This is a genomic window from Streptodolium elevatio (assembly GCF_053592165.1).
In genome coordinates this window covers 174709-231951 of sequence record NZ_JBSFVE010000009.1, presented here as the reverse complement: position 1 = coordinate 231951, position 57243 = coordinate 174709, and the positions used below count along the sequence as shown (strand labels likewise).

Genomic DNA, 57243 nt, shown 5'->3' with positions numbered 1-57243 from the left:
GGACGCGGCGGCCCGGATCCGCGCGTTTGCGGATCCCGGCCGGCGTGGGGAGCCTGGAGGGACGTGTCCATCCGGCTTCGCGGCCCCGGGAGGCGTACATGCGCATCGCGCGGAAACCACAGAATCCGGCCTCCGGGCACAGGCGTCGCCGACATCACCGACCTCGCAGATACGGCAGATACGGCGGATACAGCGGATACGGCGGATTTGGCGGCCGTCGCGGAAAAGCAGCGGTCGTCGCCGGGGCGGCCTGCGCACTGGTGCTCGCCGCCGGCCCCCTCCCCGCCGAGGCGGAGGACGGCGTCCCCACGCCCGAAACGCTGAGCCAGGCACTCCTGGAGCCCACCGACGTCGGGCCGGAGGTGGCCGAGGACCCCGAGAGCCCTCCGGCCGACGACGAGGCCACCGACCCGACCGGCTGCCCGGCACTCGACAGCCTCCGCGACACACCCTCCCCGGGTGAGCCCGACCCCTGGCCCGAAGTGCAGCTCGTCGCGGACGCCGTGTTCATCGAGGAAAAGCTCGTGGCCGGCCCGCCCGAGACCGTCGCGGCGAACCACGCGGTGCTCCGCGAGGCGCTCACCAGTTGCACCACGCTCTCGTTCCCCTCGAACGTCGGCGGCCCGCCGCTGACGCTGAACCTGTCCCCGGTCACCTTCGGCGGCCCGGACTCGGTGGCCGTACGCATGGACGGTGCCTACGAGGACGTCCCCGTCAACGGCTACATCGTGCTCGAACCGCTCGGCGCCGTGGAGTTGGTCTACATGTTCGTCCAAGCCGGCGACGACTCCCCGGAATTCGCCTCGGAGGTCTACGCCCTCGCCGTCGACAAGGTCCACCGCGTCGTCGGCCCGGCCGCCGGACCCCCCAAGCCCCTCGCCACCCCCATCCCGGGCACCGTACTCTGAACCGCCCAACTACGACCGCGGCGCCCGCTTCTGCCGGCCCACGCATGGGCAAAGGCGGTGTCCTTGCGCCCCGGTACGGTCGGGCCGGTGACCAACTCGTACACGACGCTGTGGACCCAGGGCAGGTGCCGCTACCTGCGTGACACCGGATACGGCGGGAAACGCCTGTCCACTCTGATAGCCAGCGGACACCAATCGCTACCGAGCTTCTTGAGCGCGGGCCTGCAACCCGGCGACCACATCTTTCCGGTCTCGGTCACCAAGGGACGAATCCGCGTCCTCGGACGGCTCGAAGTCGCACGAAGCGTCTCGCTCCTGCACTACCAGACGCCGGAGAAGATGCTCACGCCCGAGGAGCACGAGCGCTTTCTCGATTGGTACCCGGACGGTTTGGAAGGCTGCGCCCGCGAAATCCTCGTCGGCACGGCCGGGACGCCCCTCGACTTCGAGACCGTGGTGCCTCCGACGATGTTGGAGCGGCTCACGTACACGTCACGGCGGGGCGAACGCACCCTGAAATACGTCGAGGACGGTCTCCTCAAGCGTTTTGTCAGCCTCCAAGGCGTCTACCGATTGGCCGCGGGATCGGCGGCGGAAATGCACGCGCTCGTCCGCGACACCGCCGACAGGGTGGGACCGGACCCCCGAACCGCCTGACCTGCGCCACGGCGCATCGACGTCCGCCACCCCGAAACCGCCGGTCAACTCTGCGCGGTCCTGGACATCCACGACGCCGCGGTCGCCACCTCGGCCCGCTACGAGCACGGCGACCACATCCTCGACGGCCGCACCGGCCGTCCCGCGACCGAGCTCCTCGGCCTGACCGTCGTCGCGCCGTCCCTCACCGAGGCCGACGCGACCGCGACAGCCGCCTTCGCCATGGGCCGCCGCCCGCGAAGCCTGCGAGGTCTGCGCCCGACCACCAGGTCTTCCGCACCCCAGACCTCCCCCTCGCCGCCCGAGCGCCGATCCGCCTGCCCGCACCTACGACGCGGAGAACACGGTCACAATCGCGTTGGACCGCAAGGCTGTGGCTCGGGCTGCGGGATTGTGGGGGTGGTGGGAGGCTGGGTGAATGGGTCCGGCGGAGGGGGTGCCGGGGCCGGTGCACGTGACGCTCGGGGTTTCGGTGATCGGAAGATTCCGCGGAACGTCCCATGAGTCCGACCCAAAGACTTGCATCCCTCCCCTGTGGCCGCCGTACGAAGTGGGCGGTCGTGGTGATCTGGCTCCTTCTGCTGGTGGTGGCCGGGCCGTTGGCCGGCAAACTGTCGGACGCCGAGGACAATCAGGCGTCCAGTTGGCTGCCCGGCAACGCGGAGTCGACGAAAGTCATCGACGAGCAGAAGAACTTCGAGGCCACGACGACCTTGCAGGCCGTCGTGGTCTACGAACGTCCAGGGGGCGTCACTCCCGCCGACACGGCCAAGGCCACGAGCGACGCGGCGGAGTTCGCGACCGCGCCGCATGTCGTCGGGCCGGTAGTCGGGCCGGTCGTGTCGCCTGACGGCGAGGCGATGCAGACGATCGTGCCGATCGAGGTCGGCGAGGAGGGTTGGGAGAACCTCACTCCGGCCGTCGACCGGCTGCGGGACGTCGCGGACGCGAACGACCAGGGCATGACCACGCACGTGACCGGTCCGGGCGGTATCGGGGCCGACCAGGCGGAGGCGTTCGAGGGGATCGACAGCACGCTGCTCATCGCGACGGTGTCGGTGGTCGTGCTGTTGCTGCTGCTGACGTACCGCAGCCCGGTGTTGTGGTTGTTCCCGTTGTTGGCTGCGGGTGTGTCGTTGGTGGTCTCGCAGGCGGTCATCTACCTGCTGGCGGAGCACGCGGGGCTGACCGTCAACGCGCAGAGCGCGGGCATCCTGATCGTGTTGGTCCTGGGTGCGGGGACGGACTATGCCCTCTTGCTGACGGCCCGCTACCGCGAGGAACTTCGGCGGCACGAGGACCGGCACGAGGCGATGGCTCTGGCGCTGCATCGTGCGGGGCCGGCGATTCTGGCGAGTTCGGCGACGGTCGTCATCTCGATGCTGTGCCTGATGGCCGCGGAGATGAACTCGACGCGTGGGCTGGGACCGGTGTGTGCGATCGGCGTGTTGGTGGCTCTGGCCGCGATGCTCACGCTGTTGCCGGCTTTGCTGGTGGTCGTGAGCCGCTGGGTGTTCTGGCCGGTCAAGCCGACGTACGGGAGCGATGAGCCGACGCGGTCCGGCCGTTGGGCGCGCATCGGCAATGCGATCGCGCGGCGGCCGCGCAGGGTTTGGATCGGAACCGGGCTTGCGCTGGCGGCGTGCACGGTCGGGCTGGTGTCGCTGAACGCGACCGGCCTGAGCGCGGCGGACGGCTTCACCGACAAGCCGGATTCGGTGGTCGGCCAGGAGGTGCTGGACCAGCACTTCCCGGCCGGCACCGGCGACCCGATCTCGGTGATCGCGAACGCGCCCGCGACGCCCGAGGTCGAGGCGGCCGTACGCGCCGATCCCGGGGTATCCGCCGTGACACCGGCGGCAGTTGAGGGCGACCGGGCGTTCTTCCAGGCGACCGTCAACGACCGTCCGGACAGCCAGGCGGCGAAGGACACGGTGGAACGCGTACGCGACGCCGTGCACGCGGTGCCGGACGCGGACGCGCGCGTCGGCGGCGGTACGGCGGTGATCATGGACGCCGAGCACGCCGCCACGCAGGACAACAAGGTGATCATCCCGCTGGTGCTGGTCGTGGTGCTGGTGATCCTCGGCCTGCTGCTGCGGGCCCTGGTCGCGCCGTTGGTGTTGATTGCGACGGTCGTGCTGTCGTACGCGGCGGCGCTCGGCATCAGCGTGTTCGTCTTCGAGCACGTCTTCGACTTCGCGGGCCAGGACAACGCGTTCCCGCTCTTCGTGTTCGTGTTCCTGGTCGCGTTGGGCATCGACTACAACATCTTCCTGATGACTCGCGTACGCGAGGAAGCGGCACATCGCGGTACGCGTGAGGGCGCGGTGATCGGCCTCGCGGCGACGGGCGGCGTCATCACGTCGGCGGGTCTGATTCTGGCCAGCACGTTCGCCGTGCTCGCGACGCTGCCGGTCGTCGCCTTCACCGAGATCGGCTTCGCCGTCGCACTGGGCGTGTTGCTGGACACCCTGGTCGTCCGGTCCATCCTCGTCACCGCGTTGACCGTCGACCTGGACCGCCACATGTGGTGGCCGAGCCGACTGTCGAAACCGGATGCGCAATCGCGGGAATGGTCGTCCGACACGAGCAGTTCAGCGCCGCTCGGCCGAGGAACGGACGGCTGACGGGCCGTCCGCGGGTGGGTCGGGGACCACACCGTACGACCCACCGAACAAGTGGACCTCGCAAGGCCGTACGAGAGTCGTGCGCGGCAACGGCCGAAGCGGCCGCGCGGCTCACCGCGGCCGGGGCCGACGTCCACCACGGTTCGCTCGACGACCTCGACGACCTGCGTAAGGCCGCCGCCTCGGCGGACGGCGTCGTCCATCTCGCCTTCAAGCACGACATCGCCTTCAGCGGCGACCACCCCGGCGCGGTCGCGGCCGACCACCGCGCGATCGAGGCACTCGGCGACGGCCTCGCCGGTTCCGACCGGCCGCTCGTCATCGCTTCCGGAATCATCGGGCTCGGGGACGGGCGCGTACTCACCGAGCGCGACGGGACCGCCGACGCGCCCGCCGCCGAGGAAACCAACGCGCGCCTCGCCAACGCGCACCTGACCCGGGCGCTGGCGGCCCGCGGCGCACGTTCGTCCGTCGTACGCCTGGCTCCGACCGTCCACGGCGCCGGGGACTACGGCTTCGTCCCGGCCCTGATCGGCATTGCCCGCGACAAGGGCGTCTCCGGCTACGTGGACGACGGCGCCAACCGCTGGCCCGCCGTGCACCGGCTCGACGCCGCACGGCTGTTCCGCCTCGCGGTGGAGTCCGCACCGGTCGGCGCGACGCTGCACGGGGTCGCGGACGAGGGCGTGCCCGCACGTACGATCGCGGAGGTGATCGGACGGCGGCTCGGCATCCCGGTGGTCGCGGTCCCGCGGGCCGAGGCGGACGAACACTTCGGCTGGATCGCGGGGGTCTTCGCGTCCGACATCCCGACCTCGAACGCTCTGACGCGCGAACTCCTGGGCTGGGAGCCCACGCAGATCGGATTCGTCGAAGACCTGGACCGCCACTACTTCGACACGCCCGCCGCCTGACCACCCGCCCCACCGGGGAACTCGGCATGGTCCGGTGAACGCCAAGGGGCGGCGCCGGGCACAGGGGTACCGCCTCAGGACTTCGGGCGGCGGCCGCTGCGCCTGGGCTTCGGGGCCTGGCCGGCGAGCAGTTCCTCGCGGCGTTCCTCGCCCTTCGCCTCCAGGCGGGCGACGATCTTGCGCAACCCGGCTGCCAGGTCCAGGCATTCGTCCGCCGTCAAGTCGTCGGTGACGAAAGCTTCCTCCGCGTTGAACGCGGGGAACACCCTCGCCATCAGCTCCTCGCCCGCGGGCGTCAGCCCGAGCAGCACCAGGCGTCCGTCCGAGGCGTGCTGAGTGCGCTTCAGCAGCCCCCGTGTCTCCAGGGTGCGCGCGACGCCGGTCAGCGTGCCCTTGGAGATGCCGGCTTCCTCGGCGACGTGCCGGGTCTCCGACTCCCCCCAGATCCACACCTCCCACAGCACGGTGAACGCCGTCCACGTCAGCTCCGCCTCCCGGAGCACGGAGTTCTCCAAGTGCTGCCGAACCGCCGTCGCAGCGCGGTAGATGTTCGACACCGCGGCCATCTGCTCGCGGCGCAGCGGGATGTCCCCCAGCCGCGCCTGGACGACCTTCTCGGTCTCGGTGATGGTCCGCTTGCCGACCACGTGCGTGCTCTCCCGTCGCTTCCGCGTCACGACGTCCACCACGTCGCTCCGCCCGAAATCTAGCCCTTGTGGCGGCCTGTTTGCATCCGTACGATCAGCCACACCGCAGACCGTACGGACCCAAACGATCCGCCGGACAGTGTCCCGTCCTCCCTGATCCGGCGTCCACCCCCACGGGAGACCCGCCATGGCCGTCGAGGAACCCCCGGTACGCAGAGCGACCCGCACCACTGCCGACGACGCGCCGCCGCCCCGCGGCTCGCTCGGCGTGGCGCACATCGTCTTCTTCGTCGTCGCCGCCTCCGCGCCCCTCACCGTCGCCGCCGGCGGCATCCCGCAGAGCCTCGCCGTCACCGGTACCACCGGCATCCCGCTCGTCTACCTGCTCCTCGCCGCAATGCTCGTGGTCTTCAGCGCCGGGTACGCCGCCATGAGCCGCCGCATCACCGGCGCCGGCGCCTTCTACGCGTACGTCTCGCACGGCCTCGGCCGCGTCCCGGGGGTGGGCGCCGCCTTCATCGCGCTCGTGGCGTACAACGCCATGCAGGTCGGCATCTACGGCCTCTTCGGCTTCACCACCGCCGACTTCCTCGACGCGAAGTTCGGCTGGGACATCCCGTGGTGGGTCGTCGTCTTCGTCGGCATCGGCCTCGTCGGGATCCTCGGCTACCTGCGCATCGACCTCAACGCCCGCGTCCTCGCCGTCCTCCTCGTGGTCGAGACCGTCACCGTCGTCGTCTTCGACTTCAGCTCGTTCACCTCCGCGCCCGACGGCATCTCGTTCGACCCGTTCACGTGGGACGCGCTGACCGCGGGCTCGACCGGCGCCGCGTTCTGCTTCGTGATGGCGTCGTTTATGGGCTTCGAGTCGGCGGCCCTGTACGGCGAGGAGTGCAAGGACCCGAAGCGCACCATCGCCCGGTCCACGTACATCGCCGTCCTGGTGATCGGCGTCCTGTACGCGATCACCGCATGGGCCATGATGACCGGCGCGGGCACCGACAAGGCGGTGGCCGCCGCCCAGGAGAACGGGCCGAACCTGGTCTTCGTGCTCGGCGAGGACCAGATCGGCTCCGGATTCTCGGACACCGCGCAGGTGTTCCTCATCACGAGCCTGTTCGCCGCGCTGCTCTCCTTCCACAACGCGGTCGCCCGCTACTTCTTCTCGCTCGGCCGCGAGCAGGTGCTGCCGCGCGCGCTCGGGCGTACGCACGGACGCCACGACTCGCCCTACGTCGGCTCGTTGGCGCAGACCGCGCTTTCGTTCGCCGTCGTCGCGGTGTTCGCGTCACTCGACAAGGACCCGATGGCGACGCTGTTCAATTGGCTGACCAACCTCGGGGCCCTGGGCGTGATCCTGCTGCTGGTGCTCACCTCCCTCGCCGTGCTCGCGTACTTCCACCGCAACGGCCGGGCGGTCGGCGAGAGCAGTTGGAACCGGCTCGTCGCACCGGTCATCGCCGCCGTCGCCCTCGGCTTCGTATTCGTGCTCGCCGTACGCAAGTTCGGGGTTCTGCTCGGCGTCGACTCGGGCTCGTCGCTGCGCTGGATCCTGCCCGCGCTGGTCATCGGCGCGGGGGTTGTCGGCAGCGCGTACGGCGCGTGGCTGCGCGCCGCCCGACCCGACGTGTACGCCCGCATAGGGCGCGGCCCGCAGAGCTGACCGTACGTCACCACCACCACACAGCAAGGGAGATCGATGCCCGCCCCCGCCGCCCCCAGGCTCGTCCTCGTCCTCAGCGAGAACTGGACCCTGACCGACCCGCGTGACCTCCGCGGCCTGGTCGACATCGCGCGCGAGGCCGAGGACGCCGGCTTCGACGCCGTCATGGTGAGCGAGCACATCGTGCTCGGCAAGGGCGCCGACGCGAACGGCCTGATGGCCAATCCACGCGAGTACGCCCTGCCGGGCAACCAGGACCCCGCGACCCCCTGGCCCAACTCCCTGCTCCTGCTGTCTGCGATCGCCGCCGCGACCACGCGGCTCCGCCTGGTCGCGGCGGGCGTGATCGCGCCGCTGCGCCACCCGCTGGCCCTGGCACAGCAGTTGGCGACGCTCGATCTGCTGAGCGAGGGACGCCTCGTCGCACAGCCCATCGTGAGCTGGCACCGCCCCGAGTACGAAGCCCTGGGCGTGCCGTTCGCGCGGCGCGGCAAACTGCTCGACGAGCACCTCGCCGCATGGGAGGCCCTGTGGCGGGACACCCCGGCGTCGTTCGAGGGCGAGCACTACCGGTTCGAGGACGCGTACTTGGTCCCCAAGGCGTACCGTCCGGACGGCCCGCGCCTCTGGTTCGGCGGGAGTTCGGTGCACGGCGCGGTTCTGCGCCGCCTCGTCCGGTACGGCCACGGCTTCCACCCGCTCGGCCGACCGACCGCCGACGAGATGGCCGCACTGCGCGCCGCGATGACCGAGGCGGGCCGCGACGCCGACGCCCTCGAAATGGTCGGCGGCATCCGGCCCACCTTCCCGGATGACAACTCGCCGGCCCCGATCGCCCTCGCTCTCGAATCGATCCCCGAGCAGATGGCCCGTGGCTTCACCACCATCTGCGTCAAGCCGTCCCAGTACATAGACGAGCGCGCCGAAATCCCGTCCCTCTGCCGCGAGATCGTGCGCCGGGTCAGTGCCTTGTGAGGACGTACCGGTGTCCGCCGGTCAGTCGACCCAGTACTCGCGGCGTACGAACCAGTCGTGCAGACCCGGCGAGATCCAGCGCAGCGTCTCCGGCTCGTTCACGAACATCGTGTACGCCTCCGCGAACAGCTCGCCCTTCTTGTTCTTCGCCCAACTCGACTCGGCGTAAAAGGTGAACGGCGCGACGCCGAGCGCCTGCACCTGCGCGAGGAAGCGCTCCAGGCACACGGACGTGGCGGTCTTCTGGAAGGCCGCGACGTCGAGTTCGTGGCGCTTTCCCCACAACTCCCTTTGCTCGTCCCACAACTGGCCTATCTCCTTGCCGAGCGCCGTGCACTCGCGACTCTTCTCCGCGTAGAGGCTCGTGTCGGCCTGCTGCCCTGGACCCTGCAACCACGCTTCGAGGTCCCGCTTCTCCTTCTCCTTGGCCGCGATCCGGGCGTCCACGTCCGCGGTGTCGAACTTCGCGCAGCGTTTGCGCCAGTCCCGCAACTCCACGACGTGGCCTATCTCGTGCGCGAGCACCCAGTGCGCGTGCGGCCCCATCGTCTCCCCCGCCCCGACGAACCCGTAGTCGTCGGCCTCGAATACGGCGTCGAGCACGGTGATGGTGTGCGTGGAATGCCCGTACGAGGCCTTCTCGTGCTTGGCATCCGGATCCACTTCGTCGGGCCGCGCCCGCCGTACGAGCCGGCAGCCCGCGAGCGCCGCCCGGTCCGCGACCGGCAGTTTGCGGCAGACCGCGTAGAACTGGATGAGTTCGGGGACCGTCCAGTGCGCGTCGTCGTCGACGATCTCGCCCATGCCCAGGTCCGTACGGATGATCTGCTTGACCGCGTCGAGTCCGCGGGCGCCGTCTCCCCACAGCTTGAACGACGTGCCCTCGCAGGCCAGGGTCAGGCGGCGGTCGGCGCTGTCGTACCGCAGATGGAGGTACAGCACGGTGGTGCCGTCGGGCAGTTTGACCGGTGCGTTGACGGCCACGTCCCAGCGGTCGAGGTGCTTGTCGAACACCACCCGGGCGGCTTCGAAGGCCCAGCCGAGCGCGACCGCGCCGGGTTGCACGGCGAGACCGACGTCAAGACGCCGTACGCCCAGGTCGTACAGGACCGCGAGCGTCCAGGCCAGGTCCCGGTGATCGCCGCCGGCCACCGGCTCGCCGTCCACGGTGACGCGGCGGCCCTGCACGACGCATTGCCGATGCACCATCATGCGGTGTTCGGGGACGACGAGTTCGTCGGGAAGGGCGAGCAGGGCCTTGGCCTTGCGTTCGAGGCGGTTCAGCGTGGCGATCTGAGCCATGCAGACCCTGCCCAGTTCGGCCAGCGAGTCGCGGACCCCCGCGTCAGCCGGGCCTTGCCGGGCGGCGGCCGTCAGCGTGGCGCCCGCGGAGGCGATGAGACTGCGCGCGGCGGTGAGCACGCGCTTCTCGATGGCGTCGTCCTCGAGACGCTCGGCGAGTGCGCTGAACGCCTGCTTCAGAGCGTCCAGTTCGGTCTGGGCCTCGACCGGGGTGGCCAGGGCGTCCTCCGCCAGGTCGTCGAGCAGTCCCGGAAAGCCCGTCAGTCGACTGATGAGTTCGCGTAACGCGGCCAGCTGTTCTTCTGTCATGGAACCCCCTTGTCGTCCCAGGCTAGGGGGCCTGCCGGTGCCCGGTACGGCGTTCACGGACACGGCGCGAACGGACGCGCGGGGCGGGGAACCAGCCGGGGAACAGGGCGGGGGCGAGGTCAAGATCAGGGCGGTGAGTCGGCGTCCTGCGCGCCGTCCGCGACGAGTCGGTCGTACAGCGGCCAGGCGTCGACTTCGAGGCCGCGGACGGCGTCGGGCGGGAACAGGCCGTCGGCGGCCGCCATGTCGACGAAGCGGCGGACCACCCCTGGCTCGTGGAGGTTCAGTAGGTCGCGGCCGTTCGTGACGCACCCGGAGTACCACCAGCCGTCGGCGACGAACCGGCCGTTCCCGGCGCGGAACACCAGCCGCAGCACGGCCGACGTGCCGTCGCGGCGCAGCGACAGGACCTCGGCGCAGGAGCCGTCGGCGCCGTCGTGGTGCCGGTGGCGGACCGACCACCGCCAGGTCGTGTCCCCCACGACGAGACGCCGGTTGCGTCGATCATTGCCCATTGCCGAGACCCTATCGACCGTGTCGCGGCCGCACTCCAGCGGCGAAGGCATCCGAGACTGGTCCGACGGACGCCCGCCCGCGCGGCGTCGCCGACACCCTCACCTGGAGACCCCATGACCGACGCCCCGGAACCCGGCTCCCCCGACGTTGCCGCCGCCGAGGCCGACCCCACCGCGGTGAACACCGACGAGGTGAACACCGACGAGGTCGCGGCCGTCGCCGAACTGCGCATCGTCGTCACCGCGGACGACTACGACGCGGCGTTGGCGTTCTACCGCGACGCACTCGGGCTGCCCCAGCGGGCGGCGTTCTCCTCGCCGGGCGGGCGCGTCGTGATCCTGGAGGCCGGACGCGCGACGCTGGAGATCGCGGACCCGCCGCACGCGGCGTACATCGACGAGGTCGAGGTCGGACGGCGCGGCGTCGCCGGCCACATCCGCGTCGCGTTCCAGGTCCCCGACGCGGAGGCCGCCACCCGACGCCTCGAATCCGCGGGGGCGACGGTGCTCGCCGAGCCGACGCGTACACCGTGGAACTCGTCGAACGCCCGTCTGGAAGCACCTGCCGGCCTGCAACTGACTCTCTTCGAGGAGCTGGCCCCCGAGTGACGGCCTCGCCGCCGGCCCGTCACCACATGGTGAGGGCCGGGCGGGTGGCCGGGCATCCCCACAGGTAGAGCCCGCTACGCGCCGTGCACGATCTGGATCAGGTTCCCGCAGGTGTCGTCCAGCACGGCCGTGGTGACCGAGCCCATCTCCAGCGGCTCCTGGGTGAAGCGCACTCCGAGACCGCGCAGGCGGTCGTACTCGCGCGCGTCGCCCCCGCACGCGCGTCGCCCTCGACCACTCGTCACCGTCGACTGCTCGCCACCGCCGACTACTCGCGGCCGCCGATCACTCGACGTCCCCGGCCACTCGGCGCCCTCGACTACTCGGCGGCCGTGGTCCCCGAGGCCAGCAGAGTGCCACCGTTCCAGGTGACACCCACCTGGCGGTAATAGGCGCCTATGGTCTCCTGTACGTCCAAAAGGTGCAGCTCTTCGGTTGGGGCCTCGAAGAGGGTGAGGTCGGCGTCGCCGGACCAGGCGGGGCCGACCTCGGCGGAGGCTGCGCCGGAGAGCACGAGTTCGTCGAGGGCCAGGCCCTTGCCCGGTTCGATGGAAGGGAGCCAGCGGTGGTGGGCCATGGGGTGTCCGTTGACGAAGCCGTTGGACTCCGACTCCCGACGGAGGGTCACGACGGCTTCGGCGAGGCGGCGGTCCGCCGCGGCGAGGGTGGCGCCGAAGACGGCGCCGGCCTCGACGCGCGGCGCGGGGCCGTACGGGTGCGGACGGGTCTGGTGGATCGAGCCCAGCTTCTTCGGATAGCCCTGGTGCAGGCCCCGCGCGACGGCGAAGTCCTTGTCGACCCAGATGTAGACACAGCGCGAATACGTCTGCCCCTCGTACTTGCACCGCACGACCGCGAAGCACTCCTTGTACTGGCTGCGCACCGGGTCGAGCAGTTCCTCGCGGCTGTCGGAGCAGGACTGCCAGTCGGCCCAGATGAGCGCGACCGCGCCGGGGTCCTCGTCGGCGAGTTCCAGCGGCGCCGGGAGCAGCTCGGCGACGCGCGCGGGGTCGGTGCGGTACTCGATGGTCAGCAGGTCACCGGAGTAGTGCCACGGGGGTGCCGGGACGAGCGAGGACCGGCCGCTGCCGGTCTTGGGGTGGAAGAAACCGCGCACGCCGGTCACAGCGCCTCCTTCGGTCGGACATCAATCGTTTGGGTCCGTACGATATGCCCTCGCCCGCCCCGCTGTCACCACCCGGAACCCCTTGTGCGACGCCCCTCGCGTCCATATGGTTTGGGTTCAAACGAATCGGCACACCTCCTGCCGCCGCCCTGCCAGACCGCGAGGAGACTCCGGTGCACCCACCCGTTCCGGACCGGATCCACGAGACCGTCGCCGAACTGAAGGACAAGGGCGTCGACGTCGTCCGCGTCACCTACCCGGACCTCATCGGCACCGATCGCGGGCGCGACGTCCTGGTCGACCACCTGCCGTCCGTGTGCGCGCACGGCCTGGCATTCTGCCGCGCCGTCTACCACACGACGCCGCGCGGCGAGACCCTTGCCGTTGCGGGCGGACTGGACGCGGGGCTGCCGGACGTCTGCGTGTACCCCGAGCTGGACACGCTGCGCCTCATCCCCTGGGAGCCCGGCGTCGCCTGGTGCCTCGGCGAGACGACCGACCCGGCGACCGGCGAACTCGCGCCCGAGGGGCCGCGGTCCGTGCTGCGCGACGTCCTCGCGCGAATGGCGCGGGAGTCCGGGCTACGCCCGGTTGTGGGCCCCGAACTCGAGTACTTCCTGTGCGAGTCCGACGGGAACGGCGGCTGGAAGCGCTACGGCGAGGCCACCGGGAACGTGTACGTCGCGGGCCGCCGCGGCGACCCCGACGCCCACCTCCTGCGCACGCTCCGCCACCTGCACAAGCTCGGCATAGGCGCCACCACCGGCAACCACGAGTACTCCTCGGGCCAGTTCGAGATCAACCTCGACCACTCCGAGGCCCTAGACGCCGCGGACCGCGCGTACCTTTTCAAGGCGTCCATCAAGGAACTCGCCCGGCTGGACGGCATGTTGGCCACTTTCATGGCCAAACCCTTCAACGACGAGGGCGGTTCCGGCTTCCACTTCCACATGAGCTGCATGGACGCCGACGACGCCAACGCGTTCGACGGCCCGGGCGAGCCGTACGGCCTGTCCGCGGTCGCCGGGCACGCCATCGCGGGGATCCTCAAGCACGCCCCCGCCATCGCCGCCTTGCTCAACCCCACGGTGAACTCCTACAAGCGGTTCGGCCCGGACACCCTGGCGCCCTGGCTGATCGACTGGGGCCTGGACAACCGCAGCGCCATGGTGCGCATCCCGCCGGAGCGCGGTCCGGGAGCCCGCCTGGAGGTACGCCTCGGCGACGCGACCGCCAACCCGTACCTCGCCACCGCCGCCCTGGTGGCCGCCGCCCACCTCGGCATCCGCGACCAACTGGCCCCGCCCGCGCCCCTGGAGGGCTACGGCTACGACACCTCGAAAGCCCCGGTGCTGCCCGCCTCGTTGGCCGAGGCGCTCGACGCGTTCGCCGCCGACTCGGACCTGATCGGCCTGCTCGGCAAGGAGTTCGCGGACGCCTTCCTGACCTACAAGCGCGACGAGGTCTCGCGCTTCAACCAGCACGTCACGGACTGGGAGTTCGCCGAGTACGCGTACCACCTGTGACCGCCCCCGAACTTGATACGGAGTCAGCAATGAGCACCACAGCCGTGTCCGCGCAGCCCGAGCCCATGCCGCTGGACGACGTCGACCTCGCCGACAACGACCGCTTCGTCGACGGCGAGACCCCGTGGCGGATGTTCCACACGCTGCGGGAGAACGACCCCGTGCACTGGCAGCCCGAGCCGGAGCCCAACAGCGGCTTCTGGGCGCTGACCCGGCACGCGGACATCGTGGCCGTGGACCGCGACCCGGAGACCTTCACCTCGACGCGGTTCACCAACCTCGAGGAGCTGGACGACGACCAGATCGCCATCCGCCGCTCGATGCTGGAGACCGACGGCATGCGCCACGTCGCCCTCCGGCGGCTGCTGCAGAAGCAGTTCACCCCGCGGGCGATCGCCGAGTACGGCACGTTCCTGCGCGGCCTGACCGCCAAGACGCTCGACGCGGCGCTGCCCAAGGGCACGTTCGACTTCGTCCGGGAGATCTCCGCGGACTTCCCGATCAACGTGCTCGCCCGCATGCTCGACGTGCCGGACAGCGACACCGAGAAGCTGATCGACTGGGGCAACCGGATCATCGGCAACACCGACCCGGACTACGCGGACGTGCTGCTGCACAGCGCGGAGAGCGAGCAGTACCGTGATCTGCCGTTCCGCAGCCCGGCGTCGCTGGAGGTGTTCGCGTACGGCCGCGAACTCGCCGAGCGGCGGCGCGGCGGCGCGGGGACCGACCTGGTGAGCCGACTGGTCAACCAGACGCCGGCGGACGGAGTCCCGCTCACCCAGGCGGACTTCGACAACTACTTCCTGCTGCTGGTCGTCGCCGGCAACGAGACGACGCGGCACGCCATCTCGCACACCATGCTGGCGCTCATGCAACACCCGGAGCAGATGGCCCGGTTGCGCGACGACCTGTCGATCATGCCGGACGCCGTGGAGGAGTTCCTGCGCTGGGCCTCGCCCGTCTACCACTTCCGGCGTACCGCCACCCGGGACGCCGAGCTGGGCGGCAAGCGGATCCGCGAGGGCGACAAGGTCGTGCTGTGGTTCGCCTCCGGGAACCGCGACGAGGCGGTGTTCGAGGACCCGTACCGCTTCGACGTCACGCGCAAGAACGTCGACCACGTCACGTTCGGCAAGGGCGGCCCGCACTTCTGCCTCGGCAACGCGCTGGCCCGCCTGGAGATGCGCATCATGTTCGAGGAACTGCTGCCGCGCATCGCCGACATCCGGCTCGCCGGCGACGTCAGCCGCGTGCGGTCCAACTTCGTCAACGGCATCAAGGAGCTGCCGGTGACGGTCACCCTGGCCTGACGGAGCCTCCGGTCACGGCGACCCCGGCCTAATCCGGGCCTGCCGAAGGGGTCCTGGACCGGTACGGCCCGGCCGAGGCGGTGCGAGCGCCCGGCCGGGCTGATTGTCGTCGCTCCTGATCGAGGACGACGGAGATCTCGACGGGTGGCGGCGGGTCAGGACACCTGCTTGACCGGTGCCTTGCGCCGGGTGGACGGCACCAGCAGCCCGACGACGACCGCGAGGATGCCCGCACCGGCGGCAATGGCGAACGCCACCGTGAACCCGTTCTCGGTCGGCACCCCGGCACTCGTGGTGTGCGACGTGACGGCCACCATCGACAGCGCCGAGCCGAACGACATGCCGACGGTACGCGCGATCGTGTTGATACCGCTCGCGATGCCGGTCTGCTCCGGCGGCACCGCGCCGACGATGACGTTCGCCATCGCGGCCATCGCGGCACCGACGCCGAGGCCGAACACGAACAGCCCGATCGTGATCTGCCACAGCTCCGAGTGCGCGACGATGAGCAGCAGCGAGCCGGCGCCGAGCAGGACGCAACCGCCCAGCAGCGACGGCTTCGAGCCGATGCGGGCCTCCAGCACGCCCGCCGTGGGACCGGCGATCAGCATGGCCACCGCGAGCGGCAGCATGAACACGCCGGCCATGGTGACGGTCGTACCGAACCCGAAGCCGGTCGACTTCGGGAGCTGCAGCAGCTGCGGCATCAGGAACATCGCGCTCATCATCGCGTAGCCGGTGAGCAGACCCGCGACGTTGGTGGTCCACACGCCACGCAGGCGCATCACGCGCATGTCGACGAGCGGGGCGTCCGAGCGCTGCTCCGCGACGACCCAGAGGACGAGCAGCAGCGCGGCCGCGAACAGCAGGCCCAGGATCGTGCCCGAGCCCCAGCCCCACGCGCGGCCCTTGCTGACGCCCAGCAGGAGTGCGGCGAGCGCGCCCGCGAGCAGTGCCGCGCCGAGCCAGTTGATCTTCGTGGACTGCGCGCGGTTCGGCGAGTCGGGGATGAACTTCCAGGCCATGGCGACGGTGAAGACGCACACCACCATCGGGATCCAGAACAGCCAGTGGTAGGACAGGTTGTCGACGATCGGTCCGGCCAGCACCGACCCGATGCCGCCGCCGATGCCCATGACCGCGGACGTCAGGCCGATCGCGGCGGCGCGCCGCTCGGGCGGGAACTCGTCGCGCACGATGCCGAACGACAGCGGGAAGACCGCGGCACCGACGCCCTGGATCGCGCGGCCGACGATCAGCAGGCTGATGTTGTCGGCGAGGCCGCAGATGAGCGAGCCGACGCCGAGGGCTCCGATCGCGACGACGAAGAGCTTCTTCTTGCCGTGGATGTCGCCGAGTCGGCTGACCACGGGGGTGGTGACCGAGGCGACGAGCAGGTACGCGGTCAGCAGCCACGACGCGGTGTCGGTGGTGGTCCCGACCTCGCGCGTGATGACCGGCAGGGCGGGCGACAGCATCGACTGGAGCAGCGAGTACGTCAGCGAGCCGAGGATGAGGATCAGCAGGACGATCCCGGTGCGGGACCGACCGGTGTCCTTGCCGGGCGTGCCGCCGGGCTGGTCGGCGGCGGCGGACGGGGCGGGTATCCGGCCGGTGGCGGGTGCGGGGACGCCGGCTCGCGTCCCGTCGATGGCGGTCAAGGCAGGTGGTTCCCCTCGCGTGCGTGGCACCCCATGTAAACCTGGTTTACATGTAGGCGACAATCATTATCCACGACGACCGGCCGCCGTCCGGACCGCCCTCTGCGGGCATTGGCAGGGCGTGCTACAAACGCGCACGGCAATGCGTACGCCATGCGCACGGCAATGCGTACGGCAACGCGCACGGGCAACGCACGCAGCGAGGCGCACGGAAATGCGCACCGCAACGCGCACGACGGCGTGCGTGGGACCGCAGACCGACGTGACTGCCGCGCCACGTCCACGACAAAGGCACTCAGGCCACCCGGGAGACGACGACCATGGAGACCGCAGCCGCCGAGACTTCCGCCACGCAGGCCGCGGCCGACGAGGCGTTTCCCAAGGCCGACACTCCGCGCCCCCGCTGTGCCGAGGCCACCGCCGCGGCGCTGCTGGACGCGGCCGTGGCACGGTTCTCCCGGCACGGCTACGAGAACACGTCCGTCCGTGACATCGCCGCCGACGCGGGCGTCAACCCGGCCCTGATCTACCGCTACTTCGGCTCGAAGGAGAAGCTGTTCGTGCAGGTCGTGTCGCGCGACCGCGATCCCGCCGCCATCATCGCCGGGCCGCTCGGCGAACTGCCCGACCGCTCCGTGACGTGGTTCCGCACCCGACCCCCGGCCATCGCCGGAGAGCACCCGCTCGCCCTCATGCTGCGTTCGGCGGGCCGCGAGGGCGTCGCCGACCTGATGCGGGCTCAGGTACGCGACACCGTGGGCGCCCTCGCCGACCGGCTCGAAGGCCCCGACGCCGAACTGCGGGCGGCGATGATCCTGGCCCTCAACGTCGGCATGGGCGCGCTCGCCTCGGTCGCGGGGGTCGACGTGCTGTCGGAGGCCCCGCCCGAGCGCCTGCGCGCGCACTTGGCGGCGGCGATGCGTCCGCTCATCGAGCCGACCGCCCCTGACGACTCAGACGGCTCGGACGGCTCAGACGCCTGAGACGACGGATCAAAGACCGGCGATCCGGTCCAGAAAGTTGTCCACGAGCGCGTACGACTGCTCCCGCGCCCCGTCCCTCGGGCGGGCCAACTCCTCCGGGTCGTAGCCGTATTCGAGCGCCTGCGGTACGCCGCCGTTGTCCAGCCACGCCCGGACGATCTCCGGGGTCACCTCGGGGTGGAACTGCACGCCGAGCGAACGGCCGACGACGTACGCCTGCGGCCCCACGTCGCTGCGCGCGATCTCCTTGGCCTCAGGCGGCAGCACCATCCGGTCGAAGTGCCATTGGAACCAGGGGCCTTCGGAGATCAGCCCGGGGTCGTCGGAGCGTACGCCGGTCCACCCGATCTCCGGACGGTCCGCCCGCTCGACCGACCCGCCGAGCGCGGTGGCCATCGCCTGCGCGCCGAAGCAGATTCCCAGCACCGGGACGTCAGCCGCCAACGCCTCGCGCAGCAGCACGATTTCGTCGCCCACCCAGGTGCCTATGGTGAGCTCGTCATAGACCGACCAAGGCGCGCCGAGCGGCACGATCACGTCGAAGTCGCGCGGATCGGGGAACTCGACCGTGACACCGGGGCGGTCGTACTCCGCCTCGGACACGATCAGCATCTCGACGAGTTCGAAACCGCGTCGCACGAGCCGCTCACCGACGAACCCCGCTTCGGAGGGGTGGTCATGACGGATGATCAGGGCACGCATTGTGGCTCCTTCCCGCACGGTGCGCATGCGCGTGCCGGAGGGCATGCAGCAGCCCGGATCGGCGTACCGGTGCACGCTTTGTTTGACCCCAAACGTTATGCGCCGAACAGCATCCGACACAAGCCCCGCGCACCGCTGCGCCCCCGCATCGCGGCCCCGGCACGGCGCGCGAGCGCGCAAATGGCGTGCCGCCACGCGGTCGGGCTGGTTAGCCTGACCGCTCGGAGAGGGGGCGGGCGGTGAATCCCTGGGCGCTGTTGCTGAGTCAGGCGTCGTGGGCGGTGATCGGGCCGGTGCTCGACCGTCTCGACCCCAGGACCCGGCAGACCGTGCTCGGCAGTGCGCTGCCGGAGGGCGGGGCGATCGTCTCGTACGTCCTCGGCCACGGGTCCGTCGCCTGCCGCGCGGCGCTCGCACAGAGCCCCACCGTCACCGCGGCGACCCTTCGGCGGCTCGCCGAGGACCCGGCTCCCGAGGTCGCGGCCCACCTCGCACGCAACCCGCATGCCCCGCGCGACGTGATGCTCCGTGCGATGGCCGCGCACCACGTCGACCGCATCGCCATACCCGACGCCGGGTTGCCGCAGCGCGACGTGTACGCACTAGTCGAGTCCGCCAATGCGGAGGTGGTCGCGCGGGCCGTGCCCGCGCTGCTGTTCCGGCACCCCTATCCGGCCGGCGCCGTCGTGCTCGCCCGCGCGCTCCTCAACCTGTGGCGGCTCCGCGGCCGCACAGCCGCCGAGTCGGCCTTCGCGACGGCCGCACAACTGCCGGAGACCGTCGCCGAACGCTTCGACGAGGTGTTCGCCGCCGACGACGGGCGGGCCGCACTCGGACGCCTGATCGAGCACGAGGGCCGTACCCAGGTGGTCGTCGAGCGGCTGCGCGGGGTCGGCCGCCGAACGAGCGCCGTGCACCCCACGTCCAGCGCGTACGACGGCTCCGAAGCCGTCCTGACCCGACTGGTCCTGTTCGCGCCGCACGAACCGCCGCGCTGGGACGTGGTCCGCCACGAGGACGGCCTCACCGCGCTGGTCCCGGACGTCGTGACCGCGCTCGGCGACGAACCCGGCTGCCCGGACTGGATCCTGGAACGCCTGCGCCACCACCCGCCGTCGCCCGGCGGCCGCATCCGGTCGCAGCACGAGCGCGGTCGGATACGGCGGGACGCGTACCGCCAACTCGCCGCGCTCACCGTCGGCATGCGGGACGACCAGCTGCGCCGGGCGTACCAGGAGGGCTTGCTGCCGGCGCGAGAGATCCTGGCGAAGGCCCCGTTCGCGTACGCCGCACTCACCGTCTTCACGACGGCGACCGGGCCGCGCCTCGACGAGGCCCGGACCGCGGTGAGCCGCCTCACCGAGCGGCACCTCGGCGCCGACACGGAGGCCTGGGCGGTCGCGCTGATGCTGCTCCCGGAGTTCGCCGGCACGCTGCCCGAGCTGCTGGCGACCGCGCGGGCCGCGGCGGGGTGAGCCGGGCCGCGGGGGTCAGGGGGCCGCCGTTTCACTCCGCCGGTGAGGCATCCTGGACGGGACGACAGTGATCGCCGACCTCTGGGGAGCCCCGTCGTGACCGAACGCAAACCGCCCGAGATCTCGTTCGATTCCTGGGTCGACCGGCAGATCCACGAAGCACGTGAACGCGGGGATTTCGACAACCTGCCGGGCGCGGGCCGCCCGTTGGCCTCCGCGGACGCCCCGTACGACGAGACGTGGTGGCTCAAGGACAAGCTGCGCGGCGAGGGCATCGCGGTCCTGCCGCCCGCCCTGCGGCTCCGCAAAGAGGCCGAGGACGCCCTGCCGGCGGCGCTGCGCGCCCGCTCCGAGCGCGAGGCCCGCACGATCATCACCGAGATCAACGACAAGATCGTCAAGCATCTGCGGATGCCGCCCCCGGGTCCGATCCTCAACGTCAAGCCTTTCGACGTCGAGGAGGTCGCGGCCGCGTGGCGCGACCGGCACCCGGACCGGGTACGCCCGACGCCGCCGTCCGCAACACCCGCGTCCCACTGCTCGCCCGGCTCCCGGTCCGGCTCCGGGTGCGACTCCGGGTCCGCGCCCCCGCAGGCCCGACCCCGGGAACGCCGGCCGCGCTGGTGGAGACGCCGCACCGGGTGACCCCGACCGCTTGCCGAGTCACGCCCGCCCCTCCGTTCTCGGAGGGCGCGGGCGTGTGGCCTTCCGTCGCCGCCCGCGGCACCCGCCCTCTCGCGGCAATCTGATTTGCCGTCATACTCCGGCGGTCGGTCGCCGCACGGACCGATGAGTTTGTGCTCTCCCTCGAGTCGAACCTTGTAAGGGCCCCGAAAGGGGTACTGCCTCCCGAGCGCCCGCCGCCGACGGTGGGCGACCGGACCGTTCGACCGACAGGTCACGCGGATTGTGCCGATCGAGCCGGTCGTGCAGAGCCCGCGGATGTGCAGCGAGGGAGACCGCCATGAAGCTGACCGCCACCACCTTCATCACCATCGACGGCGTGTACCAGGCCCCCGGCGGCCCGGACGAGGACCGCAGCGACGGCTTCCCGCACGGCGGATGGGCGTACCCCTACGACGACCAGGACTTCGGCGCCTTCATGGACGGCATCTTCGGCCAGGTGGACGCCTTCCTGCTCGGCCGCAAGACGTACGACATCTTCGCCGCGTACTGGCCCAAGGTCACCGACCCGGACAACCCCATCGCGGGCCGCCTCAACAGCCTCCCGAAGTACGTCCCCAGCTCGACCCTCACCTCGCCGGAGTGGGCCGAGACCCGTGTCCTGACCGGCGATCTCCGCGAGGAGGTCACCGCCCTCAAGGCGCACCCGGGCCGCGAGCTCCAGGTGCACGGCAGCGGACGCCTCGTGGGTTCGCTGCTCACGCTGGGCCTGGTGGACACCCTGCACCTGCTGACGTTCCCGGTCGTCCTCGGCACGGGCAAGCGCCTGTTCCCCGAGAGCGCCCTGCCCAGCGCCTTCGGCCTCGCGTCGAGCCGTCCGACGTCCACCGGGGTGGTCATCAACACGTACGCCCGTACCGGCGAGCCGACCTACGGGGACTTCGGCGCCGAGGACTGACCACCGGCCGGGCCGTCGGCCCGGCCTTCGGTGAGCGACCGCAGGGCCTGCCCGATGCGGGCGGTACGCGCCGCGGGGGTGCGGGCCTGGAGGACGGGGAGCACCACCAGGTAGCGGGCCGACTTGTCGAGCGCGTCGAACACGCGCTTCGCCTCGGGGTCGGCGTCGAGGGCGGCGGTGAAGTCGGCGGGGACCGACCAGGTCTTCTGGGACTCGTACGCCCCCGCCCAGCGCCCGTCCTCCTGCGCCTTGCGGACCTCCGCGAGTCCGGGTTCCCGCATCCGGCCTGCGGCGGTCAGCGCGGCGACCTTCTCGACGTTCACCTGCGACCAGAGGCTCCGCGGCCGGCGCGGCACGTACTTCTGCAGGTAGAAGCGGTCGTCGAGCGAGCGGCGCTGCCCCGAGATCCAGCCGAAGCAGAGGCCGATGTCGACCATCTCGTCGTCCGTGACGGTCGGGATGCCGGACTTCTTCTTGGCCACCTTGATCCACAGCCCCTCGTGGCGGGTGTGGTTGGCGGTCAACCAGTCCTCGAAGGCCGCGCCGTCGGCGAAGGCGAGCACCTGGACGCCGTCGATCTCGGCCGGCCGGTCGATTCGGTAGACGAAGTGACTGCGGTCGTCGACCGGGTTGTCGGGTTCCAGAGACGCTTCGGCGACCCGCCGGAAGCCGGCCTTCTCCAGCGCACGCCACGACGGCCGGTTGCCCGCGTGCACCGGTACGACGATGGCCGCCACCTCCGGGTACTCGCCCCAGGTCTCGTGGACGACCGCGGCGATCAGCCGCGGACCGAGGCCCCGCCCGGTGTGCGCCTCGTCGCCGATCAGGTAGTCGATCGTCGCGGCATGCGCCGGTACGTCGACCTGGCCCGCCAGCTCCGCGAAGTCGTGTGCGTAGTCGGCGAACCGGCAGCGCTGCACCAGGGCGAAGGGCCGGTCCCCGAGGTACGCCAGGAGGTCCTGGGACGGCTCCTCGCCGCGCGCCGCCGGACCGAAGTCGCGGGCGACCGCCTCCGGCGCGGTCTCGTGGTTCCACCACCGGGCCACGTGCGGTCGCTCCAGCCACTCCTTGAGCAGCGGGAAGTCGGCTTCGCCGAGGCGGCGCCACGTGATGCCGGGTGGGAACTCGCCAGTGCTCACACCGCCGACGCTAACACGCAGGTCAAGCGCATTGTGGCGGGCGCGGCAGCGAGGCGCCTACCGCGACGGCGGCGACCAGGGGGCCGCCTCGTACCGCTCGTGGAGCTTGTACTTCAGGACCTTGCGCAGGGTCTCGTTGCGCGGCAGGGCGTCCACGACCTCCAGTTGCTCGGGGATCTTCTGGGCCATCAGCCCGAGTCCGCGCAGGTGCGACGCCATCTCGTCGAACGTCAGAGCCGGTTGGCCCGCGGCGCGTTCGACGACCGCGCAGACGCGTTCGCCGCGTTCGTCGTCGGGGATCCCGACGACCGCCACGTCGGCGATCTTCGGGTGGCCGAACAGGAGTTCCTCGACCTCGTGGGCGGAGATGTTCTCGCCCTTGCGGATGATGACGTCCTTCAGCCGCCCGGTGACCGTGATGTGGCCGTCCGGGCGCATGCGGCCGAGGTCGCCGGTGCGGTAGAACCCGTCCTTGTCGAACGACACTTCGTTGAGCGCCGGGTCGGTGTAGCCCTTGAACAGCATCGGCCCCCGCACCGTGATCTCGCCCTCCACCCCCGGCGCCGCCGGAGTCCCGTCGGACGCGACGATGCGGATCTCCATCCCCACCACCGGAGCGCCGTCGGAGTTCGCGAGCTGCTCCGGCGAGTGGCTGGGGCCGCCCTGGGCGATCATCGGCGCCTCGGTCATGCCGTAGCCGTGGCAGAGCACGGCGCCCAACTCGTCGCGCACCAGGTCGAACAGCTCGGGCGGCTTGGGCGCGCCGCCGCCCGCCACCACGCGCAGCGTCGGGATGATCCGGCGGCCCGGCTGCTTGCGCTGCTCGGCGAGGAACAGGTTGTAGAGGGCCGTGGACCCTCCGACCAGCGAGACACCCAGGCGCTCGAACAGCGGTATCGCGGAGGCCGGTTCGAAGTGCTCCACGACGACGACGGAAAGGCCGGTCAGGAGCAGGGCGATGATGTAGTCGGGCCCGGCGATGTGCGCGAACGGGACCGTCAGCGAACCGACGTCTGGGTCCGCCATCTCCAGGGCCACCGCAAGGCCGTGCGCCCCCGCGACCAGGGTCCGGTCGGTGTGGCACACGCCCTTCGGGTCGGAGGTGGTGCCGGACGTGTAGTAGAGCCAGCGCACTTCGTCGCCGTCGGACGGCGGGGGCGGCAGCGTCGCCGGGTCGCCCTCGGGGAGTCGGTCGTACGCCTCCAGCACGCGGGGCGCCCGTTCCCGCGGGGTCTTGGCGATGACGGTCGCGGCCATCTCCGCGAAGTCGAAGCCCTTCCAGGTCCCGGGGCAGATGTAGTACTGCGCGCGGGTCTGGTCCAGGCAAAAGCCGACCTCGCGTTCCCGGTAGAACGGAATGATCGGGTTCTGCACGGCGCCGAGCCGGGCGAGTGCCAGCGATACGACGATCGACTCGACGCGTGTGGTCAGTTGCCAGGTGACGCGCGTACCCGCGCCGATCCCGAGAGCCAGGTAGCCGGCGGCGACGCGTTCGGCCCAGTCGGTTATCTCGCCGAAGCAGAAGCGGCGTTCCTCGTCCAGGAGGAACGGGCGGTCCGGTGTCGCCTTCGCCCGCCGCTCGACCAACTCCCACAGTGTCGCCGCCTCGTGGAGCGCCGGATGGCTCTCGGACCCGCAAGGCGCAGGGTCGGTCGACGGTTTCGGACTGCCAGGCCCGCCGCCGTTCATCTGATTCCCCCGATATTCGTCTGTCGACTGCCGGCAACTCCCTTTGCCGGGGCCGCGGACGACTCGGCGGGGAGGGGCCGGCCGACTCAGGTGGAAGGCTGGTCGGCCTTGCTCCAACCGTTTGATCGTCGATCGTACGTCATGACCGCCGCGGGGCCGAGGGGCCGTTACCGGGGAACCGTGACAACCACCTTCCCCACCTGGGAGTTCGACTCCAGGTGGCGATGGGCCTCGACGATGTCCTCCAGCGGGAACGTGCGGTCCACCACCGGACTGAAGGCGCCCGTGCGGAAGCCGGAAGCGACGAACGCCTCCAGACGGCGCAGCCGTTCGGGCCTGGTCGTCGCCTCCAGCACCGTGTAGCTGCGCATGTTCAGTGCCGGCAGGCCCAGTTCGACGCCGGGATACGGGGTGGGCTGCCCGCTGAGCGCGCCGTAGACCAGCAGCGTGCCTCCGTCGGCCACGACGCGCGCCAGTTCCGTCACGCCGGGTCCGGCGACCGCGTCGAAGACGATGCGCGCGCCGCGGCCGTCCGTCGCCGCGCGCACCCGCTCGACGACGTCCTCGTCATCGGTCACGACGACCTCCGCCGCCCCGGCCTTGAGCAGCGCGTCCTTCTTGGCCGCGGTGCGGGTGAGGGCTATCGGCGTGGCGCCGACCCGGTGCGCGACCTGGATGGCGGCGAGGCCGACGCTGCTGGAGGCCGCGTTGAGCACGAGCGTGTCGCCGGGGCCCAGGCCGCCGACCTCGACGAGCGCGCCGTACGCCGTTCCGTACGGCATCCACATCGCCGCGCCCTCGACCGCGCCGACGCCCTCCGGCCGGTGCAGCACCGCGGCGGCGGGGACGAGGGCGGTCTCGGCGTACACGCCGTAGTCGTTCTGCGAGAAGGCCGGCACCGTGCTGACGGGTTGCCCGGGCCGGAACCCGGTGACGCCCTCCCCGACCGCCTCGACGACGCCCGCGGCCTCGGCCCCCAGTCTCGCGGGGAACCGCTTCACGGGCTCGATGTAGTGACCCGAGCGGAAGAGCGCCTCTGCCCTGTTGAGCCCGATCGCGTCCACCCGGATGCGCAGTTCGCCAGGGCCGGGGTCGCCGACCGGCACGTCCTCGACCCGCAGCACCTCGGGTCCGCCCAACTCGTGGAACAACACCGTCCTGGCCATCGCTTCGTCCTTCCGCGGGAACTGTCCTGAGGTGGAGCCGCACTCGGTGGCGCGGCGAACCGGGTCCAACCCCAACACGAAAGTACGACGCTCGTCAAACTTTGATGAGTGTCGTACCATGGGGGTCATGGACGACCGCACCCCCCACCACCCCGACGTACGGACGATCCCGCTACAGCAGGTCCTGGAGGCACTCGTCGACCCGGTCCGGCGCAGCATCGTGCGGCAACTGCGCGAGGCCGACGCCGACATCGCGTGCGGGTCCTTCGACATCGCGGTGAGCAAGTCCACCGCCACGCACCACTTCCGCATCCTGCGCGAGGCCGGCCTCATCCGGCAGCACTACGTCGGCACGTCGCGCATGAACACCCTCAGGGACGCCGAGTTCGCCGAGGCGTTCCCCGGGCTCCTGGACGCCGTCGTCGACGCGGAGCGCAATGCCCCCGCCTCCGCACGCCGCCCCGCCCGGGCATGACGAAAAGGCCCCACCGGAGGGAGGTCCGGTGGGGCCGTACCGAACATTCGGGTTCGGGAAAGCGCCCGAGTTCGGGAGCGCCTGGGCTCGCCTGACTGCCGAACTCGGCGAGCCCGTCAGTCCGCGATGGCCTTCAGGGAGCGGTAGAACGCGCGGATGTCGTCGACAAACGCCTGCGGCTGCTCCAACGGCAGGAAGTTGCCGCCGCGTTCAATCTCCGACCAGTACGTGACGTTGTGGTCGCGGTCCGCGAAACGGCGCACCGCAATGTCGGTGCTGAGCGCCACGGCGACACCGGTCGGCACCGTCCCGCGGTCCCTCGGCCCCCACGCTGCCGCGTCGTGCGCGGCCTCGTAGTAGAGGTTCGCGGACGACCCGGCCGTCGCGGTGAACCAGTAGAGACTGACGTTGGTCAGCAGGTGGTCGCGGTCCACCGCGTCCTCGGGCAGCTCCGCCTCGGCGTCCGTCCACTCCTTGAACTTCTCGACAATCCAAGCGAGTTGGCCGGACGGGGAGTCGTGCAGCGCATGCGCCAGGGTGTGCGGCCGCGTCGACTGGATGGCATTGAAGCCCATCTTGTCGTCGCGGAACTGCTCGAGCCGGCCGAGCCGCTCCTGCTCGGCCTCGGTCAGGCCCTCGAACTCGGCGGGATCGCCGGACGGGAACACGATGAAGCCGTTCACGTGGATGCCGACCACCTTGTCCGGCGCGAGGCGGCCCATCTCGGTCGCGATCCACGCGCCGCCGCCCGTGCCGCCGGCCCCGTAGCGCTCGTACCCGAGCCGGGCCATCAGCTCGGTGTACGCGGCGGCAATATGGCCGGTGTTCCAGCCGGCCGAGGTGAGCGGACCGGAGAACCCGACGCCGGGGGTGGACGGGAGGATGACGTGGAAGTGCTCGGCCAGCGGGCGTACGACCTCGATGTACTCGACGATCGAGGCGGGCCAGTCGTGCGCGAGCAGCAGGGGCAGCGCGTCGGGGTTCGTCGAGCGCACGTGCACGAAGTGGATGTCCTGTCCGTCGATCTTCGCCATGTACTGCGGGAGTTCGTTGAGCGCCGCCTCAGCGGCCCGCCAGTCGTACCCGTCGGCCCAGTAGGCCGCCAGACCTGCCAGGTAGTCGGCGGGCACGCCCCGGCTCCAGCCGGTGCCGGGCACCTCGCCGCCGCGGCGGGTACGGCGCAGCCGGTCGCGGAGGTCGTCCACGTCTGCCTGCGGCACCTCGATCCGGAAGGAGCGGACGCCGTCCGGGAGGCTCTGGTCTGCGTGGTTGTGCCGCGTGTTCTCCATGGCTCAAACACTACGGTCCATACAGGAACGGACCGTTCCTAAATAGCAAGTTGCGAGGAGACTTTTCGAGGGCACCGGCAAAACGGATGCCTACCCCTCGACCCGTTCCAGTTCGACGTCGGCCGGGTCGAGTCCCCGGGCCTCCAGATAAACACTCAGATAGGCCTCTGTCGACCGGCGCGGGTCGGCTCCGGGCCGCCACAGCGACTCGCACTCGGGGCACATCCAGAACTCGTCTCCGGTCCCCTTGATCCGGTACCGCACCACGTGGTCCTGCCCGCACAACGAGCACACGATGTCCTCGGACGCCGTCGTCACCGCTCCCACCTCTCCACTCCCGCATGCCTCCCCACCTGCCTCGTTCCCGAGCGCGCCGACACTCCGGTCAGAGGGAAGAACCTCTCACGTCCACCGCCGTGTCGTGTAACGATTGCGGCCAGTGGCGGCACGAAAGCAGCCGTCGTACGGCGCCTGGGGGTGGGGACTCGTATGGACGCTGTATTCGGACGGCGTACGGCACAGGTCGGGGGCTTCCGCCTCCTGCACCGGCTGGGCGGTGGCGGATTCGGCGAGGTGTATTACGGCGAGCACGTCAACTCGCACGCCCCCGCCGCCGTGAAGCTGATGCACGGGGAACTGCTGGCCTCCCACAAGGAGTCGGAGTACCGAAGCCGGTTCGCCCGCGAGGCCGAGTTCCTGAGACACCTTCAGCACCCGGCCGTGCCCCGGTTGTTCGTCGCCGAACCGCACGCGTCGCGCCCCTGGCTGGCCACCGAGTACGTCGCCGGCCCGACGCTCCAGCAACTGGTCGACGAGCACGGCCCGCTGCCCGCGGGCGCGGTGCGGGCGCTGGCGATCCGCGTCGCCGAGGTGCTCAGCCTGCTGCACTCCATGGGCCGCGCGCACCGCGACCTCAACCCGCGCAACGTGCTGGTGACGCCCGCCGGTCCGCACGTCATCGACTTCGGGCTGGCCCGCGCGGTCGGCGCCCAGCCGATGACGGCGACGGGCGAAGCGGTGGGAACCCTCCTCTACATGCCGCCGGAGCGGCCCGGCACCGAGAAGGGCACGCACTACGACTCGGCGGGCGACCTCTTCGGGCTCGGCGCCATCGCGCTGTTCGCCGCGACCGGGCATCCCCCGTACAAGAACTACGGCGATCTGCGCGCCGGAGACGTCGACTTCGGCGGCATACCCAACGACCTCGACATCGTGCTGCACCGGCTGCTGGAGAAGCGGCCGGAGGAACGCCCGAGCGCCGCCGAGGCCATGATCCTGCTGCGCACCAGCCGGACCCCGGGGGCGCCGGTGCCGGTCTTCACCGAAGCGCTCGAACCCGCGCACCGCCACAAGCTGGAGGGCCACCCCCTGCGTCCGGTGCCCGCGGCCGGGGCCCCGCACCGGCAGACCGTGAACCCGCACCAGGTGCCCCCGACCTTCACCGGTCCCGCCGACGCGTCGTCGACGTCCCAGATCCTCGCCCTCGGCGACCCCGCGACCACGGCGCCCGGGACGATCGCCCCGCGCTGGTACGAGGCGTCCCCGCCCGCCGACGACGGCATCCGCACCGAGATCATCTCCGGCATACGCCCCGGGGCGTTCGCCGCCGAGTTCCGCAGCCCGCCGCCCCGCACCCCCGTGCGGCGCGTAACGGAACCGCCGCGCAGGTCGGGGCCGCCGCACACGGCCACTCCGCCGCGCGCCCCGGGACCGCCCGGGGCGGCCGAGCGCGTGTCCGTACCCCCCGGCGGAGCCGATGCCCGAACCGTCGTCCACCGGCGCCCGGTGCCCGCCCGGCCCCAGACCCCCATGCGCACCGTGGAAACGGAGTGGGAGCGCCCGCTCGACGACTGGGTGCAGTACGTCGCCGCCACCGCCGACGGCACCGTGCTGGCGGCCACCGCCGACGGCATGGTCACCGCAATGAACGGCCACACCGGCTACTTCCAATGGGAATACGCCCTGCCCGGCGGCCTGCGCGGCACCCCCGTGGGCGACGGCGTGCTGCTGCACGCGGGTTCGGCGGACGGCTGGCTCAACACCCTGGACACCACCGCCCAACGGCTCACCGACCGCCGCCCGGTCGGCGGTCGCGTGGTCGGTTGCGCCGTCGCCCCGGGAGCGCGCGTCGTGGTGGCGTCCGGCGCGGGCGTGGTGTGGTCGTTCCCGGCCGGCCACGGACAGGCCGAGTGGGGCGAGCCGGTGGGGGCGCCGATCACCGCGGGCCCCGTGGTCGCCGGGCGCACGGTCTACGTCGGCGACGCCCGGGGGCGGCTGCACGCCCTCGACCTGCACGACGGCGGGAGCGGTTGGCCGCGCAGCCCCGAACTGGGCGAGCGTCCCATCGCCTTGGCCGTGGCCGGGAACCTGGTCGTCGCCGCGGGTGCGGACGGCGGACTGCACGCCTTCGACACGGTCGACGGCAGCCCGCACTGGTCGGCGCACAGCACCGCGCAGACCTGGGCCTGCGTCGCCGATCCGGTGACGGAGACGGTCTCGACGGGGGCACTGGACGGCGCGGTGCGGACGTACGACGCGGTCACCGGCGAGCAGCTCGGCGAACTCCCGGTGACCGAGGGCATCCGGCGTTCGCTGGCGCAGGTCGGCGACGCGCTGGTGGTGGGCGGCACGGACGGCAGCACCCTGGCCGTCGACCCGCTGGGCGGCCGACGGATCTGGCGGCACGCGGGCGCGGGCCCCGTGCACGCCCCCGCCGCGGCGGTGCCGGGCGGGCCGGTGGTGGTCGGGCGGCTCGACGGGACGGTGTGCGCCCTGCCGCCGCCATGACCGGGATCCGCCGGACCGACCCCGCCCCGCGCGCGGCCGCCGTCCGCACCGGCGCGGCACCCGACCGGCCCCGCGACGCCGCGGCGCGCCGCCGGATCCCCCGCCCGCACCCGGCCGCCGAACCGCTCACGATCGAAGCCCGGAGCCCGATGAACACCAGCGTGCCCTTCCGACGGCCGCCGTCGCCGTGCCCGGTCTGCACCCACCCCGGCGGCGACGGTGCCGAGGGCTGTTCGGGCTGCGGCCGTCCCGCCGCGCCCGGTGCCGGGCACGCCGAAAGCTCGGGCGGCCACCACGATCTGACGATGCGCCAAGACGTGCGTGCGGCGGTACGCGTGGGCGCCGACGGCCTGCACCAGGGCGACCACCGGGTGCTCAAGGCCCTGTTGCAGCACTGCCGCGGGCTCGACCGGCTCTCCGAGGAAGCCCGCACCCGCATGGTGGAGTCCGAACAGGACGCGGTGGCACGGGCCGAACGGCGCGCCCGCGCGCAACGGCGGCCGTACGGCGCCCCGGAGGCCGCCGCAGCCCGCCTCGCGGCCGGCGAGACGGACCGCCTGGTCCTGGTCGAGACCGGGCCGGAGGGGTTCGCCACCTGCACGCTCACCGCGTCCGCGGTCGGTGTCGTCACCGCCGATCCGGTGGTCCGCAATGTGCGCGAGTGGAGCGACGCGGTGCCCAGCACAGGCGTGCGCAGCCGTGCCGAGATGCTATTCCTGGCCGCCGGCGGAGTGGGCCTCAAGGGCGCGCCGCCCGACCCGGACACACTGCTGGCCTGGGCCCGCGAACTGCTGCACCCCTCCGAGGGCGAGGCCCCGGGGCAGACCACCGAGCACGTGCTGATCCACCGCCGCGCCAACTGGCTGCTCCCCGACCTGTTCGCCGCGGCCGTACGCCGGATCGCGCCGCCGGTGGCCGAGTTCATCGCGGAACCGGGCTCGCCGGACCTGGCGGACCGCGCGGACGCGCTGTGCGCGGGAGTTCCGCTGCGCCGCTCGTACCACCTGGCTCTGGCCTCGGTGGCCGCGCCCGGCGGCCGGGTCTCGGTCACGTACGTCGAACTCTTCCCGGTCGGCACGGCGGTGCGCCGCGGGCTGCCCGTCGAGACAGCGGTGCCGGTGGCCCGGCCGCCCGGCCGGGCCGGACCGGCCGCGCTGCCGGTGGTCGTACGCGGCGCCGGGCCAGACGGCGAGTGGTCCGAACTCACCGTCGCACGCGCGGACATCCCCGTCCCGGGGGAGGCCGTGGTGGTGGCGTCGCTGGAACGGCCGGGCCGCGTCCGCCTGCGGGTGCGCGGATCGGGTGCCGACGCCGCGCAGGCCGGTAGTTGGCCGCAGAGCTGGGCCGAGTTGTCCGCGTCGCTGCCCTCGCACCACAACACGGATGTCGGTGCGGACGTGATGGTGGCCGTCGAACTCGGCGGTCCGGCACAGTTGGTAACCCAGCGGCTCGAAGTCGTGCGGACGCTCGCCCACGCGTTGCGCGTCGGGGTGGGCGTCCATGCTGGCGGCCTGCCCGGGCACGCCGGTGCGGCGCGCTTGGCCGCCATCGGCTACGCCGACCACTCCGACAACCGCCGCCAGGCCGACGACCCGTGCCGGACGGCGGGGTTCGCCTCGCCCGGCGAGCTGATGGCGATTCTCCAGGACTGGCAGCCGACGCCGGTGGTCGACCAGTTCGCCGCGCCGGTCGAGGACGCCTTGCACCGGGCGCTGCACTTCGACTGGCGACCCGGCGCGCAGCGCACGCTGGTCGTGGTCGGCAGCCGCCCGGCCGGCTTGACCACGCGGGTGGGCAGCGTGGTGCACGCGCGGGTCTGCCCGGGCCGACTGGACTGGGCCGAGGCGCTCGCCGAGTTGCGTGCGCGGGGCGTACGCACGGTGGCGATGGTCGACGAACCGGCCTGGATGACACACTCCGACCCGGCGATACCCCGTGACAATACCCGCCGCATGTGGCAGCAACTCGGCGCGGACGGGCGGTTCGTCCTCGGTTCCGCCGCGCACCTCCGCTCGCTGGCCGACCTCGTCGTGCCGGCCGCGTCGGCCGAACTCGTGCTTCCGGTACGGGCGCCGGGCCGACAGCGCGACCACGCCGACCCGCCTCCATACTGACTTCGCCCCCCGCCCCGCTCCTCCCCTCCCGAACTTCCCCCCTAGACCTGCACGGCGCCCCGGGCAGGCCCACCCCCAGGGAGAACGCCATCACCGATCAGCCGCCCGACGGGCGACGGCAGCCGGACCCTGTGCGGCAGTGGCTCGGCTCCATGCCGCCGCCCGACCCGGACTTCGACGACACCGCCGGTGACAGCCGCCCGCCGCCGGACCGCTTCGCCCGGCCGGCGCCCGCCTCGGGGCCCGCGCCCGGGTCGGCACCGGGTCCCACGGGAGGTGCCGCGCCGGCCCCGCCGCCCGGCGTCTCCGTGCCGCTCTCCCGGGCGGCCGCGCCCGGGTACGCCCCACCCGCGCAGCCCGCACCCGCCACGGCCGCCGCGCCCGGCGGTACTCCCGGCGCTCCCGGCGCTCCCGGCAACGACGTGCGGGTCGCGCTCTGGGGAGCCAGCGGCAGCGGCAAGAGCACATACCTGTGGGCGCTGCCCCGCGCGCTGCACGGCAAGGCGGGCAGGTCGGACGGGTGGACGATCACGCCCCTCGACGACACCTCTCGGACCTATCTGGCGGACGCCGAAACGGCTCTCGTCGTGGACCGCGTCCTGCCGCAAGGCACCCTGTCCTCGCTAAGCGTGCGCTGGCTCCTCGCCCGGTCCTCGCGCAGCCCCTTCCACCGGCTGCGCCCCGCTCCGGCGTCCCGCATCCTGCTCACCGTCGAGGACCGCCCCGGCGGCGACTACAAGGACGCGTTGGACGCGGCGGTCGCGCAGCTCGCCGACGCGGACGCGATCATCTACCTGTACGACCCGGTCAGCGACTCCCGCGAACGCAGCGAGACCTTCCAGGCGTTCAGCAGCACACTGCGCGCGGTCAGCAACCGCATGCTGCGGAACGGGCAGCTGCGCGAGGACGGCCGGCTGCCTCAGCATCTCGCCGTGTGCGTCACCAAGTTCGACGATCCGGCGATCTTCGACCGGGCGTGCCGCGGCAACTGGGCCACGCAGAGCGACACGAAGCCGTACCTGCCGCGCATCGCGGACCGCTACGCCCACGACTTCTTCGCCGAGTTGTGCAAGTCGACCGGCGGCACGGGTGAGGAGGTGCGCCGACTGATCCAGGACAGCTTCATGAAGGAACGCGTCCGCTACTACGTCACCTCGTCGATCGGCTTCAACCTCGACCACGAGGACGAGTTCGACCCGGACGACTACGGGAACCTCGACCACGAGCCCGCTCCGCAGCGCGGCCCGAGGCGGCCGGGCGCGGACACCTCGCCCCAGTACCGCGAGCGGCTGCGTTCGATCCCGGTTCCGGTCAATGTCCTTGAACCCCTGGTGGACCTCGACCGCCTGGTGCGCCGCGACCGCCGCGGCGGACTGCTGCGGTCGCGGTCCGGCGGCACCGCAGGGAGGCGGCCGTGACGACGCTGGACGCCCACTGGGCGTACTGGAGCAAGGAATCCGGCGACGAGCAGGACTACCGGGTGCTCAGTTGCAGCACAGGGGATCCCGGGCAGTTCACCGCGGCGGTGCAGGCCGAGAACCCGGGGACGCCCCGCACCGAGGACAGCGGGCGGCCCGAGTCGCTGCCCTGGGTGGTGTTCGGCGGACACGACGAGGCCGAAGGGGCGTTCTGCAACGTCGCGGTCATGGACTGGACCGATCGGGCGGACTGGACCAACCGCCGGATCACCGCGACGACCTGGGTCACCGTGCCGTACTCCGAACTGAGTTCGCGCGGCGCGGAGTACGGCGACCTGTACGCGGCACTGTTGTCCGCGTCGATGCGCGACGGAAGCCCGGTCGCGCTTCAACTGCCCGACGAGCCCGCGCAGTTGTCGGCCCCGGTGGTCAGCGGCGCGGGTGCCGGCGCACCCGGCTTCTCCGCGCCCTTGCTCTATTGGGCCGCGGGGGTCGCGGCGCTGCTGCTGGAGGGCCGCGTGGTGATCACCGGTGCGGGCCGCGCCGATGTCGGCGAGCGCATCGCCGCGATCGACGCAGTGTGCCGGATGCTCCCGTACGGCTACCGCGCCGGATTCAGTGCCTCGACCTGGGCCCCGGTTCCCGAACAGGCCTGGCAGCGCCTGTGCTTCGGGGACTACGCGGGTGACGGCCTGGTGCGCGTGCCCTGGGGGGCGCGGGTGCCGCAGCCGGCGGGTCCGGTGGCCCGCCGCTACCTGGATCTGTTGACCGGCCATCTCGACGCGGGCGAGGCCGACCGGGTGCTGCTGTGGCTGCGCCGCAACGCGCGGAGCCGGCCGTTCACCGAACCGAACCGTGCGCTGGAGGTGTTGGAGGCGCTGACGCTGTCCGAGATGGTGCTCGCCGAGGTCCGTTCCGGTCAGGGCGACCCCGACCGGGTGCTCAAGGCGCTGAGCCAGAAGGGCGTCGAGTCGTTCGACGAGGAGTCGCGCCGGAGCCTGTTCACGTTCCTGTTCGACCGCCGTGACCCCGCGCTGTACCCGGTCATGGCCCAATACCCGTGCGCGGAGCTGAACGAGGCCGCGGTGGTGGCGATGCACCGTGCCCTGGCCCCGGCCTCCATGACGCCGGATGTCCCCGTATCCCCGGGAGCACGCGCCGAAGTCACCGGAATCGTCGAGACGTTCGTGACGGTGGCATGGGAGTGGGAGCAGGCCGACGCGGACGCGTTCGTGGCGCGCCTGCTCGCCGTGCCGCACGAATGGAACGTGCCGCACGAGCTGGTCGACGTGTGGGTGGCCCGTTTCGGGGCGGCACCGAAGCGCGAATGGCCGCTGGCGACAAACGCGTTGCTCAGGACTCCCCGGGTGGGCCTGGCCGCGGTGTGCCGCTGCGCGGAGAAGCGGCCGAAGTCGCTGGGCCGTCTGATCGCACTGTTGTCGGAGGCGGGCAAGGCCCCCTGGCTGACGGTCCTGCGGTGGGCGATCGACCTGCCGGATCCGGGCACCGGATCGGCGGGGACGCTGGCGCAGGCCGTGCGGCAGTGCCCGGGCGTGGCGGTGCAGACGTTCCGGTTCGCCGTCGCGTACGCCAGGTTCGGGGCCCTGCCCCTGGCTCTGTGGCAGGAGTGGCTGCGGATAGCCGCCGACGACCGCCTCCCGGAGCACACCGAACTGGGCGGCTGGGTCGGCGACTACGACCCGCTTGCCGACGACGGCGTCACGACGCACGTATCGGCCCTGACCGGCCTGCTCCTGTGCCTGTACGGTCGGCAGTTCGCGCCGCCGGCCTCCGACACCGCGCGTGAGTACGTCGCCGAACTGACCGACGCCGGGAAATTGTTGCCGCGCGACGCGGGCGGCCGTCTCGACGACCTGCCGGTGCGGATGCTGCGCGGAATACTGAGGGCGCATCAGGACCAGCCCGACAGCGGGGCTTTGACCGTGGCGGTACTGCTGGGTGCGCTCGACCGGGCCGACGACCTGGGACCGAAGGCGTGCGGGTTCCTCGCCGCCGAAGCCCTCGACTCGGTCGGGCGCCTGCGCACGGGTGTCCAGGAAGCGCTGGCCGCGGACACCGAAGGCGGGTCCTGGCGGCGCCTGGTCGCGGGCATACCGCAACTCGCGCTGGCCGTACGTCTCGGGCAGTTGGAGCAGGACGCCCGCGGCGGCCGGTCAACGGCCGAACTGGCTGGACACTGGGCCTGGTTGCAGGCGCAGTCGCCCGCCGACGCGGAGCCGGACCCGCACGTCCGGCACGCGTTGCAGTCCTGGCCGGGGGTGCGGAAGCAGGGGGCCGCGTACGACCTGCTCCTCGAGGTCAGGTCGGCCCTGCTGCACGACCACGGTTGGACGGCCCGCCAGGGGGACGTGTGGCTGGTGCGCACCGTCCGCACGATTCTCACGAAGGACTGGCTCGGCCGGAACGCCGCCGACAATCTGCGGCACACGCTGCGTGAGCGGCGGGAAGTCGTAAGTGCGGAGGAGCAGATGCTGACCGCCATGCTCGGGGACGCCCCGACGCGGCCCCCGACCGGCCAGGCGCCGCCTCCTCAGGCCCCGGCGGCACCTGCCCCGCCCGCGGCGCCGTCGGTCGATCCGGCCTCCGGTGCACAGCGTCCCTCCAACGTGCCCTTGGAGGAGCGGCGGCAGACCGAGCACGCGAACTTTGGCCCCCGCGGCGCCCGCAGCCGCGGCCCGCGGCAGTCGGCGGAGTGGTCCGACATGCCGTGGTTCCGCAACCGCCGCGTGTTGACGGCGGCCGCGGTCGTCGTCGCGCTGGCCGCGGTGCTCGTCGTCCTGTTCGCCACCGGCGCGTTCGGCGCCGCGGGACCGTCGACCGAGCCCGCGCCGCCGTCGCCCGCCGCCGCATCCGCATCCGCATCCGCATCCACGTTGTCGTCGGCGGCATCCACGGTGCCGGAGGTACCCGCTGCACGCGATGTGCCCGCGAACCCGGAGCCTGTCCAGGCGTCGCTGGCCTCGCCCATCGCGCTCTTCGCGGCGCTCGTCACCTTCTGCGTGCTGCTGTACCGCCGCCCTCGCTGGTCCGGCCAACTGACCATGCGGATACGGCGCGAGGACGCCCCCGGCTACCAGGTGGCGGCCGTCCTCACCCCGGACCGCCTCGGCCGCGCCTTCGCCGAGGGCGACACCGAGAACCCGGGTCTGCTGCAACTGCCCGGGACCAGCGCCCGGATCAGGGTGAGCGCCCGCCGCTCCTGGCGCCACGTACGCCAGGTCGACCTGCTGGTCCGGGTGCGCTTCACCGACACCGGACGCCGTGACGCGGTCCGCTGCCCGGTCGGCGGCCGACGGATGATCCTGGGGCTCGACATGCGCCATGACCCCAACCCGGCACCGGAGTTGGCCGAGTCCACGCATCCGCCGCGCCCGGACACCGCGCCGCCGCCGCAGTCGCCGTACGCGTACCCGCCGCCGCTGGACGCGCCGACCACCGCGATCCCGTCGTTCCCCAACTCGTCCCCGCCGCCCGCCAACCAGCCGCCCACCCTCCACTACCCGCCGGGCTACGTGCCCCCGAACCCCTACGCCTCGGGCGAGTTCTCCGGTGGCCCCGAGTCGGGCGGCCCCGGCCACTGGCCCGGGAACCGCTCGGGGAACTGATCACACCCGGGGCCCGAGGAACAGGCCGCCGCTCGCGTCGAGGACCTGACCGGTCACCCACCGCGCCTCGTCGGAGGCGAGGAACGCGACCACGTCCGCCACGTCCTCGGGGCCGCCCAGCCGGTCCAGCGCCGTCGAGGCGGTGATGAGGTCGGCGAGCCCCGGCGCGTCGAACACCGGAGCGTTGGCCGGGGTGCGCGTGGCACCGGGGGCGACCGCGTTCACGGTGATCCCCCGGGCCCCGAGTTCGTTGGCCAGCGTCCGGCTCATCGTCTCGACCGCGCCCTTCGTCATGGCGAAGGACGTCTGCGACGGATTCGCCATCCGAGTCGCGACGGACGAGATCGTGATGATGCGGCCGCCGTCCGCGAGCAGGTGCAGGGCGCGCTCGACGATGAAGTACGGGGCCCGTACGTTGACCGCGAACAACCGGTCGAATTCCTCGCGCGTGGTGACGCCCATCCCGCCCGCGGGCGGCGCCGCCGCGTTGTTGACCACAATGTCGAGCGGCCGCCCCGCGCGGTACGCCTCGACCCCGGCGAAGAGCGTCTCGACGTCGCCCTCCGCCCCCAGTCGCGCGCGGACGGCGACCGCGGACCCGCCGGCCCGCTCGATGTCCGCGACCGTCGCCGCAGCTCCTTCGGCGTCCGTGCCGTAGTGCACGATCACCGCGGCCCCGTCCGCCGCCAGCCGGACCGCGGTCGTCTGCCCTAATGCCGCGCGATGCCCCGGTCACGAGGGCCGTCCTGCCGGTCAGGTCACCCATGTCGAGCCGCCAATCATGTGAGCTTCTACCAATCTGGTAGTGACTACCAGTCAGGTAGGGTCTACCACATGCCCGACCAGCACTCAACCCTGCGAGCGCGCCGACGAGCCGAGACGCAGCGCACCGTCCAGGCGCACGCGGTACGGCTGTTCACCGAGCGCGGATTCGACGCCACGACGGTGGCCGACGTCGCCGACGCCGCGGGCGTGTCGCCGATGACCGTGTACCGGCACTTCCCCACGAAGGAAGACCTGGTTCTCGCCGATGCGAACGTGGCGCTGGTGGCCGACGGCATCGCCGCGACACCCGCGAACCTGCCCTTGACGCACCGGATCGGGAGCGCGCTCGTCGATTCCGCGGCGCAGCTGAGTTCCGGCGACGTGCACGACCCGGGATCGAACCGCCGGTTCCTCCTTGCCCGCCTCCAACTGATGATCGCCACACCGGCGTTGCGGGCCAGGCACCTGGACAACCACTACGCACTGCAACAGTCGATCGTGGGCGCCCTGACCGGCGAATCCCCGGACCCCGACACGGTGTTCCGAGCCCAGGCGGCGGCCGGCGCGTGCCTCGCCGCGATGCACACGGCGTTGGTGCGCTGGGCCGAGGACGACGGACGTACCGACCTGCCCGACCTGATCGCGCAGGCGCTGGCCGCGGCGTTCGGGGACGACGCGATCGGCTCGCCGACACGGGAGTAGGCGAGGACGCGAGGACGGCGCCGGGCGCCCGACCGCGGAAGTCGGTCGCCCGTACGGCTGCCTGTCAGGGCCGTGATGTCAGGGAGCGACCTGGTATTTCAGTGCGGACTCGGCCGGCGCCGGACCGTCGATCGTCTCGAGCCCGCCCTGTGCCTGTGCGTTGGGACGCTGGATGTACGACTCGCGCGTGTTGGTGTCCCCGACGTTGCTGAAGTCCAGAGGGGCCATCACACCGTCCGAGTCGAACGCGTTCATGCCGTGCAGCGCGGCGACGACGCCCTGACGAGTGAGGTCCTTCGCCTCGCACGCCTTGCGCAGTGCTTCCCCGAAGACGCGCGCGGTGACGTATCCGAAGGCCACCCCGTTGTCGATCGGAGAGCCGGGGAATTTCGCCGCGTACGCCTGGACCAGGTTCTGGATGCCGGAGACCTGCGAACTCGGCGCCTGCACCGAGTTGACGAGGAAGAAGTTCTTCTCCAGCGCCGCTTTGGCCGGGGTGGTCAGCAACTGCGGCGAGAAGCCCGGGTTGCTGGAGACGATCGGCACGTTGAAGCCCGCGGCGGCCGCGACTCCGGCGAGCGACGCCGACTGCTTGGGGCCGGCGCTCATCAGGACGGCTTTGACGCCCTGGCTCTTGAGCGCGGCGACCTGCGCGGCCATGTCGGCGTCGGTGGCCTTGATACGGTGCTCGACCAGGGTGAGCCCGGCTTGTTGCGCCGCGAACCTGGCGCCGGCCAGCGCGTTTTCGCCGTACTCGCCCTCGAAGTAGACGTGCCCGACCCTGTCGCCGGCGACCACCTTCCGCTCCCGCAGCAGGAAGCCGACACCGTTGATCATCTCGATGTCGTAGGTGGCGCCGACAACTTGGACGTACCGCTGTTTGAGCATGGTGGACGGCCACGCCGCCGGGATCGCGAGCACGGCGTCGCGGTCCAGGCTCGGCAGCACCGCGGTCACCACCGGGGAGCCCAGGAGTTGGGAGATCCCGATTATCTGGGGGGATATCTCGTCGTACGCGGCGACGCCCTTCGCCACGTCGTACCCGTGGTCGCGGACCAGGAGCCGGATTTCGCGGCCGCAGATCCCGCCGGCCGCGTTGACCTCGTCGAAGTAGAGCTGCTGGGCCTGCGTGAGGCTCTTGCCCAACGTCGCGTACACGCCGGTGAGATCGGTCAGTTCGCCGACCGTGACGGTCGTGTCGGTGACGCCCGGGCCGGTGAGGACACCGTCCGGCAGGTCCTTGCTGCCGCCGGTCGACGACGCGGTATCCGAGTTGCATCCGCTGATCGAGAGCACGGCACCGACGAGCAGCGCCACGAAGGCGGATGCGCGTCTTTGGGCGGGGGGCTTCATGGGGCTGGACTCCTCGGGTGAGCGGCGGGCCGCGACGGTTCACGTCAGCGCGCGTTCGGGTGCCTTTCCGGTTGCGGTCAGGGGGAATTCGTCGCGGAACTCGACCAGGCGCGGTACTTGCGGGCGGCCGCACGCGCACGGCACCAGGCGATCGGTTCGTCCTCGGTGAGTAGCGCGCGGCGGGCGCGCACGACGAAGGCCGTGCCCTCGAAGCCGTGGGTGTCGTGCGGGTTGAGCAAGGCCCTCTCCTCACCAAAGGGGTGGAGTAGATGCTCTCTGCTCTTCCGCTCGGAAATCGATAGGCCGCAAACTAGGTCCGGACGCACTCCGCTGTGCCCGTGCACAGATGCCGCGCATGGGCCGACGGCGCTTTTCGCGTGCCCTTTTCACCAGGGCGCCTCACCGCTCCGGGCCGTCGAACACGAGGAAGACGTGTTCATGCGGGGGCGGCCCGACTGTCCGGCCACCCCCGCATCCAGGACGACGCGGGCCTCATGACGCCGGCCCGGTTGCGCCGCGGGGCCCTGCGCGTCTCCCGCCGGTGCCCGCCAGACGCTCTGACCGCGAGTGCGCCGAACCAACCGCGCGACTCGGGTTCGCCACGCCACTCCGTGCCGTCCAGCTCGACGCCGTGCCCGGCGCCCCCTCGTGAGCTGGACGGCCGGTCCGTGTCACCCCCGATTGTCGAGCGCCCCGGCCCGCCGCAGGGGGCATCGATCACCCGGACGGGTGACGTACGCGGGCAATCCGAGGATCGCGCCCCGTCGTTGTCCACTGTTGGGGAGGGCAGCACCGTGCCGTCGGCATCAAATGCCGTGGCCTGGTGGTGCCTCTACCTGATGTCGACACCGACCCGCACATGTCTGAGGGGCCACGCATGACCTCCGCGCAGATGCCCGCGCGTCCGGGGCGGCACCGGCGGACCGAGGCGCCCGCCGCCGATCCCGGCTACGCGGCGCCGCCCGGCGCACCGTACGACGGCGCTCCCGCCCAGCACCTCGCACCCCAGCACGCCGCGCTCCAGCACGTCGCGGCCGGGCGCGGCGCCGTCCCTTCCGGCGCCGCGCCGCAGGTCGCCGCACCGCACGTCGCCGCGCAGCGCTTCGCCGCCGACGCGGTGCGTGCCGCCGTCGACGGGCTCGCGTTCGCCGAGTCCCAGTGGGACCTGGAGGCGTGGCGCGCCGCGCACGCCGCGGCGTTGGACCTGGTGGTGCTGCTGGCCGCGATCGGCCCCGGCCCCGAGGTGCTGCTCAGCACCGCCGCCGCCACCCTGGACAACGCACGCCGCCTCGTCGACGGTGGCAACATCCATAGCAGCGGCGGCAGTTCCGTACCGGCCGCGACCGGCCCCTGGTAGCACCGCCAGCCGTCGACAAAGGCCTTCCGGCGCCGTCCGCGGTCCCGGTTCGGGCGTCCATGTCCAGAGGGCCGGGCGGCCGCGTTCAGAGGGCGGTGGCCTGGGCCTCGAAGTACGGCCGCTGCGCCGGGTAGTAGTCGTCGAAATCGGGCTGCGGAGTATCGTCGCGAGACGCCACCAGCATGTCGAGGTAGTACTCCCAGCCGGGACCGATCTCGGCGACGCCGTCGGCGTCGGTCAGGTGGTGCACGAAGCGCAGTTCGGTGCGGCCGTCCTGGGTCGCGGCGAGCAGCACTTCGATGTGCCACGCGCCGACTTCGTCGGTGGCCGAGAGCGCGAGGCGGACCGGAGCGTCGCACGCGTCGATCCGCATGTCCGTCCAGGGCGCCTGGTCCTCGTACGCCAACTGCACCTTGATCGTGCGGCCCGGTGCGGCATCGCCCTCCCAACGGCCGTACCAGCGCGCGGTGCGCTCGGGGTCGGTGACACTCGCCCACACGTCTTCGACGGGCGCCCGGAACGTACGGGTCAGTACCAGGTCGACGCCGTCACCGGCGCGCAGGAGTCGTCCAGTGGGCTCAGGGGTCCGGGTCATCCGGTCTCCGCCTCTCCGTGTGTGGTGGTGGTGCCGGGCCGCTCGACGGCGGTCGCCGGTTCCGTGGTCCGACGCTCCCGGCGGGTGCGGTACACCTCGGTCTCCAGGGCGTCGAGCCGCTGCTCCCAGCCGGAGATCCTGGCGAACCGGGCGATCCACGCGGCCAGTTCGTCGAACCGCTCGGGCTGCAGGACGTAGTACCTGTGTCGCCCGACGAGTTCGTCGCGCACGAGCCCGCTCTCCCGCAGCACCCGCAGATGACGGCTGACCGCCGGCCTGCTGATCGCGAAGCGCTCGCTGATCTCACCCGCGGACAGCCGCGCGTCGCGCAGCAGCACCAGGATCTCCCGGCGCACAGGATCGGCGATCGCCCCGGCTATTTCGTCCACCCAGAAAGCGTAACCCATTGGTTACGCGTCTGGCCAGGGGCGCGGTGCGGTCCGTCCGCTCGGAAACCTCGCCTCGGACACCCTTCTCGGGGGCTCCCGTCGGGCGCTCGCCTCGGGACGCCGACCCCGGCGCGTCGCCGCGCGGCCAATCATGGAACCATCGGTAGGACCGCCGCTCCACACACTGGAGGACCGACCGCCGATGAAGTGGGGCCCGCACACCCTCGTTCTCGACCTCGACGAGACCCCGGGCGCGGTGCGTCGAGCGCGCGACATCACGGCGGAGTTCCTCCGGGAGTGCCCCGGGCCCGCCCTGGCGCGGGAGGCGGTTCGGGACGTCGTCATGGTGGTGGCGGAACTCGTCTCCAACGCCTACCGGCATGCCCCCGGCCCGTACCGGCTCACGCTCGCGGCCGAGGAGGACTCGGTGACCGTCGCGATGCGGGACGGCGGGCGGTCCTGGCTCGCCGCGGTCCCGGAGGTGCGCGCGCCCGGAGGGTTCGGGCTGCTGGTGGTACGCCGCCTGAGCCGCACGCTGGACGTGGAGATCTTCCCGGACGGCAAGGAGCTCACCGCGATCGTGCCCCGCAACCGCACCTGATCGCCCGCGCGGCCGGTACCTCGCCCGACGGTTCCCGGCCGCCCCCGTCACCCCGCCGTTCCGTCACCCGTCGCTCCACCACCCGTACTCCCGCACGGATTTCGCCTCGCCTCCCGCGTCCGCAACGGGCCACGACGGTTGGCTCCCTCGCCGCCACGCTCGGCGTGGTCGGTTGCGCCGGTCACTCGTCTCCGGCCACACACCGTAGGCCCGATCCCGCCCGGTCCCGGTTTCCACGGGTGCTGCGGGGGTATCCGCCGCCGGACGGCGGTCGGCGCGTTTGCCTGCCGCGGAGCTCGTGCTCGGGGCAGGGAAGGCACGATGACCACTCCCCCTCCGCGCGGCGTGCCCGCGGAACAGCACCCGCTGCTGAGCCCGGCGTCTCCGGCGCAGGACGCCGACGCGGCACGGCAGCCGATGCTGGCCGTACTGAGCGACCGCCGCTCGTTCGACGACAAGTGGCTGTTCGAACGCAAGCTCGACGGCGTCCGGGTCCTGGCGGTCCGGGACGGCGGTGACACGCGCCTGCTCTCGCGCGGCGGACATGCGCGCGGCCGGACGTACCCCGAGGTCGTCGAGGCGCTGGCCGGACAACCGTGCGCGCGCTTCGCCGTGGACGGCGAGATCGTCGCGATGCGCAACGGCCGCACCGACTTCTCACTGCTCCAGCAGCGCAGCGGCATCGCCGACCCCGATGCCGCACGCGCGAGCGGGATCAAGGTCTTCTACTACGTGTTCGACCTGTTGAGCATCGACGGCTTCGACACGACCCGGCTCCCTCAGCGCACCCGTAAGGCACTGCTGCGCGAGACGCTGGACTTCGGCGGCCCGCTCCGCTTCACCCCGCACCGCAACCGCTGGGACGAGGCGATGCTGACGGACGCGTGCGCGAAGGGCTGGGAGGGGCTGATCGCCAAGCGGGCCGACGCGCCGTACGTACGCCGCCGTTCGCCCGACTGGCTCAAGCTCAAATGCGGCGCAGGCCAGGAGTTCGTGGTCGGCGGCTACACCGACCCGACCGGCAGCCGCGTGGGGTTCGGAGCCCTCCTGCTGGGCTATCACCAGGCGGGCCGGCTCCGCTACGCCGGCAAGGTCGGCACCGGCTACGACACGAAGACCCTGCTCGATCTCGCGGACCGGCTCGGCCGACTGCGCACCGACCGCTCGCCGTTCGACGACGAGGTACGGGAACGGGCGGTCCACTGGGTCCGCCCGGAACTGGTCGCGCAGGTCGGGTTCAGCGAGTGGACCCGCGACGGTCGCCTGCGGCATCCCCGGTACCTGGGCCTCCGCGACGACAAGCGGCCCGAGGAGGTCGTACGCGAGGGACCGCGCAGGTAGCCGCGGGCGCCCCGCTTCCGACCCCGACCGGCGTCCGCGGCCGTGCGCCGGTGACGGAACGCGTCGGCCGGGCGAGCGGCCAGAGCAAGTCGGACAGCCCGCAGATCGCGAGCACCCGCACGGACTGCGGCCGTGCGCCGACGACTTGGAGCGGCAGAGCCCGCTGCGCGCATCGGCGGCGCTGCTCGTCGAGGAAGTGCACGCCGGTGGAAGTGCAGAACTCGACGCCCGAGAGGTCGATGCGGATCGGCCCGTCGTGGTCCGCGAGCCGGTCGGCCGCCACGTCGAGCACGTGCTGCCCGGCGATGTCCAGGTCGCCGATCAGCGTCAGCACCAAGACCTCGCCATCGCGGCTCAACACGAACCGGAGCACGGGTTCTTCCGGCGCCTCGGCGACGTAGGGCGGCTGCGGGACGGGCGGTTCCACATGGTGCCGCTCGGGGACGGGTGCGCGGTTCATCACGTCCTCCCGGTGGTCGGGCCCCTCGGCTCGCATGCCAAGGCGTTGGTCAGGGGTGGGCGGATGCATCGCTTTCCTCGGGTGGTCCGCCCGCGGGTCCGCGGGCGGGGGTGTCGGGCAGGGCCAGGAGATCCGCCACGCTGCCCGCGCTGTCGCGCGGGTGGCGCAGCCGGGTGCCGGGAGTGACCTCGTACGTCGTACGCCGGCCCGTGCGTGTCCGGGTGAGGTACCCGGCCCGCTCCAGATCGCCCAGGATCGACTGCACGGCCCGGTCCGTCAGTTCGCAGCGCGCCGCGATCTCCCGGACCCGGATCTCGGGCTCGGCGGCCACCGTCCGCAGCACCCGCGCGTGGTGGGTCAGGAACGTCCAGGAGCTGCGGGAGCCGAAACCGGTGTCAGCCATGCGCGAATCCTACGCTCAATCATTCAGGTATGAAAGAACCGATGACAAATACATGCATCATCGTGCAGGATTTGCCCGCGGAGTCCACGGGGGCCGGGCCGTCCGACCCGCAACCAACCTGTGATCGGGGCGGATTCGTGAGCCCCGGTCGGCCCGCGTTCGCGGGTGGGAAAGCGGGCTATTGGGGGCGGCCGGGGCGGGTTGGTTGGGTTACCACGTGGTGGCGTAGGAGGCCGGTGAAGCCGGCGGCTTCGATGCGGTGGGCGAGTTGGGTGGGGTCGGTGCCGAGGGCTTTGGCGGTGGCGAGGAGGTCCCAGTTGTGTGCGTGGAGACGGGAGAGCAGGTGGCCGCGGCGGATCTGCGGGGCGGAGAGGCGGAAGGTCTTGCAGTAGGCGATCTGCCCGTCGGCGGTCGAGATCAGTTCGCCGATGTGGTTCTCCTCGTGGAGGCGGAACGACGGCAGCATGCGGGACAAGGTGAACTCGCCGAGGCGGTACACGCGTTCGTACGTGTACGCGTCCTCGCCCAGCAGGCCCGTGGCCATTGAGCCGTCGTGGAAGCGGGCCCAGTCGTCCTTCTGCACGGCGGCCTGGCGGCGCAGGTCGGCGAACGAGGAGACCCGGTCGGCGTCGATGGCGGCGGTGAAGTCCGGCACGTCGGCGACGTAGGTCGTGTAGTGGAAGAGGACTTCGCCGTACATGTCCTCCAACAGGGTTGCGTGCAGCGCGCGGTAGTCGGCGGGGTGCGGCACGACGAACACGCTTGCGAGCGTGTCCGCGACATAGAGCGCGACGCCGCACTGACCCGGGTGGATCTCGAACACGCGGAGTGAGTCGGCCAGTCCGCGCACCCAGGCGCCGCTGTACGACTCCTCGACCCGCGGCGACAGGCCGTGCCGGACCGCCGAGTCCGTCCATTCCTCCCAGGCCGTTTCGGGGCCGCCGAAGTGCAGGGCGAGATAGCCCTCCATCGCAAGGTGCATGGGCAGGAACCGCAGACGCCCGGGGGCGATGCGGCGGGCCAGGCGGCGGATCGCGCGGCCCGAGGTCTGCAACTTGGCCCGGCGCGGGGTGGCGGGCCGGTCCTGGAGCTGCGTGCCGAACGCCGCCGCGGGGTCGGCGCCTTGGCCCCACGAGGCGACGAACGCATGGGGGATGAAGGAGCTGTAGGTGGTGCCGTCGCCGATGTCGACGATCGACGGGTCGCCTGCCTCGTACACCCGCCGGTCCAGGCGCAGTCCGGCGATCGGCTCGTCGCGCACCAGCGGTACGAGGCGGATCGCGCCCCACACCTGCGCCGGGCGTACGGACAGCCCCGTCAGCGCGAATCCGCCGGTGTTCACTGCGCCTTCCCTTCCGCCAGGAAGCGCTGTCGCCTGGCTGCCAGGTAGTGGTCGAGTTCGGCGAAGTCCGCGCGCCCCTCCGCGAACCGGGCGAGTTCGACGAGCGTCGGCACGTCCTCCGCGTCCCGGACGCCGACGGTCGGCACCGACTCCGCGAGCCGCTTCACCCCGAAGTCGTCCGCGTCGTAGACGGGGTTGAGGTGGACCACCGAGGTCGCGCCGGCCGGATCCAGCCGGGCCCGCCATACGCGCAGCACCTCGGCGGCGAGTCCGGGCGGCGCGTTGTCCCAGCCGTCGGAGACGGCGACGAGCCGTTCGGGCCGCAGTTCGAGCGCGTCGATCAACCGGTCCCCGAGCGGCGTCGGGCCCGTCGGACGCACCATCAGCGGATCGCGCGCCCCGGAGGTCCACAACCCGGTGTATGTACCGGCCAGCACCTTCAGCAGGTAGTGGCATGCGAGCGCGACCGCGAGCGGGCGCTGCCGCTTGGCGGTCGACCCGAACGAGGAGAAACTGTCGTCGAGCACCGCGACCACGTGCCCCCACGTGCCGGCGGCCCGGCCGACCACGCGGGTCGCCGCGGCCGCCAGTGCCGCGTGCAGTTCGTCGTGCCGGCGGGCCCGCGCCTCGCGGGTCAGCGAGAGCACGTACGACGCGAGCCGGGTCAGCGGCATCGCGGTCAGGTCGGCGCGCACCTCGTCCACGTTCAGCCGCTCGCCGGAGTCCTGCAGGCGCAGGCGCTCCAGGCGGGTGAGCCGCGGGGCGATGCCGCGCAGGAACTCGGGCCGTGCCACGCCGTGCCGGGCCGCGAAGCCTTCGGCGACCGTGTACGGCAGGTCGTACAGCGCGCGCTGCGTGTAGTGGGCCTGGCGCCACGTCTCGAACAACGGCGTCCCGAAGGCCTTGATCCTGCGCAGCGGTACGAACAGCAGGGTGCCCGTCTCGCCCGGCACCGGCAGATGCGCGTGCCGGGCAGCGGCCTTCACGCCGGCGCGGTACTTCACCGCATCCAGGGCGGGGTCCGGGCGTTGCGCGATCCAGTCGCGCATGATGGCCCGCGTACGGCGGTTGTTGACGCCCAGCCGGGCCAGTTCGCGGAAGAGCCGGTAGACCCGCTGCGGCGCCATCAGTTCGAGGCGGCGGGCGATCAGCGCGCCCTCGCGGCGACGGACGGCGGGGGTCAGGTCGCGGCTGGTCAGGAGCAGGTTGCGGACGACGAGCGCGGCGTTGTGGTCGTTGATCTCGAGGGCGAGGGCCGCCGCGTACAGCTCACGGTAGTTGCCGAGCATGTACTCGTGCAGGAACGCGAGGGACATGTGCTGCGCCTGCTCGCTGTCGCGGAACTCGCGTTGCCCGGTGGAGGTGACGGCCGCGTTGACGAACAGCAGGACATCCTCACAAGCGACCCACTCGCGGCGCTCCACACCCACCCCCCGTTGACCGGACGCAAGAGGCCGGCCGGGGAATGGAGGAGCGAACAGCGAGGGATCGCTTAAGAGGCGGTGTCGAAAGTCGCAACCGAAGTCCCGCGGCCGGCCGGATCAGTCTAGGTGTCAGGTGTGCGGGCCACCGCGAATATTGCGGCGGGTCCGGGCGGTGCGGCCGTCTCGCCCGAGCGCGGGGACCCGCTCTCGACATCACCGGCAACGTAGCTTAGGCTCACCTAAATTCTTGGCATGGCGCTATGTCGACGTGCCTGCTTTCCGTATTGCCGGACCCCTGGCAGGCGACCGCCCGCACGGTGGGAATCGCATGTGAGAGGTGCTTCCTGACTGCGCATCACCACCCCGCGGCCGTCGGCGGCAGGGTCACGACCGGTGTCGGGCACACCGCACCCAAGAGCGCCCGGCCCCGCCGGAGGGGTGTGGGGTTGGGCCTTCTTGTCCTGGTCCTCGCGATCGCCGCGGTCGCCTCGTTGGCCGTCGGCGCACGCGCGTTGAGTCCGGCCGAGGTGTGGCGCGGGCTGTTCGCGTCCCCGGATCCCGACCAACGGCTCAACGAGATCCGGCTCATCGTGCAGACCGTACGGCTGCCCCGGACCGTCCTCGCGATCGTGGCGGGCGTCGCCCTCGGGATCGGGGGAGCACTGATCCAGGGCTACACGCGCAACCCGATCGCCGACACCGGCTTGCTGGGGGTGAACGCCGGCGCGTCTTTCGCGGTGGTCTTTGTGATCTCCGTGTTCGGCTTCGCCGATCCGTCGCAGTACGTCTGGTTCGCCTTCGTGGGGGCGGCGGTTGCCGGTGTGGTCGTGTTCGGGCTGGCGAGCCTCGGCCGCGGCGCGGGGAACCCGTTGACGCTCGCGCTGGCCGGGCAGGGGGTCACCGTGTTCCTCGCGGCGATGACCACCGCCGTCGCCCTGTCCGACCAGGCGTCGCTGAACGCGCTGCGGTTCTGGAACGCGGGCTCGGTGGCCGGCGTCGGCTGGGCGGTGATCTGGCCGGTGGCCTCGTTCGTCGCGCTCGGCCTGGTGTTCGCGGTCGCCACCCTGCCGTCCCTCAACCTGCTCAACCTCGGCGACGACGTGGCCCGCGGACTGGGGGTCGACGTCGCGCGCACCCGCATCGTCGGCATCGCCGCCGTCACCTTGCTCGCGGGTGCCGCGACGGCGGCGTGCGGGCCGATCGCGTTCCTCGGACTCATGGTGGCCCACGTGGCGCGCTACCTGACCGGCCCGGACTACCGGTGGCTGGTGCCGTACGCGGGTCTGCTCGGCGCCGTCCTCCTGCTGGCCTGCGACATCGTGGGCCGGGTGGTGGTGCGCCCGGAGGAGTTGGACGCCGGCGTCCTCGTCGCCCTTCTCGGCGCGCCGTTCTTCGCCGCCCTGGTCTGGCGCGGAAAGCTCAAGAGCGCATGAGCGGGACAGGTGTACGTGCACAGCCCGAGCGGGACGACCGCTTGGGCGGGCCAGAGGTCAAGCCGTCGATGCCGACGGGCGTACGGCTCGGCCGGGTGTCGTTCGTGTGGCGGCCCCGCATCGTCGTGGTGACGCTGCTCCTGGCGGTGGCGACGTTCACGGTCTTCTGCGTCTCGGTCTCCGTCGGCGACTTCCACATCGGGCTGTCGCGGGTGGTCGCCACGATCCTCGGCCGGGGCGACTCCTTCGACGAGTTCGTCATCATGGATCTGCGCATGCCGCGCGCGCTGGCGGGCCTCGTCGTCGGGATCGCGCTCGGGGTGTCCGGCGCACTCACCCAGTCCATCGCGCGAAATGCCCTGGCCAGCCCGGACGTTCTCGGGGTGACCGGCGGCGCGAGCGCGGTCGCGGTGTTCCTCGTCACGGTCTCGGGCGGCACCTCCGCGGCGGTCACCGGCTCGCTGGGGCTGTCGACCGCGGCGCTGGTCGGCGGCCTCGGGACCGGCCTGCTGGTCTACGCCCTGGCGTGGCGGCGCGGGATCGACGGCTTCCGGCTCATCCTGATCGGCATCTCGGTGAGCGCCGTGACGCAGGCGGTCACGACGTGGCTGCTGGCCACCGCCGACATCAGGGACGTGGCCAAGGCCCAGGCGTGGCTGGTCGGTTCGCTGGACGACCGGTCGTGGGACGAGGTCCGGGTGGCGTTCTGGTGCACGCTCGTGCTCCTCGTCGTCGTGGCGGCCGTCGCGTTCCAGTTCAAGCCGCTGCATCTCGGTGACGACGTCGCGGCGGGCCTGGGCGTCCGGTTCTCGGCGGTACGCGCGGTCCTGCTGCTGTGCGCGGTCCTGCTGGCCGGGGCGGCGGTGAGCGCCGCGGGCCCGGTCCCCTTCGTCGCGCTGGTCGCACCGCAGGTCGCGATGCGGCTGGCGCACTGCCCGACACCGCCGCTGGCGGCCTCCGGCCTGGTGGGCGCGCTGCTGTTGATCGGCTCGGACCTGGTCGCGCGTACGGCGCTGCCGACGTCCCTCCCCGTCGGCGTGGTCACCGCGGCCATCGGCGGGCCCTTCCTGGTCTACCTGCTCGTGCGGGCGAACGTCAGGCGGAGGACGTGAGGGAGACCCCGAAGCAGGACGCGAAGCAGGATGCGGAGGAGGCGGAGGAGGAGGTGAAGGACGCCGTGCAGATCGGGCGTACCCGGACCGCACATACCCAAGGGGAAGCCGTGGCCACTCAGCACACCGCCGGAACCGAGCGGCTGGCGGCCAGGGGCATCACGGTCGGGTACGGCGGCCATGCCGTCATCGACGACCTCGACGTGGCGATCCCGCCCGGGGTGATCACCACGATCATCGGCCCCAACGGCTGCGGGAAGTCGACTCTGCTGGGCACCCTTTCGCGGCTGCTGCGGCCGACCCGGGGAACCGTGGTCCTGGACGGCGAGGACATCGCCAAGGCGAAGACCCGGGACGTCGCCAAGAAGCTCGGCCTGCTCCCCCAGGCGCCGGTCGCGCCCGAGGGGCTGACGGTGGCCGACCTGGTCGCCAGGGGCCGTCATCCGCACCAGAGTTGGCTGCGGCAGTGGTCGTCGGACGACGCCGACGTGGTGGCCCGCGCGCTGGCCATGACCGGGGTGTCCGACCTGGCCGACCGCCCGGTCGACGCGCTGTCCGGCGGGCAGCGCCAGCGCGTGTGGATCTCGATGGCGCTGGCCCAGGGCACCGATCTGCTGCTGCTGGACGAGCCGACCACGTACCTGGACCTGGCGCACGCGATCGATGTGCTCGATCTGGTGGACGACCTCCACGAGTCGGGGCGCACCGTGGTGATGGTGCTGCACGACCTCAATCTCGCGACCCGCTACAGCGACAACCTCGTCGTGATGAAGGCGGGCGCGATCCTGGCTCAGGGGCACCCGCGCGACGTGGTCACCGCGGAGCTGCTGCGCGAGGCGTTCGGCCTGCACGCGCAGGTCATCGACGATCCGGTGGGCGACCGACCGCTGATCGTGCCGATCGGCCGCACCCATGTGCGTCGCGTCACGAGCCCGGGCGGACAGGCCTCGGCAGAACAAGGTCAAGTTAGGCTGGCCTAACTTCCTTCAGGCAAGTAAGGTTTGCCTGCCCTAACTCCGATGGGCAGCGGCCTGCACGACAGCAAGGGACCCCGGATGCTCCTCCACAGAACGACGCGCACGAAATCCCGGCGGCGGTTGGCGGCAATCGTGTCCGCCGCCACCCTCAGCGTCGGCCTCCTGGCCGGCTGCGGGTCGGACTCGGGCGACAAGACGGACCCGGCGGGCAACACCGGTGCGGCGGGCGGCACCCCGCCGACCGCGGCCGCGGGCGTCTTCCCGGTCACCGTGGAGCACGCGTTCGGGTCCACGACCGTCGAAAAGGCACCCCAGCGCCTCGTCTCGGTCGGCTACACGGACGACCAGGCCATCCTCGCGTTCGGCATCAAGCCGGTCGGCATGGTCGACCAATACCCGAACCCGCCGGGCACCAGCCCTGACGTCAACACCCAGTGGCCGTGGGTGAAGGACAAGTGGGGCGACGCCCGTCCCGAAGTCGTCATGAGCAACGGGGACTCCGGCCCGAACTACGAGAAGATCGCCTCGCTGCGCCCGGACCTGATCATCGCGGTGTACTCCGAGATCGACCAGGCGGCGTACGACAAGCTCTCGAAGATAGCGCCGACCGTCGGCCGCACCAAGGCCGAGAAGGAGCCGTTCAGCGCGCCGTGGCAGGACAACGCGCTGCACATCGCCAAGGCGCTGGGCAAAGCCGACGAAGGCGCCGCGCTGGTGCAGGGCATCGACGCCAAGCTCGAAGCGGCCCGCAAGGCGCACCCTGAGTTCGCCAACCAGACCGCGGTCGCGGTGTCCTGGTACAAGGACTCGGTCGCCCCGTTCACGACCACCGACGTGCGCGGGCGCCTGGTGACGGGCGTCGGGTTCAAGGGGGTTCCGGAGATCGACAAGATCGCGGACGGCAAGTTCTACACCGTGCTGTCCCCGGAGCGCATCGACCTCGTCAACGTCGACCGCATCTTCGTCATCGCCGATCAGGCGGACCAGACCGCGCTGAAGAACTTCCAGCTGTTCGCCAACCTGCCCGCCGCCAAGAACGGCAAGGTGTCGTACCTGCTGGACAGCGAGGGCCCGGCCATCGGCGCGGCCATGTCCCAGAGCACCCTGCTGTCCCTGCCGTACGCCATCGACGAGATCGTCAAGTCGGCCGGCTGACGCCGCTTCATCGGTCGGTCGGGCGTGCCCGGCCGACCGATGGCGCCTCTCCCCGCGCGTCCCAGGCTTCCTAGGCGTCCTGCGAAGTACGGTTGTGCGCCAGGGCGTTGAGGGCGTCCAGGGCCTCCCGGCCTTCGGCCACCACGGGCTCCAGGGCGCGGATGCGTTCTTCCAGGTCGTAGTGCTCGCTGTCGGTCATGCGGGTGGCGATGGAGGCCATGCGCTGTTCGAGTTGCGAGCGGCGCTCGTTGAGGATGCGTTGCGCGCGTTCGATGATCTCGGACCCGGACTGGCCGGCGGCACTGATGAAGTTCTGCCGGACCTGCGCGGCGGCGAGGTCCAGGTGGTTGATGTAGTCGGTGCGGGCCACGTCGTTGCTGTCGCGGCGGCTCTTGCGGTAGCCGATGCCGCCGTACAGTGCGCCCGCGGCCGCGGCCACGCCGATGGGGATCAGCGCGAGTCCGCCGGTGACGACGCCCAGTGCGGTGGCGACGCCGGTGGCCAGGGGCGCGACGAGGCTGACGATGCCGGCGGCACGCTGCACGATGTCCTGGACCTCGGCCGGGCTGCGTTCGGCGGGCGGGACGAGGTCGTCGACGTTGATCGGGCGGGCGCGCGGGAGTTCGTCCTCCGTCATGGACTCCCGGACGACCTCGGCGAGGATCGCGACGACGTCGGACTTGAACGCCGCGAACTGCGCGTCCCACAAGGGCGTCGGCGCGCCGTCCTGGCTCAACCACTCCTCGATCGCCTGCGTCTTGCGTACTTCGAGGCGGTGCAGGTTGCGGGCCCGGCGTACGTCGGTCTCGCGTACCTGGGCGTCTAGTTCGGCGTGCAGGTGGTGGGCGAGCGCGCGCCGCCCCGAGAACGCCCGGTCCACGGTACGCAGCCGCTCGTCGAGCAGGCGTTCCAGGCGGCCGATGGTCAGCCGTGAGGCGGTGCTGAAGGTACGCACCCGCAGCCGCAACGCGTCGTGTTCGTCGGTGAGCTGGTCCACGGGGATGCGCAGTGTGCGCAGTTCGTCGGCGGCGACGTTCCAGTGCGGCTCGAGGGCCGCGCGGGTCTGCGCGGCGACGAGCGCGACGTGGTGGCGCCCGGCCCCGGACTGGATGACGTCGTTGACCGCCCGGCGCAGCACGTCCATGCGCCCCGCGGCCCGCAGTTCGTTGCCGCGCGCGACCCGGTCGGGCTCGCCGGACGCGGCCTCGTAGGCCCCCCGGGCCTCCAGGGCAGGCGAGACCGGTTGAAACCCCGCGCCGATGAAGTCCAGGTCGGGGCGTCCGTCGGGGAGCGTGAAGTTCTCGTGCAGGTAGCGGTTGTTGAGGTCGACGGTCGCCTGCCAGGCCGGCTTGTTGTCGAGCCCGATCTCCAAGGCCCGGTCGATCGCGGTGACCACCCAGACGACGCGCCTGCCGCCGGCTTCGGCGCGCAGGAAGCGGATCAGTTCGAGGTCGTCGTCCGACAACGACCGGGTGGCGTTGGCGACGTAGATGAAGCAGTCGGCGTTGTGCACGCGGTCGCGGACGATCTGGTTGTGGATCTCGTTCGGCGATCCGTGCCCGGGCAGGTCGTACAGCTTCGCCGGCAACTCGTAGGTGTCGATCAGCAACTCGAGTTCCGCGACGATGCGGTCCCAGTGGCGCTCGCGCCGGGCGGTGACGTTCGCCTCGGTGCTCGCGTACGCCGCCACCTCGATCGGGCTGAGGTCGGGCCCGATCTCCTCCCACTCGTCGGAGTCCGTGAACCGCACGCGCAGAAATCCGCGGCCCCCGGCGCTCAGTTCGCCCTCGGGGTCCTTGACCGGGACGACCGTGGCCGGACAGGACGTCGTCGGCGTCGGCGCGGACGGCAGGATGCCGATGAACTGGTCGGCGAGCACTCCGCCGTGGACGACCTGGCGCAGCGTCAGATGTCCCTGCAGCCCGCTGAGCAGAAAGCTCTTGCCGGACGAAAAGCCGCCCAGCAGGCCGATGTTGATCAGCGACGAGGCCGCGCGCTGGCGCAGCCGTACCAGCCGCTCGACGTCGCCGGCCCGCTGCTCCCGCGCCCCGTCGTCGCCCGGCAGCACCGCGTCGAGGCCGGCGAGCCAGCGCGACCCCAGCTCCAGCATGCGGTTCAGTTCGGACCGGAGTCCCTCAAGGTCGGTCACAATCCCCCACGTTCCGAACCGGGCGCCGACTCGTCGGCACCCGCCATTCCCGGGTGCAGGCCTCGGACACGGGCGCACTCCGTGTCGGACAACGACCGTACAGTCACCCGATCACCTGAGCACGCGAGTTGCCCGATGACAACCCTGTCTCCCCGACTCCCCGGCTCCCCGACTCCCCGGCTGGGCGGCGCCGCTCCGCGCGCGGAGACGCCGGGGCGGCGGGAGAATGGACAACAGGGGGACGTCCTGCCGCGGCTCATGTGCATCCCGGAGGCGGCCGTGACCGAGTTCGAGGATCCGCTGTTCCAGATGTTCGCCGCGCGCACGCTCGGTCTCGTCTCGCGCGGTGGCGCCGAGACCGGCGATGTCGCGGCGATCGCCGGGCACGTCAAGCCGGGCGACGCCGACTCCTGGTACAACGCGTGGGCTGCCACCGCCTCGCGCGTGGCGGCGGAGGCCGAGGACAGCCGGTCACGCGGCCACCGGCGGAGTGCGGCGGAGGCGTTCTGGCGGGCCACGACGTACTTCCGTGCGTCGTACCAGCCGCTGTTCGGCGCGCCCGTCGACCCGCGCCTGAAGGCCGCGTTCGCGCGCGAGCGCGAGTGCTTTGCCCGCATGGCGCGGTTGGCTCGGCCCGCGGTGGTGGCGGTCGACGTGCCGTACGAGGACACCACCCTCCCCGGCTACCTCTGCATGCCCGACGACGGCGACGCGGCCGCCCGTGCGACGGTGGTCTCGGTCAACGGGTACGACTCGAACGTGCACGAGATGTACTGGGCGCACGCGATTCCGGCGACGCGCCGCGGGTACGCCGCGCTGCTGGTCGACGGCCCGGGCCAGGGGCAACCGTTGATCGACCAGGGGCTGCCGCTGCGCCCCGACTGGGAGGCGGTGGTGTCGCGGGTGGTCGACTTCGCGTGCACACGGCCGGAGGTCGATCCGGAGCGGATCGCGGTGCACGGCTGGAGCCTCGGCGGCCACCTGGCGCCACGCGGAGTCGCGGGCGACTCGCGAGTGCAAGCCCTGATCGCGGATCCCGGACAATGGGACATGATCTCGCACTTCCCCGCCGAACTCGCGCAGCGCGTGGGCGACACCGATGCCGCCGAGTTGGGCGCGTACCTCGCCCCGGCCGCGGAAAGCCCGGTCGGTCACTGGAAGTTCGTGCAACGCGCCCAGTGGGTCCACGGGGTGGACAGCCTCGGCGAACTCGTCATCGACATGGCCCGCTACCTGATTTCGGACGTCGTCGACCGCATCACGTGCTCGAGCCTCGTCGTGGCCAACGACAGCGACCCCCTCTCCGCGCAGGCGAAGCAGCTGTACGCCGAACTCCCGGGCCCCAAGACCCTGCTGCGGCTTCCGAACGGCCAGGGCTACGACGGCCACTGCCAAACCGCGAACCGCTCGGGTTTCGACCGCTTGGCCTTCGACTGGCTGGACGAGGTGATACGCGCCTGACGCGCTGGACGGGCGTCGACGGGGCCTGGATGGGGCGTGGACAAGGCGGGTCGCGGACGTCCTCGAAGCCACGGCGGCCCTGACGGTCGGCCCGTACCGGCGGCTACTGCCGCGCGAAGCCGGCGAACACGCCTCGTAGGGTGGTCCCGTCGGGCCCCGTCCACCCGGCGACCAGGTGACGGGACGTGCCCGGCTCGGCGTCCGACGCGCGCAGTACGCGGTTGACGTACACCTCGGGCGCGTCCGGTCCGCTGTCGGGACCGTCCGTACCGTGCACGGTGACGGTCGGGTCCGGAGTGTCGCTCTTGCTCTGGTGCTGCGGCACCGCCTCGCCGCGCAGGAGAGCCCGCAACTGGGCCGTCACCACCGGGTCCTGGACGCCGTCGTAGATCCACCGGGTACCGAGCACCCCGTGCTCCGAAGTGCCGATCAGCGCACCGCCGGGCACCCCCTCCAGCGCCGCACCGCGGTAGCTCATCGGCACCAGGTACGCCACCGGCTCGGCCCCGGACGCGTCCGCGACGACCATGAACTCGATCCCGACCTCGCCCGCCGGATCGTCCAGCCGGAACCCGCCGGCCCGGGTCAGGTCCGACGCCGCGGTCGCACCGCCGCCGACGTACCAGCTCTGCTTCGGCAACCAATCGGCGAGCAGCTCCAACTTGGTGGGCGTCATGGTGGTGTGGTGGATCGAGGCCATGCGAGCTCCTCACGCGTGGTTCCGGGACCGCTCCGACGTGACTGGCCCGAACCTATACGAGAGCCCTGCCCCCGCCGGGTCGACCCGGCCCAGGGTGCGGACCGGCCGGGTCAGCAACAGAGCGGTGGCGGTGAGGAGGGCCACCGCGGCGCCCACCAGGAGCACCCGGTCGGTGCCGAAAACGTCGACGGCCGGGCCCGCCAACGCGCTGCCGATGGGGTACATGCCGACAGAGCCGGCGACCTCGTACGCGTGGACGCGGTTGAGTACGTCGCCCGGCACCTGGGTCTGCACGCTGGTGGCCCACATGACACCCCAGACCCC

Annotated in this window: 50 protein-coding genes and 2 pseudogenes (1 of these 52 only partly in view); 28 read left to right on the top strand and 24 right to left on the bottom strand. The window is 71.8% G+C overall.

All coding sequences use genetic code 11. From position 1 onward, the window contains the following. Positions 1–260: 260 nt before the first annotated feature. The 5 genes from ACWD12_RS18855 (at position 261) to ACWD12_RS18835 (ending at position 5109) form a co-directional block, all read left to right on the top strand. A complete protein-coding gene (locus ACWD12_RS18855) occupies positions 261–908 on the top strand; it encodes a hypothetical protein (protein ID WP_450100459.1) in 648 nt (215 codons plus the stop codon). A gap of 87 nt (positions 909–995) precedes the next feature. Then, complete coding sequence (locus tag ACWD12_RS18850) at positions 996–1565, top strand: hypothetical protein (RefSeq protein WP_450100458.1); 570 nt, start codon at positions 996–998, stop codon at positions 1563–1565. Positions 1566–1580: 15 nt separating this feature from the next. Next, positions 1581–2069: an FAD:protein FMN transferase gene (locus ACWD12_RS18845; protein WP_450100520.1), complete on the top strand. Its 489-nt coding sequence runs from the start codon at positions 1581–1583 to the stop codon at positions 2067–2069. Then, entirely contained in the window at positions 2066–4195 is a 2130-nt protein-coding gene (locus ACWD12_RS18840; protein WP_450100457.1) for an MMPL family transporter, read from the top strand. The genes ACWD12_RS18845 and ACWD12_RS18840 overlap by 4 nt, the downstream gene beginning before the upstream one ends. Before the next feature lie 14 nt (positions 4196–4209). After that, on the top strand, positions 4210–5109 hold the full coding sequence (locus ACWD12_RS18835) for an SDR family oxidoreductase (RefSeq protein ID WP_450100456.1): 900 nt from the start codon (positions 4210–4212) through the stop codon (positions 5107–5109). 74 nt (positions 5110–5183) lie between these two features. Here the strand turns inward: ACWD12_RS18835 and ACWD12_RS18830 are convergent, their stop codons facing one another. Then, positions 5184–5756, bottom strand: coding sequence for a MarR family winged helix-turn-helix transcriptional regulator (locus ACWD12_RS18830; RefSeq protein ID WP_358353501.1), 573 nt, complete (start codon positions 5754–5756; stop codon positions 5184–5186). A gap of 187 nt (positions 5757–5943) precedes the next feature. On the opposite strand from ACWD12_RS18830, the gene ACWD12_RS18825 reads away from it, so the two are divergent. Both ACWD12_RS18825 and ACWD12_RS18820 read left to right on the top strand, forming a co-directional pair. Beyond that, a complete protein-coding gene (locus ACWD12_RS18825) occupies positions 5944–7419 on the top strand; it encodes an APC family permease (protein WP_450100455.1) in 1476 nt (491 codons plus the stop codon). Positions 7420–7455: 36 nt separating this feature from the next. Then, on the top strand, positions 7456–8394 hold the full coding sequence (locus ACWD12_RS18820) for a TIGR03619 family F420-dependent LLM class oxidoreductase (RefSeq protein ID WP_450100454.1): 939 nt from the start codon (positions 7456–7458) through the stop codon (positions 8392–8394). A 21-nt stretch (positions 8395–8415) separates the two neighbouring features. Here ACWD12_RS18820 and ACWD12_RS18815 read toward each other — a convergent pair whose 3' ends face one another. Further along, positions 8416–10005 (bottom strand): hypothetical protein, encoded by a 1590-nt coding sequence (locus ACWD12_RS18815; RefSeq protein ID WP_450100453.1) that lies wholly within the window; start codon positions 10003–10005, stop codon positions 8416–8418. 125 nt (positions 10006–10130) lie between these two features. Continuing rightward, a complete protein-coding gene (locus ACWD12_RS18810) occupies positions 10131–10520 on the bottom strand; it encodes a hypothetical protein (RefSeq protein ID WP_450100452.1) in 390 nt (129 codons plus the stop codon). 114 nt (positions 10521–10634) lie between these two features. On the opposite strand from ACWD12_RS18810, the gene ACWD12_RS18805 reads away from it, so the two are divergent. Continuing rightward, a complete protein-coding gene (locus ACWD12_RS18805; protein ID WP_450100451.1) occupies positions 10635–11129 on the top strand; it encodes a VOC family protein in 495 nt (164 codons plus the stop codon). A gap of 74 nt (positions 11130–11203) precedes the next feature. Here ACWD12_RS18805 and ACWD12_RS18800 read toward each other — a convergent pair. Both ACWD12_RS18800 and ACWD12_RS18795 read right to left on the bottom strand, forming a co-directional pair. Further along, a pseudogene (locus ACWD12_RS18800) lies at positions 11204–11329 on the bottom strand (VOC family protein); the annotation flags it as partial. Positions 11330–11448: 119 nt separating this feature from the next. Beyond that, positions 11449–12255 (bottom strand): acetoacetate decarboxylase family protein, encoded by an 807-nt coding sequence (locus tag ACWD12_RS18795; RefSeq protein WP_450100450.1) that lies wholly within the window; start codon positions 12253–12255, stop codon positions 11449–11451. A gap of 173 nt (positions 12256–12428) precedes the next feature. On the opposite strand from ACWD12_RS18795, the gene ACWD12_RS18790 reads away from it, so the two are divergent. Together ACWD12_RS18790 and ACWD12_RS18785 are read left to right on the top strand one after the other, a co-directional pair. Further along, positions 12429–13781, top strand: a complete 1353-nt coding sequence (locus tag ACWD12_RS18790) for a glutamine synthetase family protein (protein ID WP_450100449.1) — start codon at positions 12429–12431, stop codon at positions 13779–13781. Positions 13782–13810: 29 nt separating this feature from the next. After that, complete coding sequence (locus ACWD12_RS18785) at positions 13811–15094, top strand: cytochrome P450 (protein ID WP_450100448.1); 1284 nt, start codon at positions 13811–13813, stop codon at positions 15092–15094. Positions 15095–15249: 155 nt separating this feature from the next. On the opposite strand, the gene ACWD12_RS18780 is transcribed toward ACWD12_RS18785, so the two are convergent. Then, positions 15250–16755 carry an MFS transporter gene (locus ACWD12_RS18780; RefSeq protein WP_450100447.1) on the bottom strand — a complete coding sequence of 502 codons (1506 nt, stop codon included), beginning with the start codon at positions 16753–16755 and terminating at the stop codon, positions 15250–15252. A 320-nt stretch (positions 16756–17075) separates the two neighbouring features. Here ACWD12_RS18780 and ACWD12_RS18775 point away from each other — a divergent pair, with 320 nt between their 5' ends. Beyond that, positions 17076–17738 (top strand): TetR family transcriptional regulator, encoded by a 663-nt coding sequence (locus ACWD12_RS18775; protein ID WP_450100446.1) that lies wholly within the window; start codon positions 17076–17078, stop codon positions 17736–17738. 9 nt (positions 17739–17747) lie between these two features. Here the strand turns inward: ACWD12_RS18775 and ACWD12_RS18770 are convergent, their stop codons facing one another. After that, positions 17748–18440 (bottom strand): type 1 glutamine amidotransferase, encoded by a 693-nt coding sequence (locus tag ACWD12_RS18770; protein ID WP_450100445.1) that lies wholly within the window; start codon positions 18438–18440, stop codon positions 17748–17750. 239 nt (positions 18441–18679) lie between these two features. On the opposite strand from ACWD12_RS18770, the gene ACWD12_RS18765 reads away from it, so the two are divergent. The 3 genes from ACWD12_RS18765 to ACWD12_RS18755 all read left to right on the top strand — a co-directional run bounded on the left by ACWD12_RS18765 (position 18680) and on the right by ACWD12_RS18755 (position 21497). Continuing rightward, complete coding sequence (locus tag ACWD12_RS18765) at positions 18680–19915, top strand: hypothetical protein (RefSeq protein ID WP_450100444.1); 1236 nt, start codon at positions 18680–18682, stop codon at positions 19913–19915. A 96-nt stretch (positions 19916–20011) separates the two neighbouring features. After that, positions 20012–20560: a DnaJ family domain-containing protein gene (locus tag ACWD12_RS18760; protein WP_450100443.1), complete on the top strand. Its 549-nt coding sequence runs from the start codon at positions 20012–20014 to the stop codon at positions 20558–20560. Between the two features lie 319 nt (positions 20561–20879). Continuing rightward, positions 20880–21497 carry a dihydrofolate reductase family protein gene (locus ACWD12_RS18755; RefSeq protein ID WP_450100442.1) on the top strand — a complete coding sequence of 206 codons (618 nt, stop codon included), beginning with the start codon at positions 20880–20882 and terminating at the stop codon, positions 21495–21497. Here ACWD12_RS18755 and ACWD12_RS18750 read toward each other — a convergent pair. The 3 genes from ACWD12_RS18750 to ACWD12_RS18740 form a co-directional block, all read right to left on the bottom strand. Beyond that, the gene (locus ACWD12_RS18750) at positions 21470–22636 is read right to left on the bottom strand and encodes a GNAT family N-acetyltransferase (protein ID WP_450100441.1); all 1167 of its coding nucleotides are present in this window, start codon (positions 22634–22636) and stop codon (positions 21470–21472) included. The genes ACWD12_RS18755 and ACWD12_RS18750 overlap by 28 nt on opposite strands. Positions 22637–22693: 57 nt before the next feature. Continuing rightward, a complete protein-coding gene (locus ACWD12_RS18745) occupies positions 22694–24223 on the bottom strand; it encodes an AMP-binding protein (RefSeq protein WP_450100440.1) in 1530 nt (509 codons plus the stop codon). Positions 24224–24492: 269 nt separating this feature from the next. Next, positions 24493–25491: a zinc-dependent alcohol dehydrogenase family protein gene (locus tag ACWD12_RS18740; RefSeq protein ID WP_358359022.1), complete on the bottom strand. Its 999-nt coding sequence runs from the start codon at positions 25489–25491 to the stop codon at positions 24493–24495. A gap of 127 nt (positions 25492–25618) precedes the next feature. Here ACWD12_RS18740 and ACWD12_RS18735 point away from each other — a divergent pair, with 127 nt between their 5' ends. Next, positions 25619–25966: an ArsR/SmtB family transcription factor gene (locus ACWD12_RS18735; protein WP_450100439.1), complete on the top strand. Its 348-nt coding sequence runs from the start codon at positions 25619–25621 to the stop codon at positions 25964–25966. A 116-nt stretch (positions 25967–26082) separates the two neighbouring features. Here ACWD12_RS18735 and ACWD12_RS18730 read toward each other — a convergent pair whose 3' ends face one another. Both ACWD12_RS18730 and ACWD12_RS18725 read right to left on the bottom strand, forming a co-directional pair. Next, the gene (locus ACWD12_RS18730; protein WP_450100438.1) at positions 26083–27255 is read right to left on the bottom strand and encodes an epoxide hydrolase family protein; all 1173 of its coding nucleotides are present in this window, start codon (positions 27253–27255) and stop codon (positions 26083–26085) included. Between the two features lie 90 nt (positions 27256–27345). Next, positions 27346–27573, bottom strand: coding sequence for a hypothetical protein (locus tag ACWD12_RS18725; protein ID WP_358359029.1), 228 nt, complete (start codon positions 27571–27573; stop codon positions 27346–27348). Between the two features lie 171 nt (positions 27574–27744). Here ACWD12_RS18725 and ACWD12_RS18720 point away from each other — a divergent pair, with 171 nt between their 5' ends. The 4 genes from ACWD12_RS18720 to ACWD12_RS18705 all read left to right on the top strand — a co-directional run bounded on the left by ACWD12_RS18720 (position 27745) and on the right by ACWD12_RS18705 (position 37200). Then, positions 27745–30042, top strand: coding sequence for a protein kinase domain-containing protein (locus tag ACWD12_RS18720; protein WP_450100437.1), 2298 nt, complete (start codon positions 27745–27747; stop codon positions 30040–30042). Beyond that, positions 30039–32156, top strand: a complete 2118-nt coding sequence (locus ACWD12_RS18715; RefSeq protein WP_450100436.1) for a hypothetical protein — start codon at positions 30039–30041, stop codon at positions 32154–32156. The genes ACWD12_RS18720 and ACWD12_RS18715 overlap by 4 nt, the downstream gene beginning before the upstream one ends. Before the next feature lie 131 nt (positions 32157–32287). Further along, positions 32288–33574: a hypothetical protein gene (locus ACWD12_RS18710; RefSeq protein WP_450100435.1), complete on the top strand. Its 1287-nt coding sequence runs from the start codon at positions 32288–32290 to the stop codon at positions 33572–33574. Next, positions 33571–37200 (top strand): hypothetical protein, encoded by a 3630-nt coding sequence (locus tag ACWD12_RS18705; RefSeq protein WP_450100434.1) that lies wholly within the window; start codon positions 33571–33573, stop codon positions 37198–37200. Before ACWD12_RS18710 ends, ACWD12_RS18705 begins: the two co-directional genes overlap by 4 nt. On the opposite strand, the pseudogene ACWD12_RS18700 reads toward ACWD12_RS18705, so the two are convergent. Further along, a pseudogene (locus ACWD12_RS18700) lies at positions 37201–37966 on the bottom strand (SDR family oxidoreductase). It abuts the gene before it with no gap. Positions 37967–38034: 68 nt separating this feature from the next. On the opposite strand from ACWD12_RS18700, the gene ACWD12_RS18695 reads away from it, so the two are divergent. Beyond that, a complete protein-coding gene (locus ACWD12_RS18695; RefSeq protein WP_450100433.1) occupies positions 38035–38667 on the top strand; it encodes a TetR/AcrR family transcriptional regulator in 633 nt (210 codons plus the stop codon). Between the two features lie 78 nt (positions 38668–38745). Here the strand turns inward: ACWD12_RS18695 and ACWD12_RS18690 are convergent, their stop codons facing one another. Next, positions 38746–40020, bottom strand: coding sequence for an ABC transporter substrate-binding protein (locus tag ACWD12_RS18690; RefSeq protein ID WP_450100432.1), 1275 nt, complete (start codon positions 40018–40020; stop codon positions 38746–38748). Positions 40021–40097: 77 nt separating this feature from the next. After that, positions 40098–40259: a hypothetical protein gene (locus ACWD12_RS18685; protein WP_450100431.1), complete on the bottom strand. Its 162-nt coding sequence runs from the start codon at positions 40257–40259 to the stop codon at positions 40098–40100. A 638-nt stretch (positions 40260–40897) separates the two neighbouring features. On the opposite strand from ACWD12_RS18685, the gene ACWD12_RS18680 reads away from it, so the two are divergent. Beyond that, the gene (locus ACWD12_RS18680; RefSeq protein ID WP_450100430.1) at positions 40898–41377 is read left to right on the top strand and encodes a hypothetical protein; all 480 of its coding nucleotides are present in this window, start codon (positions 40898–40900) and stop codon (positions 41375–41377) included. An 85-nt stretch (positions 41378–41462) separates the two neighbouring features. Here the strand turns inward: ACWD12_RS18680 and ACWD12_RS18675 are convergent, their stop codons facing one another. Together ACWD12_RS18675 and ACWD12_RS18670 are read right to left on the bottom strand one after the other, a co-directional pair. After that, a complete protein-coding gene (locus ACWD12_RS18675; RefSeq protein ID WP_450100429.1) occupies positions 41463–41972 on the bottom strand; it encodes an SRPBCC family protein in 510 nt (169 codons plus the stop codon). After that, positions 41969–42361: a metalloregulator ArsR/SmtB family transcription factor gene (locus tag ACWD12_RS18670; RefSeq protein WP_358359051.1), complete on the bottom strand. Its 393-nt coding sequence runs from the start codon at positions 42359–42361 to the stop codon at positions 41969–41971. Before ACWD12_RS18670 ends, ACWD12_RS18675 begins: the two co-directional genes overlap by 4 nt. A gap of 202 nt (positions 42362–42563) precedes the next feature. Here ACWD12_RS18670 and ACWD12_RS18665 point away from each other — a divergent pair, with 202 nt between their 5' ends. Together ACWD12_RS18665 and ligD are read left to right on the top strand one after the other, a co-directional pair. Further along, positions 42564–42962: an ATP-binding protein gene (locus ACWD12_RS18665; protein ID WP_450100428.1), complete on the top strand. Its 399-nt coding sequence runs from the start codon at positions 42564–42566 to the stop codon at positions 42960–42962. 321 nt (positions 42963–43283) lie between these two features. Further along, positions 43284–44303 carry a non-homologous end-joining DNA ligase gene (gene ligD, locus ACWD12_RS18660; RefSeq protein WP_450100427.1) on the top strand — a complete coding sequence of 340 codons (1020 nt, stop codon included), beginning with the start codon at positions 43284–43286 and terminating at the stop codon, positions 44301–44303. Here ligD and ACWD12_RS18655 read toward each other — a convergent pair. From ACWD12_RS18655 to ACWD12_RS18640, 4 genes are all read right to left on the bottom strand, one after another. Continuing rightward, positions 44200–44763 (bottom strand): STAS domain-containing protein, encoded by a 564-nt coding sequence (locus ACWD12_RS18655; protein WP_450100426.1) that lies wholly within the window; start codon positions 44761–44763, stop codon positions 44200–44202. The two genes, ligD and ACWD12_RS18655, sit on opposite strands and share 104 nt — an antisense overlap. Positions 44764–44812: 49 nt before the next feature. Further along, the gene (locus ACWD12_RS18650) at positions 44813–45166 is read right to left on the bottom strand and encodes a MarR family transcriptional regulator (protein ID WP_358359059.1); all 354 of its coding nucleotides are present in this window, start codon (positions 45164–45166) and stop codon (positions 44813–44815) included. Between the two features lie 178 nt (positions 45167–45344). Next, positions 45345–46508 carry an ARPP-2 domain-containing protein gene (locus tag ACWD12_RS18645; RefSeq protein WP_450100425.1) on the bottom strand — a complete coding sequence of 388 codons (1164 nt, stop codon included), beginning with the start codon at positions 46506–46508 and terminating at the stop codon, positions 45345–45347. Then, the gene (locus ACWD12_RS18640) at positions 46505–47932 is read right to left on the bottom strand and encodes a hypothetical protein (RefSeq protein WP_450100424.1); all 1428 of its coding nucleotides are present in this window, start codon (positions 47930–47932) and stop codon (positions 46505–46507) included. The genes ACWD12_RS18645 and ACWD12_RS18640 overlap by 4 nt, the downstream gene beginning before the upstream one ends. 440 nt (positions 47933–48372) lie before the next feature. On the opposite strand from ACWD12_RS18640, the gene ACWD12_RS18635 reads away from it, so the two are divergent. From ACWD12_RS18635 to ACWD12_RS18620, 4 genes are all read left to right on the top strand, one after another. Continuing rightward, positions 48373–49365, top strand: coding sequence for a FecCD family ABC transporter permease (locus ACWD12_RS18635; protein ID WP_450100423.1), 993 nt, complete (start codon positions 48373–48375; stop codon positions 49363–49365). Continuing rightward, the gene (locus ACWD12_RS18630; protein ID WP_450100422.1) at positions 49362–50477 is read left to right on the top strand and encodes a FecCD family ABC transporter permease; all 1116 of its coding nucleotides are present in this window, start codon (positions 49362–49364) and stop codon (positions 50475–50477) included. The genes ACWD12_RS18635 and ACWD12_RS18630 overlap by 4 nt, the downstream gene beginning before the upstream one ends. A 110-nt stretch (positions 50478–50587) precedes the next feature. Then, complete coding sequence (locus ACWD12_RS18625) at positions 50588–51457, top strand: ABC transporter ATP-binding protein (protein ID WP_450100519.1); 870 nt, start codon at positions 50588–50590, stop codon at positions 51455–51457. A gap of 75 nt (positions 51458–51532) precedes the next feature. Continuing rightward, positions 51533–52609, top strand: a complete 1077-nt coding sequence (locus ACWD12_RS18620) for an iron-siderophore ABC transporter substrate-binding protein (RefSeq protein ID WP_450100421.1) — start codon at positions 51533–51535, stop codon at positions 52607–52609. Between the two features lie 70 nt (positions 52610–52679). Here ACWD12_RS18620 and ACWD12_RS18615 read toward each other — a convergent pair whose 3' ends face one another. Then, a complete protein-coding gene (locus ACWD12_RS18615) occupies positions 52680–54758 on the bottom strand; it encodes a dynamin family protein (RefSeq protein ID WP_450100420.1) in 2079 nt (692 codons plus the stop codon). A gap of 279 nt (positions 54759–55037) precedes the next feature. On the opposite strand from ACWD12_RS18615, the gene ACWD12_RS18610 reads away from it, so the two are divergent. Beyond that, positions 55038–56219, top strand: a complete 1182-nt coding sequence (locus ACWD12_RS18610) for an alpha/beta hydrolase family protein (protein WP_450100419.1) — start codon at positions 55038–55040, stop codon at positions 56217–56219. A 103-nt stretch (positions 56220–56322) separates the two neighbouring features. Here the strand turns inward: ACWD12_RS18610 and ACWD12_RS18605 are convergent, their stop codons facing one another. Further along, a complete protein-coding gene (locus ACWD12_RS18605; RefSeq protein WP_450100418.1) occupies positions 56323–56919 on the bottom strand; it encodes a maltokinase N-terminal cap-like domain-containing protein in 597 nt (198 codons plus the stop codon). Between the two features lie 9 nt (positions 56920–56928). After that, on the bottom strand, positions 56929–57243 hold the 3' end of the coding sequence (locus tag ACWD12_RS18600) for an MFS transporter (RefSeq protein ID WP_450100417.1). Its footprint extends 1026 nt past the window's final position; the window shows 315 of its 1341 coding nt (coding positions 1027–1341); the start codon falls outside the window, past its right edge — the gene reads right to left on this strand; the stop codon is at positions 56929–56931.

What these genes read in the sequence shown, in the direction of transcription:
- ACWD12_RS18785 (WP_450100448.1), top strand. Translation starts at nt 13,811, where the DNA reads ATGAGCACCACAGCCGTGTCCGCGCAGCCCGAGCCCATGCCGCTGGAC.
- ACWD12_RS18730 (WP_450100438.1), bottom strand. Translation starts at nt 27,255, where the DNA reads ATGGAGAACACGCGGCACAACCACGCAGACCAGAGCCTCCCGGACGGC.
- ACWD12_RS18715 (WP_450100436.1), top strand. Translation starts at nt 30,039, where the DNA reads ATGACCGGGATCCGCCGGACCGACCCCGCCCCGCGCGCGGCCGCCGTC.
- ACWD12_RS18605 (WP_450100418.1), bottom strand. Translation starts at nt 56,919, where the DNA reads ATGGCCTCGATCCACCACACCACCATGACGCCCACCAAGTTGGAGCTG.
- ACWD12_RS18690 (WP_450100432.1), bottom strand. Translation starts at nt 40,020, where the DNA reads ATGAAGCCCCCCGCCCAAAGACGCGCATCCGCCTTCGTGGCGCTGCTC.
- ACWD12_RS18775 (WP_450100446.1), top strand. Translation starts at nt 17,076, where the DNA reads ATGGAGACCGCAGCCGCCGAGACTTCCGCCACGCAGGCCGCGGCCGAC.
- ligD (WP_450100427.1), top strand. Translation starts at nt 43,284, where the DNA reads ATGACCACTCCCCCTCCGCGCGGCGTGCCCGCGGAACAGCACCCGCTG.
- ACWD12_RS18720 (WP_450100437.1), top strand. Translation starts at nt 27,745, where the DNA reads ATGGACGCTGTATTCGGACGGCGTACGGCACAGGTCGGGGGCTTCCGC.
- ACWD12_RS18810 (WP_450100452.1), bottom strand. Translation starts at nt 10,520, where the DNA reads ATGGGCAATGATCGACGCAACCGGCGTCTCGTCGTGGGGGACACGACC.
- ACWD12_RS18695 (WP_450100433.1), top strand. Translation starts at nt 38,035, where the DNA reads ATGCCCGACCAGCACTCAACCCTGCGAGCGCGCCGACGAGCCGAGACG.
- ACWD12_RS18820 (WP_450100454.1), top strand. Translation starts at nt 7,456, where the DNA reads ATGCCCGCCCCCGCCGCCCCCAGGCTCGTCCTCGTCCTCAGCGAGAAC.
- ACWD12_RS18755 (WP_450100442.1), top strand. Translation starts at nt 20,880, where the DNA reads ATGAAGCTGACCGCCACCACCTTCATCACCATCGACGGCGTGTACCAG.
- ACWD12_RS18680 (WP_450100430.1), top strand. Translation starts at nt 40,898, where the DNA reads ATGACCTCCGCGCAGATGCCCGCGCGTCCGGGGCGGCACCGGCGGACC.
- ACWD12_RS18805 (WP_450100451.1), top strand. Translation starts at nt 10,635, where the DNA reads ATGACCGACGCCCCGGAACCCGGCTCCCCCGACGTTGCCGCCGCCGAG.
- ACWD12_RS18655 (WP_450100426.1), bottom strand. Translation starts at nt 44,763, where the DNA reads ATGAACCGCGCACCCGTCCCCGAGCGGCACCATGTGGAACCGCCCGTC.
- ACWD12_RS18665 (WP_450100428.1), top strand. Translation starts at nt 42,564, where the DNA reads ATGAAGTGGGGCCCGCACACCCTCGTTCTCGACCTCGACGAGACCCCG.
- ACWD12_RS18770 (WP_450100445.1), bottom strand. Translation starts at nt 18,440, where the DNA reads ATGCGTGCCCTGATCATCCGTCATGACCACCCCTCCGAAGCGGGGTTC.
- ACWD12_RS18825 (WP_450100455.1), top strand. Translation starts at nt 5,944, where the DNA reads ATGGCCGTCGAGGAACCCCCGGTACGCAGAGCGACCCGCACCACTGCC.
- ACWD12_RS18650 (WP_358359059.1), bottom strand. Translation starts at nt 45,166, where the DNA reads ATGGCTGACACCGGTTTCGGCTCCCGCAGCTCCTGGACGTTCCTGACC.
- ACWD12_RS18735 (WP_450100439.1), top strand. Translation starts at nt 25,619, where the DNA reads ATGGACGACCGCACCCCCCACCACCCCGACGTACGGACGATCCCGCTA.
- ACWD12_RS18815 (WP_450100453.1), bottom strand. Translation starts at nt 10,005, where the DNA reads ATGACAGAAGAACAGCTGGCCGCGTTACGCGAACTCATCAGTCGACTG.
- ACWD12_RS18840 (WP_450100457.1), top strand. Translation starts at nt 2,066, where the DNA reads ATGAGTCCGACCCAAAGACTTGCATCCCTCCCCTGTGGCCGCCGTACG.
- ACWD12_RS18630 (WP_450100422.1), top strand. Translation starts at nt 49,362, where the DNA reads ATGAGCGGGACAGGTGTACGTGCACAGCCCGAGCGGGACGACCGCTTG.
- ACWD12_RS18620 (WP_450100421.1), top strand. Translation starts at nt 51,533, where the DNA reads ATGCTCCTCCACAGAACGACGCGCACGAAATCCCGGCGGCGGTTGGCG.
- ACWD12_RS18740 (WP_358359022.1), bottom strand. Translation starts at nt 25,491, where the DNA reads ATGGCCAGGACGGTGTTGTTCCACGAGTTGGGCGGACCCGAGGTGCTG.
- ACWD12_RS18675 (WP_450100429.1), bottom strand. Translation starts at nt 41,972, where the DNA reads ATGACCCGGACCCCTGAGCCCACTGGACGACTCCTGCGCGCCGGTGAC.